Raw genomic sequence first — 56,574 nt, 5'->3', positions numbered from 1 at the left:
GCTACTCGTCATCATCTTGCTGGAATTGTTCCGTACGGTGGTGCGGTTTCTTCAGACCGAGGTGCTTGAATTGGAGCCCTACCTGGCGGTCGGCATCATTGCCTGCACGCGACGGGTGCTGACGGCCAGTGCAGAATTATCCCATCAGCTTGAGATGGTAACGCGGGAGACGCGCCAGGAACTCTTTCAGCAGTATGTGATGGATGTCGGCCTCAACGTGATCGTTATCATCGTCCTCATCCTAGGTGTGTACCTGCTGCGCATGCGCCCTACGAGAGAGCGCCCCGCTACGACCTAATCGATTCTGGACCAAAGAGCAGGGGGGTGATAGGTCCATCTTGCCCTCTTCCCGCCTCTTATGGCATCATGCACCTCTTCTTGGAGGCGCGGTGGCCACATTGCTCGAATATGTGGGGTCAGTGCATATCTATCTCGGGCCGTACCGGGGGAACCCGATTGCCCTCTATTTGAGGCGTACGGAGACCGGGTGCCAGATTGGTCCCCGGGCCTATCCCTGGAATGACGTGGTGGGTGCGGGAGAAACCCCGAACAAAGCGGCTGCAGATTTCGAAGAAAAGTGGAAAGGCAAAGGGCTGGCCGCCGATATGTATTCAGGTCCTTCTTGGGAAGGCGGGATTAAACCGGAGCGGCCTGCTCCGCCGAAGCCCGCTGCTCCACCAAAACCACCGGCTGCCCCGGCTGCCGGTGCGGCCGCTCCGGCAGCGGCAGGCGCCCCAACTACGGCGTCCGGCTCTTCTTCTCCTGCGGCAGTTGCGGCCAAGCCGACGGCTCCGGCTCCTGCTGCAACGGTACCTCCTGCGGCCGCTCCTGTGGCTCCGTCCGAAGCGTCGTCCTAGTTTTTCCCGTCACCAGTTTCTTGGCTTGTAATTCGACTATGCCGGTCGAGGTGTCTCGGACTGTTCTGTCGAGGGCCTTGTGGCGAGTTTGCTATGGCGCATCCCATACGTGGCGTAAACGACAATGCCGATGATGGTCCACACAAAGAACCGTATCCAGGTCATCCAGGGTAGAAAATACATCAGACCGAGGCAGGCCAAGACTCCTAAAATGGGGACGACCGGCATGAATGGCATACGGAAGGGGCGTGGATGGTCGGGCTTCGTGTAGCGCAGGACCATGATGCCGATACAGACGAGGACAAAGGCGAAGAGCGTCCCGATGTTCGTCATATCCGCTGCCTCACCGATCGGAATGAGCGCGGCCATGATGGCGACGGCCACGCCGGTCAAATAGGTCGCGTGGTGGGGCGTGCGAAACTTCGGATGGACGCCTGAAAGCCAGGGACCCAGGAGACCGTCCCGCGACATGGCAAAAAAGACCCGAATCTGGCCCAACATCATCACCACCAGGACACTGGTAATGCCCGCTACTGCCCCGGTTGCCACGATGGCGGCTCCCCACTTGAATCCCACCATGCGAAGCCCTTCAGCCACCGGAGCATGCACGTCGATTTGCGAATAAGGCACTAACCCGGTCAGGACCGCGGCCACAGAAATATAGAGCACGGTGCAGATGGCCAGCGAAGCGAAGATCCCGATGGGCAAATCCCGTTGGGGGTTCTTGGCTTCTTCGGCGGTGGTGGACACAGCGTCAAACCCGATATAGGCGAAGAACACGATGGCGGCGGCGGCGCCGACGCCGGCAAATCCGAACGGCATGAAGGGGGACCAATTAGCCGTGTCGACGGAGGATGTGCCGACCGCAATGAAGAAGGCGATCACGGCCAGCTTGATGAGCACAATGCCGCAGGTGGCGCGCGCGCTCTCTTTGACTCCGACGATCAGGATGCCGGTGACGAGAAGCACGATGATCGCGGCCGGAATGTTCGCAATGCCGCCGTCCGCGCCGGGAGGATGAGTGGCCCAGTATGGGAGTTCAAGGCCGCAGAGTTTGAGAATGTTGTTAAAGTATCCGGACCACCCGATCGCGACGGCCACGCAGGCCACGCCATATTCCAGGATCAGATTCCAGCCGGTCAGCCAGGCCAGAAATTCTCCCAAGGTGGCATAAGAATAGGTATAGGCACTGCCGGCGACCGGGATCATGGCGGCAAATTCGGCATAGCAGAGGGCGGCGAGTGCGCAGGTGATGCCTGAAAGAATGAACGACAGCATGATGCCGGGCCCCGCGCCTGGCCGGTGCGCATCACCGACGATAGCGGTGCCGATCAACACGAAGATGCCGGTGCCGATAATCGCGCCGATGCCGAGTCCGGTCAGGTCCCAGGCCGTCAGGGTCCGTTTCAGGCGATGTTCAGGGGCGTCGGAATCAGCGAGGATTCGTTCGATGGATTTGGTGCGAAACAGCGGATTGCCCACGCAGTGTCCTCTCTCCGGCGGCGCCACGTCCATGTCCGCTGTTATGGCGAAATGAACCCCGTGTCATGAGTTGTTCCTGCGTCTCGCAGGCGAAGGTTGGAGTGACGGGCGGCGCGAGGCGGCCCGCAAAAATGTCTGAAAGAGTCGTCGGTGCAAGAGGTGGCGTTCGAACAAAAATTCGGGGTGCCATTGCAGGCCGAGAAAGAAGGGGTGCGTCGGAAGTTCGATCGCTTCAACGATGCCATCCGGCGCGGTTGCGCTGGCAATAAGGGCGTGCCCGACCGCTTTCACCGATTGGTGATGCGAGCTGTTGACCTGCATGCGGGCGCGCTTGACGATGCGATTGAGCAGGCTGCCGGGTGTGATGGAGATGCTGTGAGAGAGTCGAACCGCCGGTGTTGTCTGTCGGTGCTGTAACACATGGTCGACCTGGGCCGGAATATCCTGATACAGGCTCCCTCCGCAGGCGACATTCATGCTTTGCATGCCTCCGCAAATGGCCAGCGTGGGGATGTGGTTCCGGATGGCCAACCGCACCAAGTCCAATTCAAAGCTGGAGCGTCGTTTAGCGACGACCGGAAAGGTATATCGCTTTTTTTCTCCGTACAGGGTTGGATCCAAGTCCGGCCCGCTTCCTGTCAGGAGGAGTCCGTCGACCCCTTCCAGCAGGCGCCGGCGTGCGGATCGGTTCGCCACAAGTGGCAGAATCACCGGCACGCCGCCGAGTTCCTCAATGGCGCGGACATACCGGGCCCGCAAAAAATATGTGGGCTCCTTGCCGCCCCATTCTTGACGATCACCGGCATTGAAGTCGGGGGTGACTCCGATGACGGGTTTCATGCTAGCGGATCGGTTCCAAAGGCAGCGGCGCTGGTTCTTGCGGGGTGTAATCGCCGGCCTCTCGCGCAGGCTCCCCTGAGACGCCGAGGAAGCGGATCGGTTTATCGCCCTTGAGATGGTCCGGCGTGATGATGTAGGTGCCGTACATGCTGGGGATCCAGATATTCTTGGCCGTCTGCTCACTGCCTCCTGAGAAGCCATAGGCCAATCCACCGACGACCCCGCCGCCGATTGCGAAGGCCAGTTTGAGCGGGAAATAGACGATGGTGGCCAGTGCGGAGCCTGCTTGAATGCCGACACCCGACGGGCTGGCATCGGTCGACGAGACCGGCACATTGGAAGCGCCTCCCGATTCCTGCGCGGAGACGGGGGCGATGAGTAAGGCCAGAGAACAGACTGTGACCAGGCTGAAGACGAGGACTTGTGCCCAGAGGCTGCGTCGTCTTTTAAGGGGCGAATAGACAGAGACGTTCACGTTGGGTGCCTCCTTCGTGCTGAAGTTCTGATTCGGTGGAAAGAAAAATGAATGCCGATGAGTCCGTTGTCGTTATAACAAATTCCCCCCCGTTTTCAAACCCCTTCCGGATTTGCTGCCGCATGTTGCTCGTTAGATTTCGGAAGTCTCTCCCAAGTCCAATTCGAGGCGAATTCGATCGGTCACCTGTTCCGGTTGTTCGTCGAGGAGCTCGTGCAGTTCGTCGGAGAACGTGGCGGCGTCGATCTGTTGATTGACCTGTTCAATTCCCGCCTGGAGGGCCAGGTTGAGCGCACTGGTACAGAGTGATTGAACGAAGAGGTCATCGGCTCGGCGGGTCAGCTCCTCGCGTTCTTCTTGGCTGCTTGCTTGAACGAGTCCGGCCAGCCAGGATGTATAACGAATTCGTTCGCGGGCCTGGTCGAGATGGTTCAGGGCCACATCCACAGCCACTTGCACGCCACCTTTCCAGCTCCGCTTCTTCACATTGAAGACGCATCGCAGATGATCCGGTCGCTCTTCGACGGCTTCCGGCCCGAAGAAGAAGGTGACGCGGTACTGAGTGAGATCGGATGAGGGAACGATAGCCATAGCGGGATTGGGCTCATTCTAGCATTGCGTGGACGGCAGAAAACAGCGTGATTGCCTAGTGGTATCGATTGCGGAATGACGCTATGATGGCAACCATGAACGCGGCGGATCGATCTCACGCACGGGTGCTTCGGATTCAGCAGGCTATTCGGGAACAGCCTGGGCTTGATGGATGGCTTTTTTATGATTTTCGCCACCTCGACCCTATCGCGTATCGCGTCTTGTTGTTAGACCCCTCGCTCCATGTCACGCGGCGTTGGTACTACTGGGTTCCCGCGCAGGGTACGCCGGTGAAGCTCCAACATGGCATTGAGCCTCATGTCCTGGACGGGTTGCCCGGAGACGCCCGTGCGTACGTCTCCTGGCGCGATCAGCAGGCGGCTCTCGGTTCCCTGCTGCACTCTGCCAAGCGGGTCGCAATGCAATATTCGCCGATGAATGCTATCCCCTATCTTTCACGCGTGGATGCCGGCACGATTGATCTGGTGCGCAGCCTCGGCGCAGAGGTGGTGACCTCTGCCGATCTGGTTCAGCAATTTGAAGCCGTGTGGGATGGCGCACAATTGTCGTCACATCAGGTGGCCGCCGAAGGACTCCGCGCAATTGTCGACGAGGCGTTTGGATTTGTCGGAACCTCGCTGGCTGCTCGGTCCAGCCTGACGGAATACGGATTACAGCAATACATTCTTTCCCGCATGCAGGCCCGTGGCTTGGTGACCTCGAGTCCGCCGATTGCTGCGGTGAATGCGCATAGCGCCGATCCTCACTACGGGCCGGCTTCCCAAGGATCAGCACCTATCCGGCAGGGTGACTTGGTACTGATAGATCTGTGGGCTAAACAGCCTGGACCAGGGGCGGTCTATGCGGATATCACCTGGACGGGGTTCGTCGGGGCGACTGTGCCTACCCGGCACCAGGACATTTTTCAGATTGTTCGACGGGCTCGGGATGCGGCCGTCACCTTTGTGCAGGGTCGTGTACGAGCCGGTGAATTCCCCTATGGGTGGGAAGTGGATGATATCTGCCGCCAGGTGATTCAGGATGCGGGGTATGGGCAGTATTTCGTGCACCGAACCGGCCATTCCATCGGTGAGGAAGTACATGGCAACGGCGCGAATATCGACAATCTGGAGACGCAGGATGCGCGCCGGTTGTTGCCCGGCACTTGCTTTTCGATTGAGCCTGGCATCTACCTGCCCGAGGATTTCGGTATTCGAAGTGAATTGGATGTGTATCTCTCTTCTCACGATGCGGTGGTGTACGGACAGCCGGTTCAGGCCGATCTTCTCCCGATTCCCGTCCTGGCGAGCTAGGTGCTTCGATTCTATTTCTGAGCCGACTGTGGCCGCTCACCTTTCTTGACACCCTTTGCATCGGGCAGCTATCGTGGGAGTGAAAATGGCCAAAGACGCCCTCTGGCGCTGGATTGACTCGTATCTGCCGAGGAAGGATATCGAACATGTTTGGCACTATGGGATTTTCCGAGTTGATTATTATCCTGGTCATTGTGTTGATCATTTTCGGGGCCGGGAAACTTCCGCAAATCGGTGAGGGGGTCGGCAAAGCGCTCAAAGGGTTTAAGAAGGAGGTGAATGATATTCCGCCTCCTGATAACGCTCCAGAACAGAACGAAACCGCTGGAATGTCGGCTCAGATCCAGGCTCAGCCGGCGGTAGAAATCCCTCAGGCCGCACAGCCTGCCACCGTTGCGCCGGCGGCATCGGCTCCTAAAGCCACCTCTCCCTACACGCCGGGCCCTGAGCTGACTCCCGGTACGACAGCGGCTCTGATGGCCGCGGCTGGGCCACAGGGTCCGCAAGCGACTCAACCGGCGAAGCCGCGGGTGGCGACGGTCACGCCGGGGCAAGCGGCAGCAGGGTCGGCGGTTGCGCATAGCCATCAGCCTCCCACGATGGAAGACCGTATGGCGGCTCCGGCACCTGTGATGCGAGCGCAGTATCCGCCTCTTCCTGCCGGGGCTCAGAGCAAGCCGGTGGCCAAGCGTCCGTCGGCGATTGTGAACAAGGATGCCGTGGCTCGGGTGCAGGCGGCTCAGGCAGCCATTCGGGCAAAAGCGGCTCAGGCTCAACCGTCGGGATTGTCTGCCCAAGATATGCAGGGTTTAGGGGAGGGATTGGGAGATGCCGTGCGCACCTTCCGTCAGGCGGTTGCGGATGTGCGAAGTTCAGTTGATCCTGAAATGCGAACAATCCGGGCCGAGATGGATTCGGCGCAAAAGGAACTGGAGCAGTCCATCGAAGCAGCCAAGCAGGCACCTGTGCTGGACGATGATGCCCCCGCAAAATCGGTCTAGCAAACGCTCAAAAAGTCTCTGCGCTTCTGCGAACATAGGTGAGTGCTTAGCCGGTGGTTAGAGGATGTCGACCGATTCTATTTCCACCGGTGTCGTGTTGATGGGTGTTGGGGGCAATCCAGCCAAACACTTCGTCTCGGTTCTCTTCCAGTTTTGTCGTAATGTATGGTCTAGGGTTCTTTTCCTCCTGCTGGGATGGACGTTTCAATTCTGCTGAATTCGGTCACTCCTAAACGTCCTGCTCTATCAATGCGTGCTCATTTTCGATTCCATTTCCTTGTCTGCCTGCTGCTGTGCTCCGTGGTGTACGGGTGTTACGTCGAAACTCCATCAGGGTCCCCGGAGGCGGTATCCCGGCAGCTTGTTGAGTTGCTTATCGACCCAGACCCGGATGTCCGGCGGACTGCTGCGGAAGCGTTGGGGAAGGTCGGCCATATGTCTTCGAATTCCAGCCTGATCCTGGCGCTCAATGATCAACACGCTCGTGTACGGGAAGCCGCGGCAGTTGCTCTCGGTCGGTTGGGTAACGGGGAAAGTGGCACGGCGCTCACAGCGCATCTGACCGATCCGGATGAGTCGGTTCGGATGGCGTCGGCGCTGGCCCTCGGTGAAATTGAGTTTTCTGCGGATCGCGAGGTTCAGGTTCTTCCGGTGCTTCGGCATCCGCAGGGTTCTGCTCGTACGGCCGCAACTCGGGCGTTGCTCAGTCTGGATACCGTGTCGCTCTCCACTGATTTGATCAATGCGCTTCGAGATCCGGATGTGCGTGTTCGTCAGGGAGCTGCGGCAGCGTTGGGGGAAACCGGAAATCCTGGGGGAGTGCCTCACCTTCGCTCACTGCTCAGGACAGATGGGGCGGCAAGTGTTCGCGCGGAGGCCGCGTTTCGCTTAGGGAAGATCGGTGAAAACTCGGTCTTGGCGGAGTTGTCGAGGGCGGCTGAGGCAGATCCAGATGCGAGGGTGCGTAGATGGGCTCGATGGGCTGTGCAACAGATTAGGCTGTCGCACGAGTCCGGTTCAGAGAGGCAACCAGGTCAATGAGCCGTGCTTGGGCCTCCGGGTCGATATCGGTGAACTGAATGCCCATCCCGGGAAATAATAAGTATCTTTCTGGTTTTGAACGCGTCCACGCCACCTTCGCGCGCGTTTCGAATTTCTGATTTGGCCGGTCTGGTAAGGCAAATTCAACCTTCAATTCAGTGCCGGGTGATAACGGCGCACTACTTTCGATAAATAGTCCCCCTCCGCCGATCCCGCCGGTCAGACTGTCGAAGTGTTTTCCATCGGTGGTGGTGCAGTGTACCTTGATTGCGAGCGGCGCTCGGGGATGCACGCGGCTATGCGCGAAGCGTGCGTCTTCGTCAACCGAGAGCATGTGTTCGATTAACGTGCCCCAGGTAAGTATGCAGAGGCGTTGCCCGGTGACATCGAATAAAGAGAGAGTTTCTTGGTCGCAGTCAATGCTGAGCGTCTTCCCTTGGTGCTCGCGAGTGGCGGTAACGGGAAACTTCATCCTTGGCTCAGATCTCTTGTCCGTGTATTAGAGGATTTGAATTGCGGTTTTGTACGGGAGTTGCTTACTTTGGTTCGTCCGGGGGGATGCCCTTGACGGAATGGACCAGGCTGATCACTCGATTCCGTGTTTCCGTCGCGATGTCGCTGAAGCGGACGCCCAGTCCCGGGCTGAATGTATATTGGTCGGCCTTCGGGCAAACCCACGCGATTACGCCTTTGGCCGACAACCACTCGCCAGGACTTTCAGGCAGGGTAAACTCCATGGCGAGTTTCGTTCCTACGGCTAAGGGCGTAAAGCTTTCGATAAACAAGCCTCCGCCGCCGATCCCCCCCGCTCGACTTTCGAATTGAGTGCCCTCGGGGGTGTGGTATTTGACCCGTATGGAGAGCGAGATGCGTGGCTCAGACCGCGCCTCTCGGGACTGTTGTGGTTTCCGGTAGGTTAGAATTTGATCGACGAGAAAGTCCCAGGCCAAGCTCCCCATTGGCTCGCCGTTGATGCCCACCAAGGTGATCACTTCTTTGGATGAATCAATCTCAAGCGTTTTGCCCTTGTGTCTATTGCTCGATACGACTGGGAATTTCACATGCGCCGCCCTTCGGAAAAGGCACCAGTGGAGGGATATCCGTCTTTCCGCAAGTATACCGCACGAAATGGTCTTGTCGATAAAAACCTGACATTTGGGGAGCGGGTTACCTAGAGGGCAGGCCGGAGGCGGTACTGGGGGAGCTAAAAAATGAGGGGGCGCTAGGCCCCCTCTGGAACAGCAACGGTAGTCATGTGAATGAACTGGCAGGGGTAAGCTAGGCGCTTTTCACGTCCTTATCCTGCTCAAAGATCCGGATCGGAGCGTGTTTTCCGCTGATAGCGTCTTCGGTTATGACGACTTCTTTAATTTGTTTCTGCGAAGGCGCATCGTACATCACGTCGAGCATGGCCTCTTCTAGGATTGAGCGTAACCCGCGTGCGCCGGTCTTTTGTGTGAAGGCTTTCCGTGCAACGGCGCTCAGGGCTCCCTCCGTAAAACGGAGCTTGACCTTCTCGAAGGAAAGCAACTTTTCATATTGCTTGGTGAGCGCGTTTCGAGGCTCGGTGAGGATGCGAATCAACGCCTGCTCGTCGAGTTCATCCAGAGTGGCGACGACCGGCAAGCGGCCGATGAACTCCGGGATTAATCCATACTTCAGGAGATCTTCCGGTTGGACATGTGGCAGCAATTCACCCAATCGGATGTCGTTGCGGCCTCGGACCTCCGCTCCGAACCCCATCGATTTTCTGTTCATGCGTTGTTCGATGATATGCTCCAGCCCGACAAATGCTCCGCCGCAGATGAACAAGATGTTTGAGGTGTTGACCTGAATGAACTCTTGGTGCGGGTGTTTGCGCCCACCTTGTGGCGGCACATTCGCGACAGTCCCTTCAATAAGTTTCAGCAGCGCTTGCTGTACGCCCTCGCCGGACACATCTCTCGTGATGGAAGGGCTATCGCTCTTTCGACTAATCTTATCGATTTCGTCGATATACACAATCCCGCGCTCAGCGCGTTCGACATCGTAGTCAGCGGCCTGAAGCAGTTTTAGGATAATGTTCTCAACGTCTTCACCGACGTAGCCTGCTTCTGTGAGCGTGGTGGCATCCGCAAGGGTGAACGGGACGTCAAGGAATTTGGCCAGGGTTTGAGCCAGGAGTGTTTTGCCGGTGCCGGTTGGGCCTATGACCAGAATATTGCCTTTTTGGAGTTCGACATCGTCGACGTCTTTCTCCTTGGCGGAGATGCGCTTGTAGTGGTTGTGTACGGCGACGGAGAGGATTCGCTTGGCACGATCCTGTCCCACCACGTATTGATCAAGGTGGTGTTTGATTTCGGCAGGTTTCTTCAGCTTCGAAGATATTTCTTCCTTCGCCTCTTCCCAATCCTCCGCAATGATGTCGTTGCAGAGGTTGACACATTCATCGCAAATGTAGACGGTTGGACCGGCGATGAGCTTACGCACTTCGTCACGGCTTTTCCCGCAAAACGAGCATCGCAGGTGCCGATCAATCTTTTCTTGCTTAGCCATGCTGCCTCCTGTACACCAAAGGTCAACTAGCTCTTGCCGGCGTCCTTCCCTGAGTCCGCGGACCCTACGGGCTTGAGGCTCTTCAGGGGGCGTGTGATGACTTCATCGATCAATCCATACCGCTTTGCTTCTTCGCTTGACATGAAGTAGTCCCGCTCGGTGTCTTGTGAAATCTTGTCGAGTGGCTGTCCGGTGTGCTTCGCCATGATTTCGTTCAGGCGTTCGCGAATCTTCAGGATCTCGCGCGCGTGAATATCGATCTCGGTGGCCTGGCCCTGAAATCCTCCCATCGGTTGATGGATCATGACTCGGGCATTTGGCAAAGCGTAGCGCTTGCCCTTTGTGCCGGCTGTCAGCAGGAAGGCTCCCATGCTGGCAGCCTGGCCTAAGCAGATCGTGTTGATGGCAGGTTTGACGTATTGCATCGTATCGTAGATGCCAAGTCCAGCCGTGACACTTCCCCCGGGTGAATTGATGTACAGATTGATATCCTTTTCAGGGTCTTCGGCTTCCAGGAACAGCAATTGAGCGATGATCAGGTTTGCAAAGACGTCATCGATCGGTGCGCCGAGAAAGATGATGCGGTCTTTAAGCAGGCGTGAGTAAATGTCGTAGGCACGTTCGCCGCGGTTCGTCTGTTCGATGACAATCGGAACTAGCATTCGGCTGAATCCTTTCCGCTAGAGGCCTGACAGGTGGAAACTCTTCAGTTTACCATACTCATATGACCTGGATTTGGGTGATCGCCGCCCCGCTAACCAGTGCTGCGGCCATGGCAGCCAACTATGCTACCCCTGGATCATTGCGTGCTTGTAGACAAAATCCAACGCTTTATCGGCCAAAATCCGCGATCGAAGGTCGTCTAGGGTATCTTGCCCACCGGCCTGAATCATGCGGGTGACTTCTTCGACTGACAGTTTGACCTCCGCAGCGAGCCTCGTGATTTCGCTGCTAAGATCTTCATTCGTGACGGTGATGTTTTCCTTCGCCGCCAGTGCCTCAAGGATGAGTCCAACTTTGACGCGCCGTTCGGCCTCTGGGCGCAGTTCATCCTGGAGTTTCTTGGCGTCCTCTGTTTGAGGCGCGGTAGGTGAAGTGTCTGGATTGTCGCCGGATTTCCGCTGGCGGGATTGCAATTGTTGCCGGACCATGGCCGACAGCTCTCGCTCAACCAGTGTTCCGGGAAGTTCAAAATGATGGGTTTCAGCCAGTCGCTTTAAGATGGTGTCCTTGTAGCTATCCTCGATATCTTTCTTCAGGGCCCGTTCCATTTCGGTGCGAAGCTTCTCTCGGATTTCCTGCAATGATTGGTAGGGACCGCAATCCTTTGCGAACTCGTCGTCTAGCGCGGGGAGCTGTTTCTGCTTTACGGACTTGATGGTACAGCGAAAGCTCACGGTCTTGCCGGCGACGCGAGTATCAGGGTGTGTCGCGGGATAGGCTTGTGGAATAGTTATCGCTTCACCTTCCTTTTTGCCTGGGAGATGAGCTTCAATGTCGATGCCAAGCACGGAGGCATGTGAGCCCATTTTGTGAAGGTGCCCTTCTTTGGTCGTTCCTTCGAGCGGTTTGCCATCCAAGGTTCCTTCAATATCTAGGACCGCATAGTCGCCATCGGCCAATGTTGTTCCGGCGGGAGCAGGGTGTAATTGGGCCATTTGCTCGCGGAGAACGTTGAGGGCTTTTTCGACCTGTTCATCCGTGACGGTTCTCTGGTCCTGCTTGAGGGAGATAGGATTCGGAGCCTTGTAATCTCGAAGCTCGATGGTCGGCTTGATCTCAACGGTTGCGGTAAAGCTAAAGGGCGTGTCTTTCTTGACTTTGACCCGTTCCAAAGGCGGAATTTCTACCAGAACCGGAACGATGCCCGCCTGGCGGATGGCTCGATCATAATAATCCGGGACCAGGCTGCGAATCACGTCCTCTTCGATCGTTTTTGCATATCGCTTCTCAAGTAACTGGAGCGGAGCCTTACCGGGCCTGAATCCGGGAATGCGAACCTGCCGGTTCAATTCGGAGTAGGCCTGAACAAAGCGTAGGTTCACTTCATCTGCCGGGACTTCAATTTTGAGGGCCCGCTTCATGGGGCCGAGTTCGGTCATTTCCATCTTCATAAAGCTGTTCACGTCCTCCGGGTCCGAAAAGTTATTTGCGCCATGCGGATCTGTGAGAGGTGGTGCGAGAGGGGGGACTTGAACCCCCACGGTTACCCACGAGATCCTAAGTCTCGCGCGTCTGCCAGTTCCGCCACTCTCGCGCGACGCTGAGTACTAGGTTGCTCACCGATGCTACATATGGAATGTGCCTGCGCGTGGAAAGACACGATGAATAATGACATTTTGTACCGTCGATCGAGTCTGCCTGTCAACCCATACGCAGGTGGGGCCTGCGTGTTGGCATGTAGGTCGGAGTGGAAAAAGGATGCTGATGATAAGACGCCGGGCGGCGGCTGGGCCCTATCGGTTCCGTGGCGATGCTTGGCGCTCCTTCATAGAGTCGGGAGGCCCTGGAGCGTATAATAAAGCGTCCATTCTTTGTTGGCGGACCTTCATTCAAGATCCTATTGGAAAAGGAGGATGTCCAAATGGCGCGGAGCACTTCCTTTGCCGCAGCTATCGTCCCTCTGCTTCTCTTTGGCATCGGCTCTTCAGCATGGGCCTATCGAGACTACTTCAGTGAAACGCAGAAGGCGCAATTGGCACACATTCAGACCGTGCTTGTTGAGGTGGTTGCGCTTACTGATACGGGCGCTGGTAGCCCCGATGGAATCAGAGAAGTTGTGATGCGACGCATGAAGGAAATGGGCTATGTAGTCATTGCGGATCCGGCCCTTCCGCACGATGTCGTCGTCCGGGTAAAGTGCGAGCAACGCAAGACGTGGGAAGGTACCGCGTCGGCCGGTGGAGACAATGATTTGCCGGATGCTCCTTCTCGCCTGTGGAAGGGACCGGCGTGTCAGGTGACATATGCACTGGGAGGGATGAAGATCAAATGGCAGAAAGAGGTTCGGACGGAATTTGAAGATGCCAATCAGGCCGCCCAATCGGCTCAGGGGGGCGCGCCAGGCCCCTATGCCCTGACCGCACTCACGGGCGAGTTAGAGAAGTATGAATTTCCGCTCTTCTTGACGGCCGAATGGGGGCAGCCCGATCGACTGCTGAAGCTAATGGATTCTCCGGACACCAGCCAGCTCCGGAAATTGAATATCATTTCCCTCCTGGGAGAGATGGTGGCCGATGAGGCACTGCCCCATCTGACAGAGGCGTTGAAGGATAAAGACTTGGCAAAGCAAGCGGCGGTGGCGCTAGGCAATATGGGGCAGGAGGGAATCCCAGTTCTCATCGATATTCTGAAGCACTCCAAACAACCAGATTTGCAGGCTGCGGCGGCTAAGGGGTTGGGCGATCTTGGGAATACCCATAGTGACCCGAGAGTGGTTCCGCCGCTTCTTGAGATGTTGGACGCACCTGGCATTGACATCGCTGTTCAAACGGAGATTGCCTGGGCGTTGGGGCGGGTTCCAGACCGGCGATCGGTTGAGCCACTGTTTGCACTTGATAGGAAACTGCAGAAGATCCGCAACGATCCCCCGGACCCTCAGATCAAGAAGCTAAAAGAGGCCGTATTCTGGTCGATTAAGCAGGTCTACACCGAAGACCAATACAGCTAACCCGTCATTCACACTCTCCCGGTACGTTCCAGCCGCGGTTACCGGGATGGAGGCTGAGATGCGTGTTCTCAGTCCCGCTTCGTCCTCGTGCCGCAACCAGCGAATCCCCCGCACTCCAGGAAGATTCCTGCCAGGCTCTCCCAGTGGTTTTGATGCCCATCATGTGCGAGGGCTATCCCTCGCCCATTGTGAGAGTAAATCGTCGTCCCAGGGGTCCAACTTCATGCTGTGAAAAGGCAGAGCACTCTGTTAAGAGAGACAATCCCTCTCGGTGCGATCATGGAGTTACCATCGGGATCGTGGTGCATGAGAGGGCAAATGAAAACGAGGGGGTAACAGTATGAATAGGATCTCACGCAGACGGTTCTTGCAACTATCAGCCATGACCGGCGGCGCGTTGCTCTGTGGCGACTTGGTCGACCGTGTGCTCGGTGCGGCGCCCGGTCTAGCGGTGGCCTCTGCCGCAGAGCCGATCAAGATCGGGATCCTGGATCCGCTCTCGAGCCCCTACAAGACCTCTTCCATTCATGATGTGCATGGGGCCAATGTGGCCGTCGATCTGTTCAATAAACGTGGCGGTGTGTTAGGGCGGCCGGTGGTGATTGTTGAAGGCGATGATGCCTCGAATCCTGAGACGGCGATCAGAGTTGCCACAAAGTTTGTGCAGGACGATCAGGTTGATGTCCTGATGGGCACGTTTAATGCGGATTGTGCGCTCGTGGTTTCGGAGTTGGCGAAGAGGGAGAACAAATTGTTTATGGTCACGGGCTCCCTTCTCCCCGAACTGACCGGAGCCGCGTGCAACTCGCACACGTTCGTGTTTATGCCGAATGCCTCGATGATGGGGCAGGCTGTCGTGCCCCACTTGGTTAAGGCCTACGGCACTCGCTGGTATATGCTGACGACCAGCTCATTGGACGGCAAAGCCATGGCCCAGGCTATGGTGACGGCCGGCCAAGCTCATGGTGTTGAGTTCGTGGGAGAGACGCTGGTGCCTTTCGGGGCGACGGATTTCACTGCGGCCTTCACGGCGGCCAAGGATAAACAGCCGACGCTGCTGGTGCTCAATCTCTATGGATGGGATTTAGTCCACGCACTGAAGGCCTACACTAAACTTGAGTTTGCGAAGGAGAAGATCGGCGTGGGCGGGATGATTGCGGGTGAACAAATCGGCCGGCCCCTCGGCTATGCCAATAACGCCGGCATTTGGGGGCTCATCTGGGATCCAAAGGTCAACACGGAAGGATCCAGGCAGTTTATTCGAGCAGTCGTCGATAAATACAATCACACGCCAACTTCGCGCTGCTATCTTGGGTTTGCCGCCATGACGCAGATCCTTGAGGCGATTCAACGAGCCGGAACGACGGACGCTGCCGCACTCATTAAGGCGTTGGAGGGGCGTGAGTTTGACGGGCTGAAAGAGGGACGCTCCTACTTCCAGGCCTCAACCCATCAGCATATGCAGGATGTGATGGTCGGTGAAGCCTATGGGAAGGAGTTGGGGCTTGGGCATTATAAGATTCTGGCAACGGTTCCAGGCGACAGTCTTGCGGCGCCTGTTCACGCGGGTGTCTGTCAGTTGTCGTGAACAGGCCCTGATGTGACGGTGTCGAGTCGTTGGTTGGTCGGCGGCGATTCCGCTTGTGGGACAGGCTAGGGTGTTGTGCTGAGGGTTGCGAGTCGAACCTGCCCGCGCCTCGATTCTTCGACCGTCGCGGCAACGGTCGGCCCCTGGACGATAATCAATTCGAGTCGGCGATTTTTTTGCCTGCCCTGCTCGGTGGCATTGGATGTGAGTGGGCGTGTGTCGGCCAGCCCGACGGCTTTCGTCCTGTCCGCGGGTATCCCTCCATTGACCAGTGCCCTGCGGGCATTTTCAGCGCGAGCCCATGAGAGCGCCTTGTTGTCTGGGAAGGTTTTTTGAAGCGTTTTGCTGAGTGCTTGATTGTCGGTGTGTCCTGCGACCTGCACGAACTTGTCCGGAGGCTGTCCCAGGACCGCACCAATGCGTTTGAGGATCGTTGCGCCTTCCGGGCTCAGCGCAGCGTCACCCGATGTGAACAGCAAGTTGCTGTCCAGCGCGACCGTTAATCGATTTCCATCCTGCCGCAGGCTGATCGTTTTCTGTCTATTGTCGCCCGGCAGGACTTTGAGAAGTTCTTCTTTCACCGCAGCAATGCTTCCGTTCCGAGCCTCAGCCTGAGCGGGGTTTCCTGGAAATGCCACACCGCTGCGTGAGGAGTCCTTTCCCTGGGGGGCTGATTTCCCATCGGGTATCGACTTGGCCGTATCGCCAGGAGATGGGTTGGCAGCGCCGGAGCGCTGGTTCAGCGGTCCTCCGGCGCGCTGACTGGTGGTGAGTTGAGTCCCCTTCTGCCGCGGCGACAGGTCCCGCCCCTTCTCGTTGAGGCGCTGTTCGAGCGCTGCGATGCGGTGCCTGGCCTGGTAGATTTCTGCAATCATTGCATTGTATTGGGGGACCAGCTTGTCGCGCTCCATGAGGCGCGACCGGACTGTGTCATAGGCCTGCTCGCGGTCTTTGAGCTGCTGATCGAGTGTGCTGATACGGGCTTTTAAGGATTCGATGGTGGCGGTGGCGGTTTGTAGTTGAGCCGCCAGGCTGTCCCGTTCGGCTGACCCCGTACGCACTGTGTGAAGGTCGCGGTCTTGACGGGCGATGTGCGCTTCCAGCTCCGAGATCCTGCGTCGGGCAACTTCCAGGTCGGTGACGGCCGTGGCCCGGGTTTGGAGGGCAGCCAGATCTTTGTCTCGCGTTGCCACCTGTTGTTCAAGCGTCCCGATTCGTTGACGGGCTTGGATGAGCTCGTTGGTGGCGGTCGTCAATTGGCCGGTGAGTCGATCGCGTTCCGGTGCCAACCGCCTCAGTTCGACAAGTTCCGCTTCTTTCGCGCTGAGCAATTGGTCGTACGATGCCGCGGCGGGTTGACTCTGGCGGTCTCCCAGTTTGCTTTCCAGGTCGCGAATGCGATCGTGGAATTCACCCAGTGTGGTCAGTAATTGTTCTCGCTCCTGTTGAAGAGCCAGCAGCTTAGGTTCTACCGCTGCCGGGCTCGATGCGATGGGCTGGACGTGTGGAGCGGTTTCACAGCCTGCGGCGAGGGAACTGAGAACCATGAGCGTCCATACTGCTCGTCTCATACGATCTCTCCCCGGTCATTGATAGGAGGACGGCGCCGGTTGCATGGGGTCGCCAGTCGCCCGAGGGGAACCAACGCATCCAAGAACGTGAGGCGACCGTGATGGAGCTGACGGATGGTGATCAGCTGATGTGAGCCATCCGTTCCGGTAGAATCTGTTGAGCGACCTGCAGGCCCCAAGAACACGACAGCAATCTATCGCGTTCCTGGGGCTGATGCAAGGCTGGTGGAGTTGAGGGTAGCCGGTTAGTGTCCGACGACGATTTCGACGCGTCGATTCTTCTGCCGCCCTTCGGCGGTCGAATTGCTCGCAATCGGCCGGCTGTCGGCATGCCCTTTGGCGTCGATCTTGTCCGGGGCCATACCCCCTTCGGTCAGTGCCTGACGTGCACTGTCGGCACGTGCTTGAGAGAGTTCGACGTTGGTCGGATAGGTCTTGGCCAGTCTCCCCTTGATGGGCACGTTGTCCGTGTGGCCGGCCACATGAATTGAACGATCGGGGTATTGTTTGAGCACACCACCGATGCGGTGCAAGACATCGGCTCCCCCCGGCTTAAGTGTCGCTTCGCCGGAATCGAACAGCAACGTGGTGGCAAGCCCCAAGGTGAGCTGGTCCCCCAGCTGCTTCATGGTCACGTTGCCTTTGGCCACTTCGGCCTGCAGCAGTTTCGATAAATCGTCCTTCGCTTCGGCCAGACTGGTTTTTTGCTGATCCAACGCGCCTTTCAGCGCGGTCATTTCCTGGTCTCTGCGCCCGAGTTCACTCTCGAGGTCCGAGGCCCGCTGTCTGGCCGCCGCAAGGTCTGCCACGAGTTTTTCCCGGTCGCCGGCGGCATGTTTTAACCCGGCGACCTCATGACTCTTGGCATCCAGTTGCTGCTCCAGCTGAGTGATCCGTTGTTTGGCCTGTGCCAGTTCGGAGGACAAGCGATCCCGGTCTCCGGCATTCCCTTTCAGTCCGGCGAGTTCCTGATCCTTTGAGGATAGTTGCCCCTGGAGCGCCGCCAGTTGTGCGGCAAGGCGGTCCTTGTCTCCGGCGCCGCTCCTGAGGGCCGCGAGCTCCTGGTCCTTCGCTGACAGTTGGCGTTCGGCATCCGACAACTGTCCCGCGAGCCGCTCTTTGTCTCCGGTTGCGTTGCGGAGTGCCGCTAATTCCTGATCACGTTGGCTGAGTTGTGATTCCAGCGCGCTGGTTCGGGCTTTTGCCTGGTCCAGATCGCCGGTGAGGGAAGAACGAACCTGTGCCAGCTCCGATTCGAGCGCGGCTTTCTGCCGCTCGAGTTCGGCAATTCGTGCGTCTTTCGGGTCGGGTTTGGGTGGGAGCGGTCTGGCGACCGCCTTCATTTCATTCAACGCTCGGCTCGCCGAGTCGTTAGGGGACGGGGCCGTTGTGCAGGCCGCGAGCAGCAGGGCGCTCAACAGTACAGGAATGGTACGGGGTGTTATCATGCAATCCTCCTTCAAAAATATCGGAGCCGCCGGGTCTATCCCAGGCAGCGGGGACGAGTCCTGCGGACGCGCGAACTATTAGTGGCGTTGATTCTTCAAGAGGTCCCGAATCTCCGTCAGTAACACTTCTTCCTTGGGTGGCGCAGGAGGCGGACCGGGAGGGGCCGCTTTCTTAAAACGGTTCATTTGTTTGATCACCATGAAAATGACGAAGGCCAGAATCGTAAAATCGAGCAGGGTTTGCAGAAAGACGCCGTAGTTGATGGTGGCGGCACCGGCGGCTTTAGCTGCGGCCAGCGATTTTCCTTTGGCATCTTCGGTCAACGGAATAAAAAGACTGGAGAAGTCGACTTTCCCCATCAAGAGACCGATGGGCGGCATCAGGATGTCGCTGACGACAGAGGATACGATTTTCCCGAATGCACCTCCGATGATGACCCCCACGGCCATATCGAGCACATTGCCCTTCACGGCGAACTCTTTAAATTCACTCATCATGCTCATCCTGCCACCTCCTTGTGTGAACCGATTATGTCCCGAGCCCGATTCGGCCCTTACTGTTTCCGGCTGGTGTCGAAGCTGTACCCCAGCGTGATCAGGTAGAGGTTGTCCGTATCCGAAACGCCCGGCGGCGGGTTTTTGTTGTACCGCATGGTCCACTGGAAGCCGCTCACGAGCCCTCCCCACACTTTGAAGCGCAAGCCGGTGTCGGCAGTCAGGTAGAGATCCTTGGAGTTGGCGAGTGACTGAAATCCTTCCTGGAAGTGGTACAGGCTGACCTGGTCGCCGCCCCAGAGCGGCCAATTCCATTTCACGGCCCATCGACCTCGGGTGCTGGATTTATCGTCGGCGAGCTTAAAATCTTCGTTGAAGTAAGCTGCGCCCGCTTCCGCCCAGAGCGTCATATCTTTAAAGAAGCCCGTCAGGTCGCCTCGGTCAAGGAGTTGATAGCCTGGGCCGGTGGCGAGCGCGGTGCGTAGCTTCAGATCTTGAAAGGTGTCTTGCTCGAAATACGCCGACGCGAACCAATACAAACGTTTCGACAGGAAGAAGTCAAGCTTGATGGTGCCGCGGCTGTTCCGTACGATCAGGTTCTGGGCGTTATCGCCGTAGATGTACCGTCCGAGGATCGTCAGGCGGAGTGATTCACTACGGGCGGACAGTTCGCCGAGCAAGCTGCCGTTTCGGAGATGGCTGTTGCCGGTCGTTTGTGAAAATCCTGCCTGGAGGGCGCCGGTATAGATCACGGCCGGCTGGTTCATGCCGATGACCGTATCGAGTGGAATGGCCATCGGTGTCCCTGTGGGGGCGGCTTTCAGGATCATGGTGCCGGGCTCGCCTGGTTGTGCCGTACCCACTACCGTCGTGCCCTCTTTGAGGCTGAAAGGGACGGGACGATTGACCACGAGCTTGGCGACGTTCGGCCACATGATCTTGACGATATCGTCACCGGCGGTCGGCCCGAAGCTGGTTTTGATGTGCAGCTCGTCTGCGATCATGCCCAGGACCTGCCCATAGATCACCGTGCCGTCCTTGAGCGTGACGGCATCGAGCGCGGGCGCCGCGGGTGTCGTATCAGCAGGTGCCGGAGCTTCCGCCCGCACGATTGAGGCAGCGAGCGCCATAACGAGTAGTGCAAAAAAGAGAGATCCAAGTCGTCGCATCGTTCAGGTCCTCCTCCCGGGGCTTGCGAACGGCAACAGCCTATTGTTGCCTGATCAATAGGAAATGCTCGCGATGTATAATTGATTCTTCGTAGGAGATCAACATTCTGGCTCAAGAAATCCGTCGCGCGGCTGTTCGATTTGAATTGTGGGTCTCGCGCCGGAGGGCCTTTCCGCACGCATGAATGGCTCGTCCTGTTGAGTATACGTAGAGAGCGGAGTGTCATGCCGTCTGGTGAGCGCCTGGACCCAGCAGGGCCGATGGCGCGAAGGAGTGGATCACTATGCGACAGTCCTGTGAGTCTGAGCCCCTCGGCGCGGTCGCTGCTCATCTGCGCACCGGTGCGCCAGTCATACGTGTGGGAGCTGAGAGCGTCATTTGACGTTCGTCAGCTTCCGTGTCTCTTTGGCGCTCTGCGAGTCCGCCGAGGTGTGGGATGGATCTGTGCTATTCGCTGAGGGCATACGGAGTATGCCCTCAAGCAGCGCCAGGCGAAGCAGTTGTGCCGAGTTCGTCGCGCGGAACTTTCTCAGGAGATTCGCACGGTGTGATTCCACGGTCTTGGGGGCGATCTGTAGCCGCGCCGCAATTTCCTGGCTCGTCAGGCCGGCCCAAATGTGAGTGAGTATCTCGCGCTCTCTTGCCGTGGGCGCATCTGGTCGTGGGCGTGAGAAGGGAATGAGCTTATCCATCGGTTCTCCTTGCGATCGCTTCGATAGGTCTGCTGCGTCGCCCGTCTTCAGGGTTTTGCGCGCAGTGGTTTTCGCGGTAACCCACCTATCAAGCTCCATGCCATACACTGTACGTGTTGCTGCGCGACGATAAAATCTGGGTTCTCGGGTGAGGACCCTTAAGAAGCTCCCAGGATTGTCTGCGTATGAGACAAACGCTTTTGTCTCGCGCTGTGTCGCACGAGACATATCGAGACAGTGAGTGGGGGCGAGTGGTTGCGGGAGAGGTCAGCTGGTCGGGAGATCGAGTTCACTCAGTCGGCGGTAAAACGTGGCGCGGCTCATTCCCAGGAGGCGCGCGGCCTTCGTTCGGTTGCCACGGGCTTGTCCGAGGGCGGCCACGAAACGACTGCGCTCGTCTCCGCTGACAACCACTGCGGAGGGAGAGTCCATCGGCCCCTGACGAAGTTCGGGAGGAAGATCTGTGGCTTCGAGCGTGTCGCCCTTGCAATGAATCATTGCGCACTCGATCGTGCTCTTGAGTTCCCGCACATTGCCGGGCCAATGGTACTCCATCAGGGCCGCCATCGCCGCCGGGCTGGCGCGATGGATGACTTTCCCCATGCTGGCCCGTCCCTCGGTGAGGAAGGAGGCGACGAGAAGGGGAATATCCTCCTTTCGCTCCCTCAGCGACGGAAGCTGGATTCGTGAGACTCGAATCCGGTAGAGAAGGTCGGCGCGAAAGATTCCTTTCGCCACGTCCTGGCTCAAATTGTGGTGGGTGGCGGTCAACACGCGCACGTTCACTTTTCGCGGTCTGGTTTCACCGAGCCGAGTGACTTCCTTCTCCTGCAGTACGCGAAGTAGGTTGGTTTGGACGTTGTGGGGGATATCGCCGATCTCGTCGAGGAACAAGACTCCGCCCTGCGCGGCCTCGAAGAGCCCCTGCTGGTCGTCGATGGCTCCGGTGAAGGCGCCTTTCTTGTGGCCGAAGAGTTGGCTGCCCAGCAGCGAATCCGTGAGCCCGGCGCAGTTGGCTGCAATGAAGGGGCCTTTATGCCGTGCGCTCGCCTGATGTAACGCGCGGGCCACCAATTCTTTCCCCGTGCCGGTCTCACCTTCAATCAGGACCGTGGAGTCGACACGGGCCAGATCCTGAATCTGTTCGTAGATCTGCGTCATCCCTCGGCTCTTACCGACTAAATCATGATAGTGCGCTTTCAACTCCAGCAGGCGACGCAAGTGGTGGACGTCGGTCATGTCGTGGAGAAACATGATCTTGGTTCCGGTGTCCCGTGGATCGTCTTGCAGTTCGATCTCCAGCCAGAGGTGCCGCCCGGCCTGGGTTTCGACATGGCACTGCACTCGTTCGCGCCGGGGTGCGGGTTGCTGCAACATCGACTGCAGGGCCAGGCGGTCCGGTTTCGTCAGCGGGAGCAGGGTCTCCCAGAGCAGACCGTCGGGCCTGCCGGTTGCGGGCGTGTCCAGCAGACGAGCTGCGGAGGCGCTGAGAAACCGCACCTGCCCCTCCTGGTTGATGAGGAGGGTGGCCAGTCCGAGCTGCTGCAAAATGACGGCGACGTCGTCCCGCGACCGCTCCATATCCACCAGTTTTGTGGTGAGCTCGTGCTGGGTGCGTTGGTGTCCGCGATTGTGTTCATGCTGCTGAAGCACTTGGTCGCGGGCTCGCTGGAGGAGAGTGGCCTGTTGGTCATAGGCTGCCGTGCTTCGTTGGATCAGCAAGAGACGGCTGGGACCCAGTCGCAGTGCCATGGCATGAAAGTGCCAGGGTTCCTCGGCCGCGGGCTGCTGGCTCCAAAACCCCGAGTGCGCGATGTCGTCGCCGTCTTTCTGCCATGCATCGGCTGCGTCGGCCAGGAAATTTTGAAGCACTGGAGTGTGGACCCCGACGGACAGTTGCAGAGTGTCCCGGGCATCGGGGTAGAGGGTGAAAAGCCAGGACGGCGGGTGCCCGATGATGCGGAATTCTGAACCGGTCACGTGTTCGAGGATGGCAATTTGGAGCCGCTGCAGCAGATCCGTGCAAAGTCGGTCCGGTGCAGACGGGCGGGTGTTATACGCCATCGGTTGTTCCTGCAGGGGGTGTTTCCTGTAGTGTGCCGAGCATGGCGCGGGTGAGAATCGTGAAGGCCTCCTCGACGCCCTGCCCTGTCTTGGCACTGGTCACGAGCACCGTCCACCCACGTTGGGCGAGCTGGGCGAGGTCCTGGTCGGTCACTTCCCAATCCGCCCGTCGGTCCAGTTTATTGATGAGGACCACAAACGGAACCGGACCGAGTGCATCCGCCACGGTCAGTTGGATGTGCAACGCGATGTCCAGCGTGGCCCGCCGCATTCCGTCCAGGACCAGCAGGTACCCGGACGATCCGCGCAGATACGAGCGGCGCAACTTTTGGAATTCGTCTTCGCCGTAGAGATCCCAGAGCACCAACGTCACGGCCTGGCCGTCCATCGACAGCGTTTTCTTGTCGACGGTCACTCCGATGGTTGTTTGATATTGCTCGGAGAAACAGCTGGTGACAAAGCGGCGCACGAGGCTGGTTTTTCCCACAGCAAAGGCGCCCAGCATGCAGATCTTTTTTTCGATCATGTCAGGGGCGTCTCATGAAGCGGGGTGAACAGTCGCCTGAAAGGATACTCGCCGGTCCTGGGGCAATGTGGCGGCACCCTGAGATGGTGCAGATTCAGGGGCCGGGCCGATCCCGCGCGCGTGAAACGTGATCGCGGAAAAGGTCGCCGGATGAAGGGCCTCGAGCACCGACCGGGCGCGATCTTCACTGAGTCGCTGGTTCCGGTTTGGCCGGCCCAGGACGTCGGTCTGGCCGGTGACCTCCATCGTTACCGTGGCGCCGGAGAGTCGTGCCATCTCGTCCAGCTGATGCAGAAGCTCTGAAATGCGACGTACCCCCTGAAGTTGTTCTGGTGATTGGATCGTCACGGTTCCTTGTTCGAACAAAATCCAGACTCCTGCCATCCGTTGGGCCAGTGCCTCAAGGGATTGAGCGACGACGGCGTCGTCGTCATATTCGGTAATGCCGGGGAGCAGCCGCGCCAACGGCCGGCTCTGCCGGATCCACTCTGCGGTGGCTGTGCCGATGGCCGTCAGGCGCGGCCCTTTGAGGGTCAGGCGAACGGTGTCCGGGGGGGACAGGACGCTTCCGGCTCGTGTCAGGGTGAACGCGGCGTCGAGGGCGTAGTAGGGACTCCATTTCGCTTCGACCCGATCGGCGGCCACTCCACTGTCTTGCAGCAACGTAGCCGGATCAGCGGCCAACGGGTCGCGCAGCCCGGTGAGCACATACCGGTTGCCTTCTGCATGTGTGGAGGTGACGACGAGGCCCGGTTCCGAGGCCAGTCGCTCCAGATAGGCCTGCCAGTGTCGGCGGTCTTGAAAGGCCGACACTCCCCACCAGACTGCTGCCAGGACGATCGCCGCCAGGAAGATCCATGTGATGGGCGCGATGGCACGCCGGTGCGGTTCAACCTGGGTCCGCAGGCACTCTTCCAGGAGCGGGGTGGTCCCGGCAAAGGGTGCCGCATCACCGCTGAAACGTGTCAGCGCATCGAAATGTTCGGCGTGAATGCGAGTGAGCGTGTCCTGGAGGTGAACGTGAAACGTCTCCGGTGGCGTGCCCCGTATGACGGCCGCGAGAATTGCCGAGGGGCCCTGTTCGATCCAGACCGTCAGATCACCGACTTGCAACGTGTTCAACGCTTGGTCGGGCGTTGCGCCGAACGAATCCTGGACGAAGCTCCGAATCGCCGACAACATGCCCGAGACCAGGGTCTGATCCTGCACGGCGACCGCGTCGCCGGCCGCATGCGCGAGCAGCAGCCCGGTCTGTGCATGAATGAGAAAGACCTGCTCGACGCGATAGCAGAGGGTATGCAGCAGGACGATTTCAGCGAACGGTTTGCCGGTGCGCAAGGCCTCCAGCCGCCACTGTATGCTTCGGATCGAGAGGCTGTGTTCAATGGTTTGGTTGAGCGATTGCACCATGCTGCGCAAGGCATTGGCGATGGCCTGGCGGATCGCCGGCATCATGATCGGGGCGATCGCATCGACGATCATGTGGGGCTGTTTGCGCACGGAGACCCCCAGCGCCTCTGAGACGTGAGGAGTCAGCGCATGGGTCAGCCGGTGGTCGGTCTCTCCACGGAGCGCGATCGCTTCGGGAAGCACACGATTCAGATTGTGAGCGTTCAGGTCGAGGTGTTCGACCTGCTCCTGTAGTTGCTCCAGACGCGATTGCTCGGGCGCCAGGAGGAGGCTCCGCAATTCGGCATAGTCGCGATCGACTGCCGGCGTGAGAGCTTTAGGTGCGTGCGCCATCCCGTCTCCGTGGCCTGAAGGAAGGAGAGTATTCTATACGACACATCGTTGCCGGGGAAACAGTCGTATGCGCGATCTGAAGGGCAGACCGGAACCGTTGACCAATCGGCGTGGAGTTAGGCCTGCTGCGGAGGCTGATCATGCGAGAGCCTCTGTGAGAGTTCCTGGAACAACGTCGCAAGGGATGCGCGGTCGGTCTTTTGGTGTGAGAGTTGGCGAACCGCATCGTCGAGGGTGGCCGATAAGGCGGCGTGCTGCTGGGTGAAATCACCGGAGAGGGATGTCGCCTGGTTCTGGAGTTGGGTGCGCAAATCGTGATGCGCTTGCTCGCTCTGTTCCCGCAGCTGGGTCGCGGTCTGTTGGAGCACGCCGGCCAGCGTCTGCAGTTCCGTGGTCAGGCGTCCGACGGCATCGGTGCGGTCCTGTTCTTCCGCCGTCAAGCGGCCCGTCACCGTGTCCACTTCTTTTCGAATGTATTGCTCCAGCGAGGCGAATCGTTCCTTGAGGTCGTTCCGTAATTGTGCGGCTTCTGCCAACAGCTGAGCTTCAAGTTTGGCGAACCGGCGCTCATGATCACGGACCTGGGCGCCGAACAGAATGTCGCGGATCTTGTCGAGGTTGGTGCCGGCTGCATGTTCGTCGGTCAGCGCGGATTCCGTTTCTGTGTCGGCGAGACTGCTGCCCGAGGTTCGTTCTGAACGTCGGGGGCGATCGAGGTCCGTCTGCCTGCTCATGATGGGATCTCCTTGGTCGCTCGTTCTATCACGAAAGGGGTCTAGACTAGCATGTTGCGCCGGGGTCAACAAGTCAGGCCGGAGGCCGACGGCGTGGATGTGCGCTCTGGAGGGTGATTTTCGGCTCTGGTCTTAGGAAGGATTAAGTAGTCGTACCTCGCGCTGGGGAAAGGGGATGTCCACCCCATCGGCTTGTAATCGTTGAAGGATCGCTTGGTTGAGTTCGATGTGTGCGGCTCCGACGGACGCGACTTGGACCCAGGGCCGAATGGACAGGGTAATGGAGGAATCGGCGAAACCTGCAATCCCGATCATCGGAGCCGGGTCCTGAAGTACTTTGGGGTGTCGGGTGACGAGGTCGCGCAGCACGCGTAGTGTGGTGTCGATATCGGTTTGGTATGACACCCCGATGGAGAGATCCAGCTGCCGAATCGTGCCGAAGTTGTGCAGAATCTCTCCGACGACTTTGCGATTGGGGATCACGATCCGGGAGTGATCCGGATGCATGAGCGTCGTCGTGAAGATATCGATTTTTGCGACATCCCCGTGCACCCCTAAGAGCGACACATGTTCGCCGACCCGGTAGGGTTTGGTGAAGATGATCGAGAGGCCGGCCACGACATTGCTCAAGACGCCCTGCAGGGCAAGGCCCATCCCCAAGCCGGCCACGCCGAGCCCGGCGACCAGCGGCGCGATTTGCAGGCCGAGTTGATCCAGCGCGATCAGAAGGCCGAGGATTACCACGAGGGCCTTCACCAGACGCAGCAGCAGCAGGCGAAGCGGTGGCTCCAGGTCCTGCTCGTTGAGCCAGCGCTCGAAGAGTCGCCCCACCGATTTGGCGACGAACAGGGCGGCGACGACGACCAGGATCGCCCCCATAATTCGAAATCCGTATTGCACGATGTATTGAGTGACCAGATTGGCCAACGACATGCGTCCTCCCCGCAACTGCTACCGCCCGAAGAGCCCCTTCAAGAGGTCCTTGCCTTGCTGTTTGAGATCGTCCGGTTTCGCGGACCCCTTCAAGAGGTCTCCCACGGCGCCTTTGACCTTTTCTTTCACCTGCTCTTTGACCTTTCCGGCAAACATTTTTGTGTCGAGTCCATAGGAAGGGGCCTGCGTGCTGCCGGTAATGAGCAGCGGCAGCGAGAGACGCCCGCCGGTCAGTGCGACTCTGGCGATGGGAGAACCGGCCGCAATCTTCTGGCTCAAGGCCTGGGATAGATTCAAATTCAGTTTCATGTCGAGCGACTGATCGAGGCCGATCGTCCCGCCGCCGGTGGCCTGAAAATCATGGCTGTCGATGAGGAGTCGCTGGACGGCGATCAGCCCTTGTTTGATCGCAAAGTCGCTTTCGATGGTGGAAAAAGCGGTGGCTTTGACGTTGTCTAAGGAAACGCCGACCACTTTGAGCAACATCGAGGCCTGCTGCAATAAATTGATCCCCTCGATTTTCCCTTCTTTCACTGCCACACGGCCGGTACCTGCGAGGGCCTTGACGAGGTCCGGATGGGTAAATCCACGCCCATTGACTGCCAGTTCGGCGTTGGCGGTTCCGCTCATGGACACCTGGTCGGTGCCGACGGCCTGAAGGGCTGGTCCGAGTTGGAGGCCTTGAATCGAGACCGTGCCGTTAAAGGGGGGAGTGGCGGAACCCAGGCCGAGCGTTCCTTGCGTGCGGACGAATCCGCCGAACAGTTGGAGCGAGGCGTTGGTGAGGCGAGCCTCCTGTCCCTTCATTTCGGCTGCGGCCTGCAGGTCTTTGACCTCCACGGGCTTCTTCAGTGTCAGCGCGATTGGCAGGTCAGTCGTGTTGATGAGTTTTGAGTTGGCAGTGATTTTCGCCAATCCGCCGAGCACCGATCCTTTGACCTCGATACGTGAGCTCCCCATGGCGACGGTGAGGCCCAGGTTCGGAATCTCGGCGAGTTCGAGTGGCGCGGCTCCTTCCTTGGGCGGATATTTGGCCCGGAGGTTCACATGAAGGTCCTTGAGTTCGACCGGCTTCGTAAGGGGGATGGCTACCGGAAGATCCGCGGAGTTGATACTGGCGGATGCCGCCGTCAGGTTGGCCAAACCTTTAGTGGCCGTGCCTTTGACGTTGATCGCCGATCCGCCCATGACCAGGGTCAATCCCAGATCGGTCAGATCGACCTGATTGGCGGGCGGGGTGTCGGGCGGAAGCGGGTAGAGGGCATGGACGGTGAGATGCACATCCTTGATCTGGACCGGCTTCGTCAGCGGCAGTGCGATAGGGAGATCCGCCGTGTCGATCTGCAGGGCATTGACGGTGGCGTCCAGGTTCCCACCGACCGCGCGTCCTTTGAGGCCGACCGCCACCTTTCCCAGTGCAAGGTTGAAGGTAAATGATTTCAGGTCCAGGGTTTCAACGAGTGGACCGAACGTGCCATCGAGCCGGACGGGCAGGTTGTAGGGCTGCACGGTTGCCCCTAGGTGGACGGTGGGGCTTTCGCCGAGATGGACCGAGGTGAGCAGGAACTCGAGATTAGTGACGGTGTACTCGGTCGGTTTCGGGGTGGACTCGTCGCGATATGAGAGGGTTCCCCCGTCGATCGAGACCCGGTCCACCGCAAAGAGCGCCAGGATTTGGAGGGGACTCCCGGGCGCCTGCGCGGGGGCCTCAGGCTTCGAAGGAGCCGGCGGAGCCGGTGATTTGGCACCGAGGGTCGAGATGTTGAGTTGGCCCTGGGCATTTTTCAGGACCGTGATGACCGGGTCACGCAGGGTGATCTCCTCGACGTCGACTGTGCCTTTGAGCAGCGGCAGCAGCTTGACGCCGACATCCAGTGAAGAGAGTGATGCGAAGGGGCCTGTGCGAAAGGCCGGATCGTCCTGCACGACAAAGCTGCCGACCCTTGCGCCGATGCGTGGCCAGATGGTCAGTCGAATGTCCTGCAATTCGACCTTCCGGTTGAGGGCCTCTTCGATTAAGGGGCGGTACCGGTCCTGATATTTGTTCAGATCGATGAGGAATGGTAACGCGACGATCAGGACGATGAGCAGCAGGATCACGACACTGATCCCGACCAGGATTTTCATCACGTACCTCCGCTGAAATAGTCCCGCAGTATAGGAATGCGCGCAGGAGTGGTCAATGGTGGCATCCTGAGGGCAGTCGCCACGGAGCCCTCGGGGGCTCTCGCCTTCAAAGCCGGACTTCCCATCGTCGTCGCAGTGGCATGTTTGCAGGCTCCGGCTTACCTTGCCGCACCAAAACCTGCGTGATAAGATGCGTCCCCTTGAAGTCGTCCGATCGCGGAGAGGTGCGAGAGTGGACGAATCGACATGCTTGGAAAGCATGCGTCTCGGCAACGGGACCGTGGGTTCGAATCCCACCCTCTCCGCCAAACAGAGCTAGCTCGACCGCGAGCCATTCTATGACTCTAGGCGAGCGGAGAAGATCCTTTAGTGTAACGGGGCCGGGCCCTGTGCAACAGAACCCTGTGAACCCCGCCAGGTCCGGAAGGAAGCAACGGTAAGCGGTTCGTTCTGTGTGCCGCAGGATCACCTGGCCCCACTTCTTCGATGACATCTCGCGCGACGCGTCAGGCGCCGCCAGCACGGACGAGCACCACCGCCCCGACACGATCGACGCAACATGGACTACCAAGTTTCCGCGAGAAAATACCGGCCCGGGACGTTTGACGATGTCATCGGGCAGTCCCACGTCGTGCAGACGTTGATGAACTCGATCGCGACAAAGCGGATTGCCCATGCGTTCCTCTTCTCCGGAACCCGCGGCGTGGGGAAAACGACGGTCGCCCGGATTTTGGCCAAAGCGCTCAATTGCGAACAGGGGCCGACGGGAACGCCGTGTAATACTTGTGCGAATTGCCAGGAGATTACGCAGGGCACGTCGGTGGACGTGGTCGAGATCGACGGGGCCTCGAACACCAGCGTGGACGACGTTCGCGAGATTCGCGAGAACGTCAAGTTTACGCCGTTCCGGGGACAGTATCGTGTGTACATTATCGACGAAGTGCACATGCTCTCCAATTCAGCGTTCAATGCTCTGCTGAAAACGCTTGAGGAGCCCCCCGCGCATGTGGTGTTCATCTTCGCAACGACAGAAATACATAAGATTCCCGCGACGATCCTGTCCCGCTGTCAGCACTACAATTTTCGCCGGATCGCCAAAGCCGAGATCGTGCAGCGGTTGCGGCATGTCGCCGATCAGGACGGGTTGACCATCGAAGACCGCAGCCTGATGGCTTTGGCGCGGGCCAGCGAAGGCAGCATGCGTGACGGGCTCAGTTTGCTGGATCAGATTATTGCGTTCGGCGGCAACACCATTCGCCACGAAGATCTCGAAGCGTTGCTCGGTGCGGTTCCGCAGGAACGTATACGGGCCATGGTCGAAGCAGTAATCCAGCAGGACAGCGCCAAGGCGTTGCAGGTCATCGCGGCGTTGTTGGATCAAGGACATGACGTGCGCGCCTACTGCGCCGATCTGGTGGAATATGTGCGGAATATGCTGGTGGCGGCGGTCGTGCCGTCAGGGCCTGAATTGCGGAGCCTCATCGAAGCGACCGAAGAAGATTTGGCGCAGCTGGCTCGTGACGCCGAGCGGTTCACCGTCGAGCAATTGCAGGAATTGTTTCGGATGTATGCCGCTGCGGAAGACAGTTTGCGCGTCAGTGCCCATCCGCGGTTTGTGCTCGAAACGGCGGCGGTTCGTGCCACCCGGTTATTACGAACCGCTGAGGGTCAGCAGCCATCCAGCCGCCTTCCTGTTCAGCCTGAGAAACCGGCAGCCGATCGCCGGGTCATGACACAGACGCCTGCGCAATCTCAGGATAAGGCGGTACCGTCTCCTGCGCCCGTCGCCAAAGCCGCCGGTGCGAAAGGTAGCCAGGACACTGTTGCAAAGTCGTCTGCTGCTGGTGGGAGCGCCCCCAAGGCGCCCTCTGCCGCACCGCTGCGTGAAGCAGCGGTTCCGTCTGTTCGCCCGCCGGCGGCTCCCCTATCGGCTCCTGTGGTTTCTCCGGCTTCCGCTGCGCCGGTTCAGCAGGAACCCAAGGCTGTTTCTTCTGTCGAGGCGTCGGCTGTGGCGGCCGAAGTGAATTGGGAGCAGTTTCAAGAAGCGGTTTCCACGAATCATCCCAATATCGCGCCGTTCCTTGAAATGGGTCGTCTGGTCAAGATTGAGGGCGGGTTGATCACGTTGGGGTTTGCCAAGCAGGCCACGACCGCGCGGTCGATGTTGGAGAAGGAAGACAACCTACAAGCCTTGGCGGCGTTGGGAGAACGTCTTTACGGGTGTGCCGTACGAATTCGAATCGTCGAGGTGGCGGAACAGGATCCAGGGGCCGCCCCTACGATGAAACAGATCCGGGTTGCGAAGGAGCAGGAACAGCGCCTGATCTTGACGCAACAGGCGAAGGCGCATCCCCTTGTTAAACAAGCCCTGGAGATGTTCGGCGGAGAGCTGGCGGAAGTTCGCACGACGGCTCCGGCGCAGGAGGTACAGGAATGAAGAGTTCATTCGGGAATATGTCCAACATCTTGAAGCAAGCCCAGGCCATGCAGGAACAGATGGCCAAGGTGCAGGAGCAGGCCGCCACCAAGACCGTTTCCGGGACTGCGGGCGGCGGGATTGTGACGGTGACGGTCAACGGGGCCATGGATCTGCTGAGCGTGAAGATCGATCCGGAAGTCGTGAAGGCCGGCGATGTCGAGATGCTGCAGGATCTGGTCGTAGCGGCCGGCAACGATGCGCTGAAAAAATCCCGTGAAATGATGGCGGAAGAAATGAAGGCCGTGACGGGCGGGATGAAGATCCCCGGGTTGTTTTGATGGCGGTGGCGCGCTTCCCGGATGTGATGATGCGTTATGAGTGTTGATCAGCAGGGCCTGTTGGCGAAGTTAGTGCGGGAGTTGGTGCGTCTGCCCGGCATCGGCCAGAAAAGCGCGCAGCGGCTGGCCTTTCATCTGCTCAAGGCAGAGCGGGAAGATGCGATGCGCCTTGCCGAAGCGATTCAGGCGGTGAAGGACGGACTGTCCTTCTGCCGACAATGCCGGAATATTGCCGAGGGCGAACTCTGTGAGTTCTGCCGGGATCCCAAGCGGGATCGCAGCAAGATTCTCGTCATTGAAGAGCCCAGTACGTTGTACGCAATAGAACGGGCCGGCGGCTATCGAGGCCTGTATCATGTCCTGCTCGGGGTGTTGTCTCCGTTGGACGGTGTCGGACCATCGGACATTCGTGCCGAGGAGCTGCTGGATCGAGTGAAGGCGGGTGGAGTGGAAGAGGTCATCGTGGCGACGAATCCGACGATCGAGGGGGAAGCGACCGCCATCTACTTGACCCGGCTCTTGAAGCCGCATCATGTTCGAGTGACCCGCATCGCCTATGGCATTCCCGTCGGAATGGATATCGAGTATGCGGACGAAGTGACCCTCGTGAAGTCGATCGAGGGCCGGAGGGATCTCTGATCGGAATCCTCCGGATCGGGCATGGTGATGCCCCGGCGAAGCCTCGAAGAACCGATTGACCCCCTTGATTTCCGGCTGCTATAGTCGAATTTCTGTATACGGTCTGAAGACAATACCGGCATCTCTATTCCGAGTATTCGATGAAGACTCCCGCGAAAAAAACCACCGTCGCTCGGCGAAAGCCACCCAAGGTCAACAAGGCAAACGGGGTCAAGTATCCCGATATCCTGGCAGACCTTGAAGGGCAGCGTGCGGCGATTTTGGCTGAAGCCGGCGTGGTGCTAACGAATCCGACCGGTTTGGAAGTATTTCCCGATGTGAGTGATCAGGCTTCCGCTGAAGCCGACCAGCATTTCTCGTTTCGTATCCGGGAACGAGAGCGAAAACTGCTCAAGAAAATCGATGAGGCGCTGGGGCGATTTGCCACGCAGACCTACGGCATTTGCGAAGGCTGTGAGGGCGATATCCCCTACAAACGTCTGAAAGCCCGCCCTGTGACCACGTTATGCATTGAGTGTAAGACCAGTCAGGAAGAAGCCGAAAAGTCTCCCCGCTGATCTGCCCCCACGTTTCTCACGTTCGGCTCTACGCCGGGCGAGTGGCCACGCAGCAACCCAAATAGACGCTACTGATGCTTGAGTGCTTGCACGCGTTTTTGTGCGAGCGCGGCACGGTCCGTTTCTTCGAGGATGCCTTCGACGAGGGCCAGGTACGTTTCGTATTCCGTAATAGCTCGCCTCGGGTTGTCATCTGCGATGGCCTCGGCCACGTTGAAGCGGGCAATGGCGTAGTTAGGGCGCATCAATATGGCTTTTTCGAAGGAGGCCAGGGCATTTTTCTTCTCGCCCAGTTTCCAGTACACGGCACCAAGGTTGTTGACGACTTCCGGGGAATTGGGGCGTAGGGCTAAGGATGCGAGGAGTTCGCTTTTCGCCTTCTCCAGGTTGCCTGCCGCTTCCCAGGAGACGCCCAATCGGTGGTGAAGCTCCGCTTGCCAGACTGTGCCGGTGAAGCCTGAGGCGCTGGCTTTCTGGTAGGCGTCGAGGGCGATGACCTGGTTTTTCGTGCCGCAATAGGCCAGTTGCGCGGTTTGGCCGCGGGCGAACTGTTGCAGCGATGCGAAGGGTTCCTTGTCCTCAGACCCCTGGGTGTCGAGGTGCTGGCCGCCGGTGTGTTGAGCGGTATCGCGGAGGCGGTCAAGGAACTCCTTGCGATAGGGAGAAAAAAGCTTCACGTAGGGATCGACCGTAAAGGAGGCTTCGAGCAGGCGTTGGTTACCGCGATCGCCCAGCACGAGGTATCGCGTGGTCGTCTTTTCGTCGCCGGTGTCATAGATGGTGCTGCCTTCCATGTTCTGACGATCGGCCAATTGGGCCACGGTCAAATAGAACTCCAGGCTGGGTTTCAGCCGGGAGAGGGTATAGCGGAGTGTTTTGTAGGGGGCGAGATCGAGTCCGGAACGAAACACGAACAGCATCCCGACCAACGTTCCGTCTTCGTCGAAAAAATATGACTCGTCGCTCTTGGAGCGGCTTTGCTCAGACGGGATCTGGAGTTCCTGCCCGCTGCCCCAGGCGTGGGTGTGGGGGATGACTCCAGGATGTGCCGCTAGGAATGTCTGGCGGGAATCGCAGAGTTTTGTGGGGCCCAGGAGGTCAAGGTCACTCTCCGAGGGAGGAAGCGGGGGCCGGGCCGGTGGCGGAGTTTCGCATCCTGCCCACAGGGCGCAGACTGTGAACAAGAACGGCAGCAGTGAGAGGCGGCGATACATGGCCGGATTCGATGCCTCGGTTCAACGTGGCGCACGATCGAAGTGGCGAGCATACCTGAACGGCAAGCGAGATGCGACTGGCAAGAGGCGGGCGAGGAATGCTCACCTCACCGCCGGGAGAGGTCCCGGCCGGCAAGGTTTCCAGCAGGGTTACCGTCGCTGGGAGTCGATCATGGAATCTTCGGACGTATAACCGAAGAGATAGGGTGCGTGTTTAGCAATGGCGTAGAGGGGGCGGTTTACGGTGTAGTCAACGAGGTGGCCGACTGGATGAAGGATGAACGCAGCCCATCGATACGGGTGGTCGTTGGCTTGCGAGGCGGCCATGGGATCGGAATAGACCAGTGAGGTGCTGTCCATCGCACTATAAATACTGAGCGGCGCATTATAGTTCTGGTCTTGTGTCGCCACCTGATTGGTGGTCGAGCAGCCCGTGGTCAGAACCAGTCCCAATATGATCGTTGCTACAGTCCCGCGCATACCATGCCTCTCTTTCTTCTGTCGGAACATTCGTAAAAACGAAGTCTGTTCCTTGTGAGAAAAGTCTAGCGCAGGCGCCTGATTCTGTCCAGTTGAGGGCGCGGGCAGCTGGCTGCCGTAGGATGTCGAGATAAATTGAGCTGTTGCAGGATCGTAGTGGTGTTGGGTCGGTCGGGATATGAATGGTGGGCGATACTGGTATCGAACCAGTGGCCTCTTCCGTGTGAAGGTGAAAAGCTAGATTTTTGAATTGCTCGCTGTTGCAATGGTTTCCTCACAAAACCGTTACATGTCATGCGGTTAAGAGCTTTCTATCGAGTCTACTGTGTACAGGAGATTGTAAGGTTTTGGATAATTTCTGACACAAAAATGACCACAGTGAACTGGCCTCGGAAGACAGGATCATTAATCAGCGGGGATGGTCGAAAAATCGGGTAGTCCGAACAGTCTAGCAATGAACGACGGTCGAGCGGCTCGCAAAATCGCCCACCGCTGACTACAGAGCCGTACCACCATGGTATACTGCCTGCGGATACACTGGATGTGCTGCCGATGAAAGCCGTGAAGTACACCAAAGAAGGCGTCGTGATTCCCTCCTCGTGGATGAAGGGGTGGGGAAAAGCCGTCGTGGCGCACCGCGACTCCGACATCCTGATCTTGGAGTCCCCGGCCAGAGCGGCGAGTCGCAAGAAGCTGGTCCGTATGGTCAGCAAGCTCCGCCGCGCCACCCGTGAACTGGGCGTCACCCCCGAACAGATTGCCGCTGAGGTTGCAGCGGTTCGGCGCGAGCGCGAGCGTGCGCGTCGTTCTTGATACCAATATTTTCGTGTCCGGCCTGTTGTCCGCCGCAGGGCCCCCTGCCCGGATCATTCAGGCTGTATTACAGCGCCGCCTCATCCCCGTCATGAGCTCCGATACCTTCGCGGAACTGGAAGCCGTTCTGCGTCGCCCCAAACTCCAACGCGCGTTCACCCAAGCTGGGGTGAATATCACGAGCTTTCTGACCACAATCCAAGCCGAAGTGCAGATCGTCGATCCCCATCCCACGAACACCCCTCTGCGTGATGCGCATGATCGACCATTCCTCGATCTCATGGCGACCATCCCCCCACCTCAATACTTCGTCACCGGGGATAAGGATTTCGAGGCCTCACACTACAGCGGTGTGCCGGTCATTTCAGCCGCAGAGTTTGCCCGCCTGCTCGCGCACCGCTAGTCGATCCGTGCCTTGCGCCATAGTGCGAAGAGGCGAGCGTAACTGTCCGGTGCTCGAGTGGACGACGCCTCGCGCTATAAAAAGACTCCCGACCTCTTTATTCGACGTCGGCGATCTGACCTGTGACCTTGCTAGACTGTCGGGATAGATGGAGTTATTTCGTGAATCAGTTCCAGAGTCCAATGCAGGTGACTGCAATAAACAGTAGACCGAGGATGTAGTTATAGGCGATCAGAAAAGTGCGACCAAACCACTTTTTCAGCAAAGCCTGAGAGTAAAATGGTGCCCATTTATCAGGAGGATTTACTAAAGCAGGCCATCTCCTGTAGGTGCCATAAACAAGCATGACTCCCATAGAAAAAAAGAATAGTGCGAAAGGGATAGGCATGAATGTCATACATTTCTGAAGGTTAAAACTTAGATTTCTTACTGCTCTACCGTTGCATTGGTTCTCTTACAAAGCATTAAAAGCCAATGAGTGATCATTTCTGGTGAACATTCGCCACAGGGAGACGATGCGTATAGTCGTACCCCATCATAACGAGAATGTTACAACCTTGGTGTTCAGAGCGACAGCATCCCAGCTAGATTTTCATTCACCATTCAAGCCGTTATGCATGTTTTACGAAGTCAACATCGCGTGACGGTGCAGGAGTCAGTAGGTGGAAAATCAGACGGTCTTTTCTCAGGAGTGGCTTTGTCGTCATTGGGGCGCTTGAATCCGCTCTGGGCAAGGTATTTTGTGAAGGAGTTACGGTCGCGCTGGTTGCCTTGGATCTTCTTTTCCTTGATGAAATATTCCATGTCATCGGCCCTCTCCTCGGCCAACCGCCGAAGGCAAAACCCCCATATCTCAGCGTCATCTGGTGGCGGAACTACAGCACTTATGTCTACTCCCTCTTGCTCAAATTCATACTTGCTATAGTTTAGATTTCTGGCATTGCACAACTTGTCTCTAGCCCTAATCCACTGATCGGTGGATTTCGAGAGAGCAGTTCTCAAATCTCGTGCGTCCATAGAACGTCCCCATAACTCTAGAAGGTGCTTTTCTGCGACGCGCCGTCGCCTCTCAGCTACTTCCATATGAGCATATGCACATTGTGCGCGCCCCCATGTTCCTCCGGCATCGTCGCAAGGGTCGTAAATTCTGGCCTCAATACAGTCTGCGATTATCTCGGTGGCATTCGGGCTCTGCGTTTCTCGACAGTCCTTTCGCGTCAGAAGTAATATTTTGCCACTTGCGGTGCGTGGCAGCCCTTGCGGGAGTTCTGATGGACATCTTTGGCCTAGAGTCGAATCGTGTGAAGCGCAGTCGAAATATCGCAACGAAAGAATTTGCTTTTCGTATTGATCCAGAATACACGTGCGATTTTCGCATGCATTTCTTGCACGAAGCCATTCCTTCTGAAACTCTTTTAGCCTCAATCGATTTTCAGCGCTCACAGAGGTGACTGCAGATTTATATTCATCGGCAAGCACTTCATCTATTCGAGACAGTTCCTCATTAGCACAAATGTGTCGTTCCGCACGGTTTGCCGCTTGCTTACAATCAAAGCTTGCAGCGTGAGAGATTGGAGTGGAGAGAATTGTGCCAAGGACGGTACCCATACACAGCAAGAAAGCACTCAGCGATAACGCTTTTGATCGACAGTCTCTAATAGCACATCTGCTAGAGTGCGGCGATTTGTCGTTCAGCATGCTGGCTTCGTCGGGATGTCATTTGTGAAGATCGCGGCCTAGTTCGCGTTGTTGATGGGCGTGATTTTCGTTGTGAGCTGGTATGGGATGTTCGTGCCCTGAATGGCGGCATCGTAGCAAATTCACCTTTTTCTAAGGGCCTGAACCACTCTGTAAATGTGGAAACCTATTCCCACAACTGCAATGCATCCCCCCCCTACCATCAATGTCCAACTTAGCGTGAACCGAGTCGAAGGTTGGTGAAAGGCAACTCACAATCCTCCGACGAATAAGAGGGCTCCAACCGTCATAAGTATATTGCTGAATCTATTTAAGCTTGTGCTCGTCCTAAGTATCATTTCCCTTTGGAGTAAACGGCACACAGCCCAACGATAAAAGCATGGGGAACCTGTCCCTGATCGTACCCCACAAGGCTCCTAATTCCTCCCCAAACTTTTTTTCGCGCACCAGCCAAAAACGAGTCGATTTCTGCTTGCCCGATGTCCTCTCTCAGCGCGAAGCGCACAATTGCCGCTCTGAGCGCACTAAAGCGCACATACGCCTCCTTATGCCTACTTCCCTTCGTGTCTATTCTGTCCCAAAATCTGTCCTCTCCTGTCCCCTCATGACCGCTAGTGACCCCTTCCGGGTTCTTGGCTTCGCTCTGAGAATTCGCATAGGGTGAGACGAACGGGAGCAGGGCTCACAAGAAGGGGATACGTGTACGAGTTGGAGCGCGTCACACAGCAACATCGTCGTCCTTCGCCGGGAGACAAAGCCGGTCCGCGCCGCATGCCGATAGGCTGCGGGGCGGACCGGAATGGCCCCCGTCTTGGTAACACGGGGGCGCTACCCACAGCGCTCCGTACAGGAGTTCGATAGAGTCTATGGATTCTAGCTTCACCCTCACCAGTGATTGGCTGGCCTTTACCGTCCTGGCGAGCAACCCTGAAGAGACCATGCGGGTATTGGGTGGGGACTGGAGTAAGGCGAAAGGCGGCTTCCGAGGGTATCCCCTGTCTTGGATGAGGGCAGACGGCCTGCGCGGGGTCGGCAAACTGGGCACCAATGCCCCTCGGCGTCCGAATGAAATCCATGTGGATCTGTCGGGCGGCCTGGCGTCCGCCCTGACGCTGGATCAGATCCGAACCCTGCTCAAGTGGGTGCAAAAGCAGCAAGGGCATGTCACGCGCATCGACTGTGCGCTCGATGACCGAGCGGGAACTGTGCCAGTGGCAACAATTCGCGATGCGGTTTCGGCAGGCCAATGTGTCACAAGGGCGGCTCAGGTCCGGCATATCGTCTCGAAGCTGACGCACGGCACCGGGGCGACGACTGGCGAGACGATGTACTTTGGGAGTCCGCAGAGTCAGGCCCTATTGCGGATTTATGACAAGCGGCTCGAACTTCAGAGCAAGGGCCAGGAGAACTATCAGGATTACGGGACGCGATGGGAATTGGAATTGAAGAAAGATCGGGCCGAACAGTGTGCCCGAGCATTGGCAACGTTAGACGAAGCCGACTGGAAGGAGTTGGTAATCGGCTTACTCCGGTCCTATGTGGATTTCCGGCAGGTCCCAAAGGATGCCGAGGATGAGGAACGGTACCGGGCTCCTGTCTTGGAGTGGTACGCCCTCCTGACGGAGGGATTTCAGAAGGGGCGATTGGCCCAGGAAAAGCAGGTGCAGACCCTGCAAAACGTAAAACGATGGGTGAGTGACACCCTGACGCCGATGTTGGCGGTCATTTGTGCCACCCCTGGAGGGGAAGAATGGCTACTGAACGAAATTGTCAGGGGCATTGCTCGGTGGAAAGACCGACACCGCAATTTACTCAAGCAACCCACTCGGTTTCACCGGTCTGCCGGCGGTCACGCGGGCAGCCCATGTTAGGGAGACTGGGGGTGTCGCAAGACTCCCCGGTGTATCTGCATCATGCTCACCGTCAAAGAACTCTCCGCGTGGCTCAATATCAAACAATCCACGCTCTATCTATGGGTCTCACAAAACAAGATTCCTTGCCGTCGGATTCATGGCCTCGTCCGCTTCGAACCTGAGGCCATCCAGGCGTGGCTAAATGGCTTTTCTTCCACGTCTTCGAACCTCCCCCCTCGTGTGCCTCGGCATAAAGCTGGTGACGTAGACCACCTCATTGAAGCGGCCAAACGCGCCGTCTATACTCCTCGCCACGGGGAAACCAGACCAACAGCGAGCCCTCTTGGAAAGGAGAGTAACGATGGGGCTCGTTAAGCGAGGGAATATTTGGTGGATGAATATTGTGTTTCAGGGGCAGCGCATTCGCCGGTCGACGGGGTCATCGAATCGAGCCTTGGCTGACGCCATCATGGCGAAGGTGAAGGTGCAATTGATCGAGGGGCAGTATTTCGATCGGGCTGAAGAACAATCCCGAACCTTCAAGGAATTGATGGATCGCTTTGAGCGAGAGCACCTCGTGAAATTGGCCAGCCGACAAACCGGGCAGGCCTTCGTCAAGCGCTTCCGTGCCTACTTCGGAGAGCGGACGCTCGGCGAGATTACCCCCAAGCTGATCGTGGAGTATAAAAGTCTACGGTATGCTGCCGGGGTGAAACCTGCCTCGATCAATCGGGAGCTCACGTGTTTGAGGAAGGCCTTCAGCCTTGCTAAGCGAGAGTGGGAATGGTGCCGAGACAATCCGGTCAGCCGCGTGTCTCTCGAAAAGGGAGTGACTAAACGAGACCGGTGGCTGATGGAAGATGAGGAGGCGCGATTGCTCGATACCTGTCCGTCGTGGTTGCGCGAGCTCGTGGTGTTCGCACTCCATAGCGGGATGCGGTTGGGCGAGATCCTGTCACTGACCTGGACCGGCGTGGATCTGTTCCGAAGAACTGCAACCGTGTTTGAGTCGAAAAACGGGGAGCGGCGGACCGTGCCATTGAATCACACCGTGATGGCGCTTCTGACTGAGAAGGCCAAGGTGCGGCACATCAAAACCGCACTGGTCTTTCCAAGTCTCGCCGGTACACGGTTAGATCCCAACCATCTGCGACGGGCGTTACGGCCTGCGATGGCAAAGGCGGGCATCATGAACTGCCATTTCCATGACCTTCGTCACACCTTCGCAACGCGGCTGGTCCAGTCGGGCGTCGATCTCTACAAGGTGCAACGGCTACTCGGGCACAAGTCGCCGATGATGACGCAACGCTATGCGCATCATTACCCGGAAAGCCTGCGAGATGGAGTGGAGATTTTGGACCGACGGTCACACCGTGACACAAAAATGACCACAGTGCTGCGTGTGTCGGAGAGTGCTGTCTTGGAAGTCGTTGAAAAATTGGTGGGCGATACTGGTATCGAACCAGTGGCCTCTTCCGTGTGAAGGAAGCGCTCTCCCCCTGAGCTAATCGCCCACGCGGCCAGAGTCTAGCACGGTCTGGCAAAAGGGAGCAACAAACTCAGAGGGCCTTTTCCGGCAGGCCTGCCGATTGGTCTGCTTCCCGTTTCTTGACATCGAGAAAAGGCGATTCTTACAATGGGCCTCCTTCCATTTTTTCAAAGGTTTCCCATTCATGCGTGAAGACATCGTGATCATCGGGGGTGGTCTGGCCGGCACAGAAGCTGCCTGGCAGGCAGCCAATCGTGGCGCCAAGGTGACGCTCTACGAAATGCGCCCCAAGGAGATGACCAAAGCACATAAGACGGGTGACCTGGCAGAGCTCGTCTGTTCGAACTCCCTTGGATCCGTCGATCCGCTTAATGCGCCCGGCATTCTCAAGGCCGAGATGCGCCGCCTGAACTCACTCGTCATTCGCGCGGCGGAAGAAGCACGGGTGCCGGCTGGCTCGGCATTGGCGGTCGATCGCGAGGTCTTCGCGCGCGCCATCACTCGTGCGCTGGAAGGGCATCCGAATATCCGGATTACTCGCGAAGAGGTGACGGAAATCCCTTCGGATGCCGTCACTATTATTGCGACCGGTCCGTTAACGTCGGAAAAATTGTCGAAGGCCATCAGTGAATTGACGCACGAACGACACCTGTATTTCTTTGACGCGATTTCACCCATTATCGACGCGGAGTCGATCAACATGGACATCGTCTATCGTGCGTCACGGTATGGCAAGGGGGGGGCTGATTACCTCAATTGCCCGCTGGATGAAGCGGCGTACAATGCGTTGTACGACGCGATGATGACGGCCGAGAAAGTCCAGCCGAAAGAGTTTGAGAAAATTGCCTATTTTGAAAGTTGTATTCCGATTGAAGTCATGGCCGAGCGAGGCCGGCAGACCATGCAGTTCGGACCACTCAAGCCGGTCGGGCTGGAGCATCCGAAGACCGGGGTCCGCCCCTACGCCGTGGTGCAGCTTCGTACCGAGAACGCGCACGGGACCTGTTACAACATGGTCGGGTTTCAGACCAAACTGACCTACCCGGAGCAGCGGCGGGTGTTTCGTCTTATTCCGGGGCTGGAGAATGCCGAATTTCTACGACTCGGCAGTCTCCATCGCAATACCTTCATCAACTCGCCGCAACTGCTGCGCGACACGCTCCAGCTCAAATCCCGCGGCACCGTATTTTTTGCCGGACAATTGGTCGGAGTCGAAGGTTATACCGAGTCTGCCGCCATGGGTGGGATTGCCGGCATCAATGCAGCGCGAGGCCTGGTGGACCAGCCGTTGGTGACTCCGCCGCCGAACAGCGCCCACGGCTGTTTGATTGCGCATATCACCAAGAGCGATCCGGCCCATTTCCAACCGATGAATACGAACTTCGGGCTGTTTCCACCCGTCACCGTCAAGACGCGCGACAAGGATCAGAAGCGGCGTCTCATCCAGCAACGAGCTGTTGAGGATTTTGACGCATGGATCGCGCAATCCGGACTTTCCTAGACGTCCTGGCTGTCCAGCAGAACGCGTCCCCCCAAACTATTCGTGCCTATGCGTCCGACCTGGCTCAGTTTCAAGCCTTCGCGCTTGGTGTGCAAAAGCCTGGTGGGCCGCTGGTGCCCGAATCGGTCACGCCTGCTCTGATTCGTGAGTTTCTCGCCGCCCGTGATCGAACGGGCGAAAAAAAGACGTCGCTGGCGAGAAAACTGGCCTGTCTGCGCAGTTTCTTCCGGTATCTGGTGCACATCGGGCAGTTGGAGGTGAACCCCGCAGAGGATGTACGCGCCCCGAAACTTCCCAAACACCTTCCCCAGGTCCTCACGAAAGACGATGCCGGCGCGTTGATGGAGTTCCCCGGTGGAACGGAGCGGGAAGGGTTGCGGGATCGCGCGATCCTCGAGACCTTGTATTCCACGGGGGCTCGCGTCAGTGAGCTGGTCGGCATGAATTGCGATGATATCAGCCGGAGCGAAGGGCTGGTGCGTGTGCGCGGGAAGGGGCGGAAAGAGCGGGTCATTCCCTTGGGGAGCATTGCTCTGGAGGCGATCGATGCCTACCACGCGCAGATCTCGATGGTGCCGGGACCGTCTTCCGGGCGATCGGCGGCCACCGTGGCCGTCTTTCGAAACCGCCGCGGGGGCCGATTGACCACCAGAACCATTGCGCGCATTGTGGCCAAATATTCGCGACAATTGACAGGAGGCGCGGTCCATCCCCACACCTTGCGCCATTCGTTTGCCACGCATTTGCTGGATGAAGGTGCCGACCTCCGTGCCATTCAGGAAATGCTGGGACATGCCTCGCTCAGTACGACACAAAAATATACACATCTTGCGACGGACCAACTACTCGCGTTATACGATCGCACTCACCCTCGTGCCGTCAGTGCCACGGAGGCGAGCGAGTCCACCAAGCAGAAGGGGTCGCGATGATGATTCGATCCACCACGGTGCTGTGCGTCAGACGGGGCAATCAGGTGACAATGGGCTGTGACGGACAGGTGACCGTCGGCACCACCGTGATGAAGCACAATGCCAGGAAAATGCGCCGGATGCACAGCGATACGGTGTTGGCGGGGTTCGCCGGCGCCACGGCCGATGCCTTCACTCTGTTTGAAAAGTTTGAGGCCAAATTGGCCGAGTATCGTGGAAATCTCACGAGAGCCGCCGTGGAACTGGCGAAGGACTGGCGGACCGATCGCGTGTTGCGGCGTTTGGAGGCGTTGCTGGCCGTTGCCGATCTCGATCACTCCTTCATCATCTCCGGGACCGGAGATGTCGTTGAGCCGGAAGACGGCATCCTGGCGATCGGATCGGGGGGGGCCTATGCATTGGCCGCCGCCCGCGCCTTACTGGGGCATTCCGAACTGGTTGCCGAGCAGGTCGTGCGGGAATCCCTGATGATTGCCGGCGGGATCGACATTTATACCAACCAACAGATTGTGATCGAATCGCTCTCGCGTTAGGATCTGCCTGCCATGACGACCGAATCGACGTCCCGTCCGCTCAATGTGAATAGTCTGACGCCCCGGCAGATCGTCGAAGCGCTGGACCGCTATGTGATCGGCCAGCACGATGCCAAGCGCATGGTCGCGATCGCGCTCCGTAACCGTTGGCGCCGTCAGCAACTGACCCCTGAACTGCGGGATGAGGTCATGCCGAAGAACATCATCATGATCGGCCCGACCGGAGTCGGGAAAACCGAAATTGCAAGACGCCTGGCGAAATTGGCCGAGGCGCCGTTCATCAAGGTGGAGGCCTCGAAGTTTACGGAAGTCGGCTATGTCGGCCGGGATGTCGAATCGATTATTCGTGATCTCACCGAGCTGGCCATCAGTTTAGTGAAGACCAAACATTTGGAAGAGGTGCAGGGCAAGGCGTCGCGCCATGGAGAAGAGCGACTGCTCGATCTTCTGTTGCCTGGTGCACCCTCCCGTCCGACTTCTCCTGGATTTGAGCCTTCCGGCGCGCGCCCCGATGCTTCTGAACCCACCGAATCCCCGGATGCCACGCGATCCAAGCTTCGCTTGCAACTGCGCGAGGGCAAACTCGACCAGCGATCTGTGGAAGTCGAGGTCAAGGAGCGGGCATTGCCGCTGGGGGTGATTTCCAATGCAGGCGGCATGGAGGACCTTGAAGGCAATCTGCGTGACATGCTGGGCGGCATGTTCCAAGGGAAGAAAAAGAAACGGATGATGAAAGTGCCCGACGCGCTGAAGCATCTGACTCAGGAAGAAGCGCAAAAGCTGATCGACATGGACGAAGTCGTTCGGGAGGCCATCACGAAGGTCGAACAGACCGGCATCGTCTTTTTGGATGAGATCGACAAGATCGCCGGGCGTGAGCGCGCGATGGGGCCGGATGTGTCCCGCGAAGGGGTGCAACGCGACCTGCTGCCGATTGTGGAGGGTTCCACCGTCAGCACGAAACACGGGGTTGTGCAGACCGACCACATTCTGTTCATCGCCGCCGGTGCCTTTCATGTCGCCAAGCCGTCCGATCTAATCCCCGAACTGCAGGGCCGCTTCCCTATCCGCGTCGAGTTGGCGCCGCTCACCAAAGACGACTTCGTGCGTATCCTGACCGAACCGCGGGGTGCGCTGGTGCGTCAGTATCAGGCGTTGATGGCGACGGAAGGCCTCACGGTCGAGTTTACGGATGACGGATTGGCGGAGATTGCGGCGACGGCCGTGCAGGTCAACGAACGGACGGAAAACATCGGTGCGCGGCGGCTCTTTACGATCATGGAGCGGTTGCTCGAACAGGTGTCGTTCGAAGGCTCCGAGATGAACGAAAAGGCCATTGTCGTGGACGCCGGGTATGTGCGGGAGCGTTTGCAGAACATTGTGAAGGATCAAGACTTAAGCCGCTATATTCTGTAGGCGGCAGGTTGGAGCGGGGGAATGCATGAACAAACTGATTAAGAAAGCGGACGTCCTGATCGAGGCACTGCCCTACATCCGGACCTTCAAGGGCAAGACCGTCGTCATTAAATACGGGGGGCATGCCATGACCGATGCGCCCCTGAAAGAACGGTTTGCTCAGAATGTCGTGCTGCTGAAGTATGTCGGGCTGAATCCCGTGATCGTGCATGGCGGCGGTCCGCAAATCGATCAGATGCTGGATCGACTGGGAATGGTCGCGAAGTTTCGGCACGGGGTGCGGGTGACGGATGCGGCCACGATGGAAATTGTGGAGATGGTACTGGCGGGTCGGATCAACATGGAGATCGTCGATCTCCTGAATCGACACGGCGGGCAGGCGGTTGGGCTCAGCGGCAAGGACGGCGGGTTGATGTTGACCAAGCCGCTCACGGCGAAGGCCTGGGCGGAAAGCATCGAAAAGGACCTCGATTCGGATGACTCGGACGCCGATTTCGGGTTTGTGGGCGATGTGAAATCGATCGATCCCACGCTGCTCTTGAAGCTCCAGGAAGACAATTACATTCCTGTCATCGCGCCGATCGGAACGGACCGGGAAGGCAATACGTACAACATTAACGCCGACCTGGTGGCGGGCGCGATTGCCGCCGCGTTGAAGGCGGAAAAGCTCGTGATGTTGACTGATGTGAAGGGCATCCGCGATGCCAATGGCCGCCACCTGCCGACGGTCTCCCGCAAAGATGTGCAGCGGATGGTCAAGCGCGGCACCATCAGCGAGGGTATGTTGCCGAAAGTTCACGCTTGTCTGGATGCATTGGCCGGGGGTGTGGGAAAGGCGCACATCATCGACGGTCGTACACCCCATGCCATTCTGTTGGAAATCTTCACTCACAAGGGGATCGGCACAGAGATCGTCGCGTAGTCGTTCCTGACGCGGCGCCTTAACGATGCGCAGACGCGAGTCGTCGTGGAAGGGCTCTGCGGCGCTGCCATGGGGCCGTGCTGGCCGGTCGTGTCCAGTCACGGCGAATCTCAGGCCTCCCACATTCTCGTTAATCAAGAGACAGGCGAGATAAGTTGACTCTCAATTGTATGTGCCCGGTGGCCGTTGGTGCCGGGAGAACGGCCACAGGTTTGGTCGGGATGGAGCAGCATGGCCCGTAAACTGATGAACGTAGGGACGGTCGCTCGGCGGGCGATGAAGGACATCTTCACGCGCCTCGACTACGGGCGACTGGGTCCGATCTATTGCGACGAAGGCGGAGATGAATTCTGGGCGGCGAAGCGCGGGCTTTGTCAGCGGCTTGGTTTGAAGCTGGCGAAGGCGCTCCTGCCGAGGCTTCAGCCGGGCGGCACCAGTTTATATGTGGGCGCGGGGGTGGCGGAAATTCCGCTCCTTCTGATGGAAAGCCTGGATCTCGGGAGACATGTGCTGGCCTGTAATCTACGCAAGCAGGAAGTGCAGGTGCTCAATCGCGCCTGTGTTGGGTTCCCGATCCGGTTCCGTCATCAGGACGCCGGGTCCGTGAAAGACCGAGTGGATCATCTCTGGCTCGTCAGCGTGCTGAACGATCCCGAGCGGTTTCCCGAGTTATCGGCCTTGTCCTACGGTCGTGCGAATCCGGTGACGTTCGATGCGCGAAAATTTCTGCCTCAGCAGCGCACGGTTGCCACATTGGTAGATCGGTGCTTGAGTCGATTGATGATTCCGGGATCGGTGACGACGACGGTGGAGGAGGCCGTATGGGTTGCCGAGTGGTGCCATCGGCGGGGTATCCGTTACCGGATCGACCAGCGCACGTATGCCTCACCGACGGTGGGTGATCCCATTTGTCTCATGCGGCTGGGGTGAGAAGCGAACTGTCGAAGGCGGCCATGCGCGTGGATCGTACTAGACCCAGAATCCGGGGCGAGGTTTGTCGGGACCAAAGAGATACTGGCGGGAATAGCGGATGTAGTTTTGCGCCGACTCTCGGATCCAGGCGAGTTCCTGATCGGTAACGGGGCGTTTTACTTTGGCCGGTGAGCCCAGGATGAGACTCTTGGGCGGAACGACGGTGCCTTCGGTGATCAATGCTCCGGCACCGACTACCGAGTCTTCCCCGATGACCGCTCCGTCCATGATAATGGCGCCCATTCCGACCAGCACGCGGTTCTGAATGGTGCAGCCATGCAGGACCACGTGGTGCCCGATGGTCACGTCGTCGCCGATGATGAGCGGATGCGTGTCGTGTGTGACATGCAACATGCAGAGGTCCTGCACGTTCGTTCGGTGCCCGATGCGAATGTAGTTCACATCGCCGCGAATGACGGCATGAAACCAGGCGCTGCACTCTTCGCCCATGACCACGTCGCCGATGACCACGGCGGTCTCTTCAATAAAGCAGGATTGCGGGATGGTCGGGGTGATGCCCTGAAATGTCCGGATCATGCGCTCAATTTAGGATAGCTGCAGAGGGAATAGCAAGAGAGCTCGTTTGACAGAGTTTTCCGGCCTCTCGTAGACTGCCAAGTTATGGCCTCGTCATTGATTACCCCATCGCGCGCGAAACGCGACAAACCCACGATCGGTTTTGTGAACCTCGGTTGTTCAAAGAACCAGGTGGACTCCGAAGTCATGCTCGGCACCTTGGTCGCCGGCGGCTTCCAACTCACGGGGGACGCGCGCGTCGCGGAAGTCGTCATTATCAATACCTGCGGCTTCATCGAAGAGGCCAAGCAGGAATCGATCAACAGCATCATCGAACATGGACGGTTGAAGAAGTCCGGATCCTGCCGCGTCCTGATCGCCGCCGGGTGTCTGGCGCAGCGGTATCAGGGCGAACTGTTGAAAGAATTGCCTGAGCTGGACGGCGTCGTGGGAACGGGCGAGTTCGGGCGCATCGCGGAGATCTGTCGCAGTTTGCTGGCGCCGAAAGCTCGTCAGAAGCGACTCTGGATCGGACAACCGCCTTATTTATACGATGCCGAGACTCCACGCATTCGCCTCGGAACTCCCCACAGCGCCTATCTAAAAATTGCTGAGGGTTGTAACCGGAACTGTGCGTTCTGTGCGATCCCGATCATGCGCGGCAAACAACGGAGCCGTCCGATTGAATCCATTGTGGCAGAGGCGAAACGGCTGGCCCACGAAGGAGTGAAGGAACTCAATCTGATTTCCCAGGACACGATCAATTACGGGGTGGACCTCGGATTGAAGCAGGGGCTCACGGCGTTGCTTCGGGAACTGGTGACGGTGAAGGATGTGCGCTGGATCCGGCCCTTCTATCTGTACCCGCAACAGGTAACAGACGAGTTGCTGGATCTCTATGCCGGAGAGGCGCATATCACCAAGTATCTCGACATGCCGTTGCAACATATCAGCGACGGCATGCTGAAGCGGATGCACCGGTTGGGAGACCGCAAACACGTCACCAAGCTGGTCGAACGCATCCGCACCAAGATTCCCGGCGTCTTTTTCAGAACGGCGTTTATCGTCGGGTTTCCCGGTGAGACCGATGCCATGTTCGAGGAGCTCAAGCAATTCATCCTCGATATGGAATTCGATCGTGTGGCAGTGTTTCTTTATTCTGATGAAGAGGGCACGTCGGCCGTTGATCTCGACCGGAAAGTCGATCAGGCGGTGATGGAAGAACGCCGCAATGAGCTGCTGGCTCTGCAGGAATCCATTTCAGAAGCCAAGAACCGTGACTACCTTGGCCGTACGATGGAAGTCCTTGTGGATGGGATCTCTGAAGAATCGGACCGGCTGTTGGAATGCAGACACGAAGGGTTGGCGCCTGAGATTGACGGGGTGGTCTTCTGTGATCGCAGCGCGGGGAAGCCGGGAGAGTTTATTTCGGTCACCGTTACCGATGTGGCCGGCTATGATCTGATTGCCCAGCCGGTTGGGCGGGCCGACGCGCCGACTGCTGCGCCCGCTGCTCCGACTCTCCTCATGCCCAAGAAATCAGGGGCAGGCTACCGATAAGCCTGCGCTCACCAGTCACCTGCCCCGCTCTATCCGGACGCGCTTAGATCTTGGCGCTGAGGTACAGGGACGCGCCTCTCCGATTCACCAGCACCAACACCGTTTGCCCCTTCTTGAGGTCCGATGCGGCCCGATCGAAATCTTTCATCGAGGTGACTGGTTTGCGGTTGATCTCCCGGATCACGTCGCCCGGCATTAACCCGGCGCGCTCCGCGTCGCTCTCTGGATCGACGGTCGTGACGACGACGCCGTGAATGTTGCCTTTGATCCCGAGCTCCTGGGCAGTTTCCCGGTCCAACTCCTGTACAGCCAGTCCGGCCAGCGGCTGTTCCGACGGACCGGCCTCCGCCTTAGCGACCTGCGGGTTGTCCGGCAGTTCACCGATCGTGACGGTCAGGTCCTTTTCACGACCCTCTCGCATCACGGTGACTGTCGCCTTGCTGCCGACCGAGCTTCTTGTAACGGCGCGCTGAAGGGTGACGGCATCTTCGATCGGAGTTCCCTGAAAGGACAGGATCACGTCTCCCTGCTTGAGGCCGGCCTTGTCTGCAGGTCCCTCTTCCTTTACATCGGTGACGATCGCGCCGTTACTTCCTTTGACGTTGAACGACTTGGCTAACTCCTGATTCAGATCCTGTATCCCGACGCCCAGGTACCCGCGTACGACCTTCCCCGTCTTGACCAGGCTCTCATAGATCGGTTTGCTCATGCCCGTGGGGACGGCGAAGCCGACGCCCTGGTAGCCGCCGGTCTGAGAGAAGATCGCGGTGTTGATGCCGATCAACTCACCTCTGGTGTTCACCAATGCGCCGCCGCTGTTACCTGGATTGATCGCGGCATCCGTCTGAATGAAATCTTCGTACTGCGTAATGCCCATGTGTCCGCGGCCGAGGGCGCTGACAATGCCCAGGGTGACTGTGGAGTTCAAACCAAACGGGTTCCCGACAGCCAGCACATATTCACCGACCTGGAGGCGGCTGGAGTCGCCCCACGTCACTGTCGGAAGCTGAGTGCCGTCGATCTTGACCACGGCAATATCGCTCTTGGGGTCACTGCCGACGATGCGCCCTTTGAATTCCCGCTTGTCCGGAAGCGTGACGGTGACGGTCTTCGCTCCGGCGATCACGTGGTTGTTCGTCAGTACATATCCGTCGGGGGTGACGATCACGCCCGATCCCTGCCCGCCGCCACGGCGTTCCCGGGGCTCCATCGGCGGCCCGAACCGGCGCGGGCCGAACGGCGATCCGAAAAAGTCTTCCATCCGGCCGCGCGGGCGTGTGGAATCAGCCACTTCTTCTGCGCCGCTCGTGGTGATGTTCACGACGGCCGGTGTGACCGTCTTGGCGACATCTGCAAATCCGGCTGCGGGCAAGATTCCCGTCATCGTCGCCGGGCGCTCCTCAGCCGCTGGTGACGGATTTGAGGCGTGTGAAGTGGTCAGCGGGAGATAACTCCATAATAAGGCAGCGCCCAGGGCGGCGATGCCGGCAATGGCACTGACGGACTGCGTAGGTCGTTTCATGGGGCTCCTCCTCCTGAAGTCGGTGATTGGTGTGCTCGGGAGAGATCCCGCAGCAGACACTCTGGAAGGTAGCAACCGTGGATGAGAAACCAATTAACGAGGGATTAGAAGTCGTTAAGCTGTCGGAGGAGCGAGGGGCAGCACGATGGTGAAGGTCGATCCTTTGCCGACTTCGCTCTGGACCTCGATGTGCCCGTGGTGTGCCTCGGCAATCCAGGCGCAGATGGCGAGGCCGAGCCCGGTCCCCTTTTTCGTGTGGGCGCGCGCGTCGTCGGTGCGGAAGAACCGGTCAAAAATTTGTTTGTGCGCGTCCTGGGGGATGCCGATTCCGTGATCTCGCACTGAAAGGCGCGCGGTGCGGCCTTCCACCAGCAGATCGATATCCACCGTGCCCTGCGGGTAGGAGTATTTCACGGCATTATCGACGATGTTCAGAATGAGTTCCCGCAGGCGGAGTTCGTCGCCGCGGACGGTTGCCGGTTGAATGGTGCCCATGATTACGTCTACCCCACGCTCTTGACCGAGCAGGCAGGCTTGACGCTGGATATCTTCCACCAAGGCTTCCAGGCGAACCGGCTCACAGTCTGTTTTGACCTGGCCCAGATCCGCCCGTGAGAGGAAGAGGAGTTCCTCAACGATGCGCGACATCCGGTCGATTTCCTCCAGGTTGCTTTCCAGGACGGCGATATAGTCTTCGACCGGACGAGGACGACGGAGGACCAGCTCGCTTTCGCCCTTCATGACGGTCAGCGGGGTCCGGAGTTCGTGCGAGGCATCGCTGCTGAATTGCCGGATTTGTGCGAAGGAGGTTTCCAGGCGCGCGATCATGTTGTTGAAGGTATCGGTGAGTCGTCCGATTTCATCCGTGGAGCGTTCTGAGGTCAGGCGCTGTGTCAGGTCGCCTGCGGCAATGCGTTGCGCGGCGATGGTAATGGAATCGACGGGCCGGAGGGCGCGTCCGGCCAGAAACCATCCTCCCACCAATGAGACGACCAGAGCGATCGGCGCCATCACCACCAGGACGAGCAAGAACCGGCGAAGGGTTTCCTCAACTCCTTCGAGGGTGGTCCCGACTTGCACGATATAGAGCAGGGAACCACGGTAGATGATGGGAACGGAGACCAGGCGGAGAGGAGGTTCGTTGGGATATCTGGCCGATTCGAACACGGTGCTGCCCGTAAAGGCGGCTTCCAGCGCGTGGCGGCTCAAGGGCACGTCATGCTGCCGGATGTTGGGGGAGCGGATGGTGATGGTGCCGGTGGGACTGAAGATCTGGAAGAATTTGTCGATGCGGGTCAATTCGGGGAATTGGCTCAATAGCGCGTCTTCGTCGATCAAGGGGAGAAATCCGCGCTTCTCCAGTGAACGCACGGCTGCCGAGGCGGTTTCTTGGAGCGACTCATCGACTTGATCCCGGAGGCCGCGCGCTGTGATCGTATAGAGCACCACGGAAAAGGTCAGCAGGATGAGGGCCAGGGCCGTTCCGTACCAGAGTGTCAGCCGGACTCGAAGCGGCATCAGTCCACCTTGAGCATGTACCCACTCCCTCGAATCGTATGGATCAACTTTCGCGCGCGTCCGCGATCGATCTTATTCCGCAGGTAGTTCACATAGACGTCGATGACGTTGGTGAAGGTGTCGAAGTCTTGATTCCAGACATGGTCGGAAATCATAGGACGAGTCAGCACTCGCCCGGCATGACGCATGAAATATTCCAGCAGCGCATATTCCTTCACCGTCAAGTCGATGCGTTGTCCGCCGCGCGTGACTTCGCGTGTGGCCGGATTGAGCAGGAGATCGTCGATCTGGAGCGTACCGGAGGATTCGGCCGTGCCGCGTCGCAACAGGGCTCGCACCCGCGCGAGCAATTCATCGATGGCGAAGGGCTTCGTGAGGTAGTCGTCCGCGCCGGCGTCCAGTCCCTTGACCCGCTGATCCACTTTTGACTGCGCCGTCAGGATCAGCACCGGGGTCTGAATCTTTTCTTTGCGGAGGCGCGTGAGTACTTCCAGCCCGGGCAGGCTCGGCAGCATGAGATCGATCATGATGAGGTCGTAACTGCCGCTCAAGGCCATGTCGAGGCCTTGTGCGCCGTCCTCGCAGAGATCGACGGCGTAACTCTCCTCTTCAAGCGCTCGCTTGATGAAGGAGCCTACTTTGGTTTCATCTTCAACGACGAGAACGCGCATGTGTGTAGCTCACAAGTCGGAGGATTATAGCAGAGGCCGTCGGATCTGTGAGCAGGGGAATCGCGGAGCTAAGGCCGGTCGGGGGAGGCTGAGGCGGAAGGCCCGCCGGCCTGTATGCGACAAAGCGAGCGTATATCGTTCCAGTCTTCTCCGGGAAGAAGCCGTTGGGCGTCGGACGGAGGAGGGCCGGCCAGTGCGATGAGCGTGGCGAGCCGTTCCCCCATGTCGGGATGGGTGGAGAGGAAGGCAGGTGGCCCGACCTGATCCTGGGCGCCTCTCTCCATGGTTCCATAGAAGGCAATCATGGCGGCGGGATCGAAGCGGGCGGCCTGCATCATACGAAGTCCTTCGAGATCGGCCTCCGTTTCATGAGTACGGCTATAGTGCAACGAACCCATCGTGCGCGCGCCTTCGAGGCCCCAGGCGAGCCCGCCGGACAGGTCGCCGGAGACGGCGGTCAGCAGCAACGTGGCGGCTGTCTGTTCCAGAATGGCCTTGGTCGTATGGCGTTGATAGATATGTTGGAGTTCATGGGCGAGCACGCCGGCCAGTTGATCCGGGCTGGCTGTGCGTTCCAGCAGGCCGCGGAGAATCACCACCCGGCCGCCTGGTGCGGCGAATGCGTTGACGGTCGGGTCATCGACGACGGAGAGGGTGATCCGATAGGGGGACTCAGGATGTGTGGCGGCCAGCGTTTGCACGATGAGGTCGAGTTTGCGCAGTCGCTCCGGATTGCGACACTGCTGTGTTTCCGGCGCAAGGTGTGCGACGACCTGCCGGCCCAGGGATTCTTCCCACGCTACGGGGATAAAGGGCGTCGCGGCGGAGGCGATACCGGGGATGCCCCATCGATAGAGACCCACGACCATGAGAGCGACGCCGACTGCGGCACAGAGGGTCCAACCGATGCGCGCGTTTCGTCTGGCCGGGTTATGGAAGTGCCGTGCGAGAGCCGGTGCCGCCCCGTGAATGTCCCTCAGCAACGCGGCTGTGGAAATGACGATGGTTTCGGCCGGTTCAGGCCCGAATTCCAGGCGGACCGGCTCGCCCCGGTACGTCCCCTGCGTCTGGCGTATCTCGTCATAGGGCCATTGTTTGGCACTGCCGTCGGGCATCGCAATGTGCAGGGTCGCGGGGGTGACTGTGAGGGTGACACGATGGCGCGTGGCCGTGCGACCGTCGAGATAGAAGGCGCTCCGGCTGGTGGGCATGCGGGTTAGTCCATATCGAAGCCGGTGTCGAGCAGGTTCGACAGGCCTTCGCCGGTGACGGACGTTTCGGTGGTGTCTTGCAGAACGCGATCGAGATCCGTCACACCCTGCAACGAAAGCGTGCCGGTGAAGAAGCGGGCGTTCCGGACGGTCACCCATGGCCAGGCCCACCCCAACGTGAGCAGCAAGAGAGCAAGGTTGCCGAGATAAAGGCCGAATAGTTTTTGCCAGGTGATGCTGGATGAAAATCGTGCTTCGCCGAACGTGGTGTGATCCCAGTAATACTTCTGTTTCTGCCCGAGCAACCACACCCACACCGGACCGAGCACGAAGGGAATCAGGAGCAGCGTGAGCCCGGCGTTCGTCAACTGGAGGGCCAAGGCGAGGCCGCATAAGCACAGTACCGCGTAGGTGGTGAAGAGTGTGACGGCAAAGGGCACCATCAGGCCCGATCCGTGTCCGGTAAACCGAAACTGCTGATTGCCGAAATAGGTGTGGGAGTGGAGAAATGCCTGCCGCTGCGTCTGGAAATAGGGATAGTAGGTGCCCAGGGTCAGAACGGTGAAGAGCCACCCTTTGAAATAGAGCTTCAGGAAGTCCGCCGTCCGTCCTCGAAACGAGAACCGGATGCCTCGCCAGGAGGTGCGGGTGCAGCGATACCGCCGCGCATTGACGATGGCGATCGGGACATAGAGGAACAGCACCAGAGCCGCCATCGCTTGCAAGATGACGTCGACCGATTGCGGGAGGGCCAGCAAGCTCTGTGCGGCGCCTAACGAAAAATAGGGAATGCCGAAGACCACCATCGCTTTCAGGAACCCCTGATACAGTTCTTTTCCGGTGCCGTGATAGACAAACCGGTCTCCCGCGAATGAGGTTTGACTGAACAGGTACCGGCGGATCTTCGCTTTGGCCCAAAAGTGATAAGCGCCAAGGGTGACGATGGTCAGGCAGACGTTGACGATCTGCATGCCCAGCAAGGTGCCGCCGACTCCATGAAAGGACCCGCGTTGTATTGAGGGGGTGGATTCAGGGGCATCGGATGCCAGAGGCTGGAGGAGCGCCGGCGAAGGGACCTGTCCTTCAATTTGTCGTTGATTTACAGCAGGCGCGGCGACCACGACGGCGAATCGTGCCCCGCAAGTCGGGCAGAGGCTTCGGGATCTGCCCGTCAATCGACGTGCGTCGCGAATCCGATAGCGACCGAGGCAGCGATTGCAGGTTACGCTTGGGGAGTGGTCGGCGGTCTCGCTCTGCGCGTCGGTGGTGGTCATGGTTCAGCAGGCCGCCCGATGCCCGAAGGTGCAGGCCTGTTGCAGTTCCTGCAAGAAACCTTTGCTGTCCCCCTTCGACCGTTTGACGATCGCTCGTTCAAAATGGGCGCGGCCGTCCTGTGGCCGTTGTGCCAGGTATCGGTCCCACAAGGCTGAGGCCTGGTCCCACTGTCGGCGCGCGACGTGTACCGAGGCCGCGGCGCTATAGGCCTCGATGAAGGTTGAATTGAGGCGGATCGCGGCGTGAAAGGCGATGAGTGCTTCATCGGGGGAGTCCTTTTCGAGCAGCGCGGTGCCGCGGTCGAAATAGGCTTCCGGGTCATCCGGGTCCAGGTTCAGGGCTTCGGCGTATGCGAAAAGCGCCTTATCGACCTGCCCCTTCTTCTGGAAGGCTACGCCTTGGGCACGATGGGCCTTGGCCTGGGAGAATTCTCTGCCTCCGTGCGCGCGCAGCAGCTCGATCAATTCCCGATCCTCGTCATGCTGCGCGATCTCAAGGGCGGTCTCTCCATGGCTCTTTTGGTTTGCGGCGATGCCCTGCTCCAGCAGGATTTGAGCGGCAGCCAGATGCCCTTTCCGTACGGCCCGGTGTAGCGCCGAATCGCCACAGGTGCACAGTGCATTGAGATCGGCGCTGTTGGACAGGAGCACGGCAATGGTGTCGGCATGTCCGTGCTCAGCCGCCGTCAGTAGCGCGGTCATGTTTTGCTTCATCTTCGCGTTGGGATTGGCTCCATATTGAAGCAGCACCGTGACCACCGGTGTCTGACCGCGCTTTGCTGCTTCGAACAAGGCCGTTCGTCCATTGTTATTGTGTCGGTCGACCGGGCTCCCGTCTTCCAGCAGCGACGTCACCTCAGAGACATCTCCTCGTGCCGCTGCGAGGTGAAGCGCTGTCCAACCGTTGGCTTTCAAGATAATCGGGGAGAGCGTCAATTCATCGATGTCATAGGGATCATGCGTCGATTTGATCTGATTGAACATCCAGGACGCCATGCCGGCCAGCAGGGCATAATTCAAGACGCAGGCCAGCAGAGCCACAGCGAGACCTACGAGACGCCGTGACATGTCGGCGGCATCAGGCCCGCCGGCTGACGATGGGGCGACCATGTCTTCATCGGCTGGTTGCCCGTCATGGTTGAGAATCAGCAGATTTTCGTTGCAGGAGTGACAGGCACATTGATGCAGGGGGATGCCGGCGACAGGCGAGCAAGAGGTGACGGTTTGGCA

General features: G+C 58.5%; 53 protein-coding genes, 3 tRNA genes and 1 other RNA gene (2 of these 57 cut by a window edge). 25 read left to right on the top strand and 32 right to left on the bottom strand.

Annotated elements, in window-relative coordinates; all coding sequences use genetic code 11:
- A protein-coding gene (locus H8K11_01425; GenBank protein MCS6262389.1) for a phosphate-starvation-inducible PsiE family protein crosses the window boundary here: on the top strand, nt 1-298 show its 3' portion. Its footprint begins 227 nt before the window's first position; the window shows 298 of its 525 coding nt (coding positions 228-525); its start codon lies off the left edge, out of view; the stop codon is at nt 296-298.
- A gap of 91 nt (nt 299-389) precedes the next feature.
- On the top strand, nt 390-857 hold the full coding sequence (locus tag H8K11_01420; protein MCS6262388.1) for a hypothetical protein: 468 nt from the start codon (nt 390-392) through the stop codon (nt 855-857).
- A gap of 36 nt (nt 858-893) precedes the next feature.
- On the opposite strand, the gene H8K11_01415 is transcribed toward H8K11_01420, so the two are convergent.
- The 4 genes from H8K11_01415 to H8K11_01400 form a co-directional block, all read right to left on the bottom strand.
- Nucleotides 894-2,339 (bottom strand): amino acid permease, encoded by a 1,446-nt coding sequence (locus tag H8K11_01415; GenBank protein MCS6262387.1) that lies wholly within the window; start codon nt 2,337-2,339, stop codon nt 894-896.
- 63 nt (nt 2,340-2,402) lie between these two features.
- Nucleotides 2,403-3,179: a gamma-glutamyl-gamma-aminobutyrate hydrolase family protein gene (locus H8K11_01410; protein MCS6262386.1), complete on the bottom strand. Its 777-nt coding sequence runs from the start codon at nt 3,177-3,179 to the stop codon at nt 2,403-2,405.
- A gap of 1 nt (nt 3,180) precedes the next feature.
- Nucleotides 3,181-3,654, bottom strand: a complete 474-nt coding sequence (locus tag H8K11_01405) for a hypothetical protein (protein ID MCS6262385.1) — start codon at nt 3,652-3,654, stop codon at nt 3,181-3,183.
- A gap of 132 nt (nt 3,655-3,786) precedes the next feature.
- Nucleotides 3,787-4,245: a hypothetical protein gene (locus tag H8K11_01400; GenBank protein MCS6262384.1), complete on the bottom strand. Its 459-nt coding sequence runs from the start codon at nt 4,243-4,245 to the stop codon at nt 3,787-3,789.
- Between the two features lie 95 nt (nt 4,246-4,340).
- On the opposite strand from H8K11_01400, the gene H8K11_01395 reads away from it, so the two are divergent.
- The 3 genes from H8K11_01395 to H8K11_01385 all read left to right on the top strand — a co-directional run bounded on the left by H8K11_01395 (nt 4,341) and on the right by H8K11_01385 (nt 7,600).
- The gene (locus H8K11_01395; protein MCS6262383.1) at nt 4,341-5,558 is read left to right on the top strand and encodes a M24 family metallopeptidase; all 1,218 of its coding nucleotides are present in this window, start codon (nt 4,341-4,343) and stop codon (nt 5,556-5,558) included.
- A 146-nt stretch (nt 5,559-5,704) separates the two neighbouring features.
- A complete protein-coding gene (gene tatA, locus H8K11_01390; protein MCS6262382.1) occupies nt 5,705-6,559 on the top strand; it encodes a twin-arginine translocase TatA/TatE family subunit in 855 nt (284 codons plus the stop codon).
- Nucleotides 6,560-6,994: 435 nt separating this feature from the next.
- On the top strand, nt 6,995-7,600 hold the full coding sequence (locus H8K11_01385; GenBank protein MCS6262381.1) for a HEAT repeat domain-containing protein: 606 nt from the start codon (nt 6,995-6,997) through the stop codon (nt 7,598-7,600).
- On the opposite strand, the gene H8K11_01380 is transcribed toward H8K11_01385, so the two are convergent.
- From H8K11_01380 to H8K11_01355, 6 genes are all read right to left on the bottom strand, one after another.
- Nucleotides 7,554-8,072, bottom strand: a complete 519-nt coding sequence (locus tag H8K11_01380) for a PilZ domain-containing protein (protein MCS6262380.1) — start codon at nt 8,070-8,072, stop codon at nt 7,554-7,556. The genes H8K11_01385 and H8K11_01380 overlap by 47 nt on opposite strands.
- A gap of 64 nt (nt 8,073-8,136) precedes the next feature.
- Complete coding sequence (locus H8K11_01375; protein MCS6262379.1) at nt 8,137-8,661, bottom strand: PilZ domain-containing protein; 525 nt, start codon at nt 8,659-8,661, stop codon at nt 8,137-8,139.
- A gap of 217 nt (nt 8,662-8,878) precedes the next feature.
- Complete coding sequence (gene clpX / locus H8K11_01370; protein MCS6262378.1) at nt 8,879-10,135, bottom strand: ATP-dependent Clp protease ATP-binding subunit ClpX; 1,257 nt, start codon at nt 10,133-10,135, stop codon at nt 8,879-8,881.
- 26 nt (nt 10,136-10,161) lie between these two features.
- Nucleotides 10,162-10,797, bottom strand: a complete 636-nt coding sequence (clpP, locus tag H8K11_01365; protein MCS6262377.1) for an ATP-dependent Clp endopeptidase proteolytic subunit ClpP — start codon at nt 10,795-10,797, stop codon at nt 10,162-10,164.
- A 126-nt stretch (nt 10,798-10,923) separates the two neighbouring features.
- Complete coding sequence (tig, locus tag H8K11_01360; protein ID MCS6262376.1) at nt 10,924-12,261, bottom strand: trigger factor; 1,338 nt, start codon at nt 12,259-12,261, stop codon at nt 10,924-10,926.
- 48 nt (nt 12,262-12,309) lie between these two features.
- Nucleotides 12,310-12,392: transfer RNA gene (locus H8K11_01355), tRNA-Leu, on the bottom strand.
- A gap of 327 nt (nt 12,393-12,719) precedes the next feature.
- Between H8K11_01355 and H8K11_01350 the strand changes: the two genes are divergently transcribed.
- Both H8K11_01350 and H8K11_01345 read left to right on the top strand, forming a co-directional pair.
- Nucleotides 12,720-13,805 (top strand): HEAT repeat domain-containing protein, encoded by a 1,086-nt coding sequence (locus tag H8K11_01350; protein MCS6262375.1) that lies wholly within the window; start codon nt 12,720-12,722, stop codon nt 13,803-13,805.
- A gap of 340 nt (nt 13,806-14,145) precedes the next feature.
- The gene (locus tag H8K11_01345; protein MCS6262374.1) at nt 14,146-15,393 is read left to right on the top strand and encodes an ABC transporter substrate-binding protein; all 1,248 of its coding nucleotides are present in this window, start codon (nt 14,146-14,148) and stop codon (nt 15,391-15,393) included.
- Nucleotides 15,394-15,458: 65 nt separating this feature from the next.
- Here the strand turns inward: H8K11_01345 and H8K11_01340 are convergent, their stop codons facing one another.
- From H8K11_01340 to H8K11_01290, 11 genes are all read right to left on the bottom strand, one after another.
- Nucleotides 15,459-16,964 carry an OmpA family protein gene (locus H8K11_01340; GenBank protein MCS6262373.1) on the bottom strand — a complete coding sequence of 502 codons (1,506 nt, stop codon included), beginning with the start codon at nt 16,962-16,964 and terminating at the stop codon, nt 15,459-15,461.
- 245 nt (nt 16,965-17,209) lie between these two features.
- A complete protein-coding gene (locus H8K11_01335; GenBank protein ID MCS6262372.1) occupies nt 17,210-18,412 on the bottom strand; it encodes an OmpA family protein in 1,203 nt (400 codons plus the stop codon).
- A 78-nt stretch (nt 18,413-18,490) separates the two neighbouring features.
- A complete protein-coding gene (gene mscL / locus H8K11_01330; protein ID MCS6262371.1) occupies nt 18,491-18,916 on the bottom strand; it encodes a large conductance mechanosensitive channel protein MscL in 426 nt (141 codons plus the stop codon).
- A 50-nt stretch (nt 18,917-18,966) separates the two neighbouring features.
- Entirely contained in the window at nt 18,967-20,076 is a 1,110-nt protein-coding gene (locus H8K11_01325; protein MCS6262370.1) for a DUF481 domain-containing protein, read from the bottom strand.
- A 375-nt stretch (nt 20,077-20,451) separates the two neighbouring features.
- Nucleotides 20,452-20,769, bottom strand: coding sequence for a helix-turn-helix transcriptional regulator (locus tag H8K11_01320; protein ID MCS6262369.1), 318 nt, complete (start codon nt 20,767-20,769; stop codon nt 20,452-20,454).
- A 267-nt stretch (nt 20,770-21,036) separates the two neighbouring features.
- Nucleotides 21,037-22,833 (bottom strand): sigma-54-dependent Fis family transcriptional regulator, encoded by a 1,797-nt coding sequence (locus H8K11_01315; GenBank protein ID MCS6262368.1) that lies wholly within the window; start codon nt 22,831-22,833, stop codon nt 21,037-21,039.
- A complete protein-coding gene (locus H8K11_01310; protein MCS6262367.1) occupies nt 22,823-23,359 on the bottom strand; it encodes a GTP-binding protein in 537 nt (178 codons plus the stop codon). The genes H8K11_01315 and H8K11_01310 overlap by 11 nt, the downstream gene beginning before the upstream one ends.
- A 12-nt stretch (nt 23,360-23,371) precedes the next feature.
- A complete protein-coding gene (locus H8K11_01305) occupies nt 23,372-25,102 on the bottom strand; it encodes an OmpA family protein (GenBank protein MCS6262366.1) in 1,731 nt (576 codons plus the stop codon).
- A gap of 116 nt (nt 25,103-25,218) precedes the next feature.
- Entirely contained in the window at nt 25,219-25,836 is a 618-nt protein-coding gene (locus H8K11_01300) for a hypothetical protein (GenBank protein MCS6262365.1), read from the bottom strand.
- Between the two features lie 132 nt (nt 25,837-25,968).
- Entirely contained in the window at nt 25,969-26,769 is an 801-nt protein-coding gene (locus H8K11_01295; GenBank protein MCS6262364.1) for a mechanosensitive ion channel family protein, read from the bottom strand.
- Nucleotides 26,770-26,787: 18 nt separating this feature from the next.
- On the bottom strand, nt 26,788-28,896 hold the full coding sequence (locus tag H8K11_01290) for an AsmA family protein (GenBank protein MCS6262363.1): 2,109 nt from the start codon (nt 28,894-28,896) through the stop codon (nt 26,788-26,790).
- A 218-nt stretch (nt 28,897-29,114) separates the two neighbouring features.
- Here H8K11_01290 and H8K11_01285 point away from each other — a divergent pair.
- The 6 genes from H8K11_01285 (at nt 29,115) to H8K11_01260 (ending at nt 32,849) form a co-directional block, all read left to right on the top strand.
- Nucleotides 29,115-29,204, top strand: a tRNA-Ser gene (locus H8K11_01285).
- Nucleotides 29,205-29,274: 70 nt separating this feature from the next.
- Nucleotides 29,275-29,374, top strand: an RNA gene (gene ffs, locus H8K11_01280) — signal recognition particle sRNA small type.
- A gap of 81 nt (nt 29,375-29,455) precedes the next feature.
- Nucleotides 29,456-31,333, top strand: a complete 1,878-nt coding sequence (gene dnaX, locus H8K11_01275) for a DNA polymerase III subunit gamma/tau (GenBank protein MCS6262362.1) — start codon at nt 29,456-29,458, stop codon at nt 31,331-31,333.
- Nucleotides 31,330-31,653, top strand: coding sequence for a YbaB/EbfC family nucleoid-associated protein (locus tag H8K11_01270; protein MCS6262361.1), 324 nt, complete (start codon nt 31,330-31,332; stop codon nt 31,651-31,653). Before dnaX ends, H8K11_01270 begins: the two co-directional genes overlap by 4 nt.
- Before the next feature lie 36 nt (nt 31,654-31,689).
- A complete protein-coding gene (gene recR / locus H8K11_01265) occupies nt 31,690-32,292 on the top strand; it encodes a recombination protein RecR (protein MCS6262360.1) in 603 nt (200 codons plus the stop codon).
- A 140-nt stretch (nt 32,293-32,432) separates the two neighbouring features.
- Nucleotides 32,433-32,849 carry a TraR/DksA C4-type zinc finger protein gene (locus tag H8K11_01260; GenBank protein MCS6262359.1) on the top strand — a complete coding sequence of 139 codons (417 nt, stop codon included), beginning with the start codon at nt 32,433-32,435 and terminating at the stop codon, nt 32,847-32,849.
- Nucleotides 32,850-32,917: 68 nt separating this feature from the next.
- Here H8K11_01260 and H8K11_01255 read toward each other — a convergent pair whose 3' ends face one another.
- Nucleotides 32,918-34,063, bottom strand: a complete 1,146-nt coding sequence (locus tag H8K11_01255; protein MCS6262358.1) for a hypothetical protein — start codon at nt 34,061-34,063, stop codon at nt 32,918-32,920.
- Between the two features lie 150 nt (nt 34,064-34,213).
- Nucleotides 34,214-34,543, bottom strand: a complete 330-nt coding sequence (locus tag H8K11_01250; GenBank protein ID MCS6262357.1) for a hypothetical protein — start codon at nt 34,541-34,543, stop codon at nt 34,214-34,216.
- Between the two features lie 552 nt (nt 34,544-35,095).
- On the opposite strand from H8K11_01250, the gene H8K11_01245 reads away from it, so the two are divergent.
- Both H8K11_01245 and H8K11_01240 read left to right on the top strand, forming a co-directional pair.
- On the top strand, nt 35,096-35,356 hold the full coding sequence (locus H8K11_01245) for a hypothetical protein (protein MCS6262356.1): 261 nt from the start codon (nt 35,096-35,098) through the stop codon (nt 35,354-35,356).
- Entirely contained in the window at nt 35,340-35,759 is a 420-nt protein-coding gene (locus tag H8K11_01240) for a putative toxin-antitoxin system toxin component, PIN family (protein MCS6262355.1), read from the top strand. Before H8K11_01245 ends, H8K11_01240 begins: the two co-directional genes overlap by 17 nt.
- Nucleotides 35,760-36,389: 630 nt before the next feature.
- Here the strand turns inward: H8K11_01240 and H8K11_01235 are convergent.
- Nucleotides 36,390-36,563: a hypothetical protein gene (locus H8K11_01235; GenBank protein ID MCS6262354.1), complete on the bottom strand. Its 174-nt coding sequence runs from the start codon at nt 36,561-36,563 to the stop codon at nt 36,390-36,392.
- A 1,760-nt stretch (nt 36,564-38,323) separates the two neighbouring features.
- Here H8K11_01235 and H8K11_01230 point away from each other — a divergent pair.
- Genes H8K11_01230 through H8K11_01220 form a run of 3 tightly spaced genes read left to right on the top strand, consistent with a single transcriptional unit; the run spans nt 38,324 to nt 40,793 of the window.
- Nucleotides 38,324-39,328, top strand: coding sequence for a replication initiation factor domain-containing protein (locus H8K11_01230; GenBank protein MCS6262353.1), 1,005 nt, complete (start codon nt 38,324-38,326; stop codon nt 39,326-39,328).
- A 42-nt stretch (nt 39,329-39,370) separates the two neighbouring features.
- Nucleotides 39,371-39,685: a helix-turn-helix domain-containing protein gene (locus H8K11_01225; protein MCS6262352.1), complete on the top strand. Its 315-nt coding sequence runs from the start codon at nt 39,371-39,373 to the stop codon at nt 39,683-39,685.
- Nucleotides 39,672-40,793 carry a site-specific integrase gene (locus tag H8K11_01220; protein ID MCS6262351.1) on the top strand — a complete coding sequence of 374 codons (1,122 nt, stop codon included), beginning with the start codon at nt 39,672-39,674 and terminating at the stop codon, nt 40,791-40,793. The genes H8K11_01225 and H8K11_01220 overlap by 14 nt, the downstream gene beginning before the upstream one ends.
- On the opposite strand, the gene H8K11_01215 is transcribed toward H8K11_01220, so the two are convergent.
- Nucleotides 40,750-40,824: transfer RNA gene (locus H8K11_01215), tRNA-Val, on the bottom strand. The two genes, H8K11_01220 and H8K11_01215, sit on opposite strands and share 44 nt — an antisense overlap.
- A gap of 159 nt (nt 40,825-40,983) precedes the next feature.
- On the opposite strand from H8K11_01215, the gene trmFO reads away from it, so the two are divergent.
- The 6 genes from trmFO to H8K11_01185 all read left to right on the top strand — a co-directional run bounded on the left by trmFO (nt 40,984) and on the right by H8K11_01185 (nt 47,030).
- A complete protein-coding gene (gene trmFO / locus H8K11_01210; protein MCS6262350.1) occupies nt 40,984-42,300 on the top strand; it encodes a methylenetetrahydrofolate--tRNA-(uracil(54)-C(5))-methyltransferase (FADH(2)-oxidizing) TrmFO in 1,317 nt (438 codons plus the stop codon).
- Nucleotides 42,273-43,229 carry a tyrosine recombinase XerC gene (locus tag H8K11_01205; GenBank protein MCS6262349.1) on the top strand — a complete coding sequence of 319 codons (957 nt, stop codon included), beginning with the start codon at nt 42,273-42,275 and terminating at the stop codon, nt 43,227-43,229. Before trmFO ends, H8K11_01205 begins: the two co-directional genes overlap by 28 nt.
- Nucleotides 43,226-43,762, top strand: a complete 537-nt coding sequence (gene hslV / locus H8K11_01200) for an ATP-dependent protease subunit HslV (protein ID MCS6262348.1) — start codon at nt 43,226-43,228, stop codon at nt 43,760-43,762. Before H8K11_01205 ends, hslV begins: the two co-directional genes overlap by 4 nt.
- 12 nt (nt 43,763-43,774) lie before the next feature.
- On the top strand, nt 43,775-45,178 hold the full coding sequence (gene hslU, locus H8K11_01195) for an ATP-dependent protease ATPase subunit HslU (GenBank protein ID MCS6262347.1): 1,404 nt from the start codon (nt 43,775-43,777) through the stop codon (nt 45,176-45,178).
- 25 nt (nt 45,179-45,203) lie between these two features.
- Nucleotides 45,204-46,100, top strand: a complete 897-nt coding sequence (gene argB, locus H8K11_01190) for an acetylglutamate kinase (protein ID MCS6262346.1) — start codon at nt 45,204-45,206, stop codon at nt 46,098-46,100.
- Nucleotides 46,101-46,331: 231 nt separating this feature from the next.
- On the top strand, nt 46,332-47,030 hold the full coding sequence (locus tag H8K11_01185) for a hypothetical protein (protein MCS6262345.1): 699 nt from the start codon (nt 46,332-46,334) through the stop codon (nt 47,028-47,030).
- A gap of 39 nt (nt 47,031-47,069) precedes the next feature.
- Here H8K11_01185 and H8K11_01180 read toward each other — a convergent pair whose 3' ends face one another.
- A complete protein-coding gene (locus H8K11_01180) occupies nt 47,070-47,609 on the bottom strand; it encodes a gamma carbonic anhydrase family protein (GenBank protein MCS6262344.1) in 540 nt (179 codons plus the stop codon).
- Nucleotides 47,610-47,693: 84 nt separating this feature from the next.
- Between H8K11_01180 and rimO the strand changes: the two genes are divergently transcribed.
- A complete protein-coding gene (gene rimO, locus H8K11_01175) occupies nt 47,694-49,148 on the top strand; it encodes a 30S ribosomal protein S12 methylthiotransferase RimO (GenBank protein MCS6262343.1) in 1,455 nt (484 codons plus the stop codon).
- A 43-nt stretch (nt 49,149-49,191) separates the two neighbouring features.
- Here the strand turns inward: rimO and H8K11_01170 are convergent, their stop codons facing one another.
- From H8K11_01170 to H8K11_01145, 6 genes are all read right to left on the bottom strand, one after another.
- Complete coding sequence (locus H8K11_01170; GenBank protein ID MCS6262342.1) at nt 49,192-50,670, bottom strand: DegQ family serine endoprotease; 1,479 nt, start codon at nt 50,668-50,670, stop codon at nt 49,192-49,194.
- A 114-nt stretch (nt 50,671-50,784) separates the two neighbouring features.
- Nucleotides 50,785-52,188, bottom strand: coding sequence for a HAMP domain-containing protein (locus H8K11_01165; GenBank protein MCS6262341.1), 1,404 nt, complete (start codon nt 52,186-52,188; stop codon nt 50,785-50,787).
- Nucleotides 52,188-52,859, bottom strand: a complete 672-nt coding sequence (locus H8K11_01160; protein MCS6262340.1) for a response regulator transcription factor — start codon at nt 52,857-52,859, stop codon at nt 52,188-52,190. The genes H8K11_01165 and H8K11_01160 overlap by 1 nt, the downstream gene beginning before the upstream one ends.
- 68 nt (nt 52,860-52,927) lie before the next feature.
- Nucleotides 52,928-54,070: a M48 family metallopeptidase gene (locus tag H8K11_01155; GenBank protein ID MCS6262339.1), complete on the bottom strand. Its 1,143-nt coding sequence runs from the start codon at nt 54,068-54,070 to the stop codon at nt 52,928-52,930.
- Nucleotides 54,071-54,075: 5 nt separating this feature from the next.
- Complete coding sequence (locus H8K11_01150) at nt 54,076-55,344, bottom strand: DUF898 domain-containing protein (GenBank protein ID MCS6262338.1); 1,269 nt, start codon at nt 55,342-55,344, stop codon at nt 54,076-54,078.
- A 3-nt stretch (nt 55,345-55,347) separates the two neighbouring features.
- Nucleotides 55,348-56,574, bottom strand: partial view of an ankyrin repeat domain-containing protein gene (locus H8K11_01145; GenBank protein MCS6262337.1) — the 3' portion only. It continues 87 nt past the right edge of the window; only the last 1,227 of its 1,314 coding nucleotides appear in the window; its start codon lies beyond the right edge, outside the window; the stop codon is at nt 55,348-55,350.

Origin of the sequence: Nitrospira sp., assembly GCA_024998565.1 — a bacterium.
Classification (GTDB): Bacteria; Nitrospirota; Nitrospiria; order Nitrospirales; family Nitrospiraceae; genus Nitrospira_A.
This window is presented reverse-complemented; position numbering and strand designations above follow the sequence as displayed.

Excerpts from the sequence above, each read along its gene's own strand:
- H8K11_01410 (MCS6262386.1), bottom strand. The coding sequence starts at position 3,179 with ATGAAACCCGTCATCGGAGTCACCCCCGACTTCAATGCCGGTGATCGT.
- H8K11_01400 (MCS6262384.1), bottom strand. The coding sequence starts at position 4,245 with ATGGCTATCGTTCCCTCATCCGATCTCACTCAGTACCGCGTCACCTTC.
- H8K11_01395 (MCS6262383.1), top strand. The coding sequence starts at position 4,341 with ATGAACGCGGCGGATCGATCTCACGCACGGGTGCTTCGGATTCAGCAG.
- tatA (MCS6262382.1), top strand. The coding sequence starts at position 5,705 with ATGTTTGGCACTATGGGATTTTCCGAGTTGATTATTATCCTGGTCATT.
- H8K11_01385 (MCS6262381.1), top strand. The coding sequence starts at position 6,995 with ATGTCTTCGAATTCCAGCCTGATCCTGGCGCTCAATGATCAACACGCT.
- H8K11_01380 (MCS6262380.1), bottom strand. The coding sequence starts at position 8,072 with ATGAAGTTTCCCGTTACCGCCACTCGCGAGCACCAAGGGAAGACGCTC.
- clpX (MCS6262378.1), bottom strand. The coding sequence starts at position 10,135 with ATGGCTAAGCAAGAAAAGATTGATCGGCACCTGCGATGCTCGTTTTGC.
- clpP (MCS6262377.1), bottom strand. The coding sequence starts at position 10,797 with ATGCTAGTTCCGATTGTCATCGAACAGACGAACCGCGGCGAACGTGCC.
- H8K11_01350 (MCS6262375.1), top strand. The coding sequence starts at position 12,720 with ATGGCGCGGAGCACTTCCTTTGCCGCAGCTATCGTCCCTCTGCTTCTC.
- H8K11_01345 (MCS6262374.1), top strand. The coding sequence starts at position 14,146 with ATGAATAGGATCTCACGCAGACGGTTCTTGCAACTATCAGCCATGACC.
- H8K11_01340 (MCS6262373.1), bottom strand. The coding sequence starts at position 16,964 with ATGAGACGAGCAGTATGGACGCTCATGGTTCTCAGTTCCCTCGCCGCA.
- H8K11_01335 (MCS6262372.1), bottom strand. The coding sequence starts at position 18,412 with ATGATAACACCCCGTACCATTCCTGTACTGTTGAGCGCCCTGCTGCTC.
- mscL (MCS6262371.1), bottom strand. The coding sequence starts at position 18,916 with ATGAGCATGATGAGTGAATTTAAAGAGTTCGCCGTGAAGGGCAATGTG.
- H8K11_01325 (MCS6262370.1), bottom strand. The coding sequence starts at position 20,076 with ATGCGACGACTTGGATCTCTCTTTTTTGCACTACTCGTTATGGCGCTC.
- H8K11_01320 (MCS6262369.1), bottom strand. The coding sequence starts at position 20,769 with ATGGATAAGCTCATTCCCTTCTCACGCCCACGACCAGATGCGCCCACG.
- H8K11_01315 (MCS6262368.1), bottom strand. The coding sequence starts at position 22,833 with ATGGCGTATAACACCCGCCCGTCTGCACCGGACCGACTTTGCACGGAT.
- H8K11_01310 (MCS6262367.1), bottom strand. The coding sequence starts at position 23,359 with ATGATCGAAAAAAAGATCTGCATGCTGGGCGCCTTTGCTGTGGGAAAA.
- H8K11_01305 (MCS6262366.1), bottom strand. The coding sequence starts at position 25,102 with ATGGCGCACGCACCTAAAGCTCTCACGCCGGCAGTCGATCGCGACTAT.
- H8K11_01300 (MCS6262365.1), bottom strand. The coding sequence starts at position 25,836 with ATGAGCAGGCAGACGGACCTCGATCGCCCCCGACGTTCAGAACGAACC.
- H8K11_01295 (MCS6262364.1), bottom strand. The coding sequence starts at position 26,769 with ATGTCGTTGGCCAATCTGGTCACTCAATACATCGTGCAATACGGATTT.
- H8K11_01290 (MCS6262363.1), bottom strand. The coding sequence starts at position 28,896 with ATGAAAATCCTGGTCGGGATCAGTGTCGTGATCCTGCTGCTCATCGTC.
- dnaX (MCS6262362.1), top strand. The coding sequence starts at position 29,456 with ATGGACTACCAAGTTTCCGCGAGAAAATACCGGCCCGGGACGTTTGAC.
- H8K11_01270 (MCS6262361.1), top strand. The coding sequence starts at position 31,330 with ATGAAGAGTTCATTCGGGAATATGTCCAACATCTTGAAGCAAGCCCAG.
- recR (MCS6262360.1), top strand. The coding sequence starts at position 31,690 with ATGAGTGTTGATCAGCAGGGCCTGTTGGCGAAGTTAGTGCGGGAGTTG.
- H8K11_01260 (MCS6262359.1), top strand. The coding sequence starts at position 32,433 with ATGAAGACTCCCGCGAAAAAAACCACCGTCGCTCGGCGAAAGCCACCC.
- H8K11_01255 (MCS6262358.1), bottom strand. The coding sequence starts at position 34,063 with ATGTATCGCCGCCTCTCACTGCTGCCGTTCTTGTTCACAGTCTGCGCC.
- H8K11_01250 (MCS6262357.1), bottom strand. The coding sequence starts at position 34,543 with ATGCGCGGGACTGTAGCAACGATCATATTGGGACTGGTTCTGACCACG.
- H8K11_01245 (MCS6262356.1), top strand. The coding sequence starts at position 35,096 with ATGAAAGCCGTGAAGTACACCAAAGAAGGCGTCGTGATTCCCTCCTCG.
- H8K11_01235 (MCS6262354.1), bottom strand. The coding sequence starts at position 36,563 with ATGGAATATTTCATCAAGGAAAAGAAGATCCAAGGCAACCAGCGCGAC.
- H8K11_01230 (MCS6262353.1), top strand. The coding sequence starts at position 38,324 with ATGGATTCTAGCTTCACCCTCACCAGTGATTGGCTGGCCTTTACCGTC.
- H8K11_01225 (MCS6262352.1), top strand. The coding sequence starts at position 39,371 with ATGCTCACCGTCAAAGAACTCTCCGCGTGGCTCAATATCAAACAATCC.
- H8K11_01220 (MCS6262351.1), top strand. The coding sequence starts at position 39,672 with ATGGGGCTCGTTAAGCGAGGGAATATTTGGTGGATGAATATTGTGTTT.
- trmFO (MCS6262350.1), top strand. The coding sequence starts at position 40,984 with ATGCGTGAAGACATCGTGATCATCGGGGGTGGTCTGGCCGGCACAGAA.
- H8K11_01205 (MCS6262349.1), top strand. The coding sequence starts at position 42,273 with ATGGATCGCGCAATCCGGACTTTCCTAGACGTCCTGGCTGTCCAGCAG.
- hslV (MCS6262348.1), top strand. The coding sequence starts at position 43,226 with ATGATGATTCGATCCACCACGGTGCTGTGCGTCAGACGGGGCAATCAG.
- hslU (MCS6262347.1), top strand. The coding sequence starts at position 43,775 with ATGACGACCGAATCGACGTCCCGTCCGCTCAATGTGAATAGTCTGACG.
- argB (MCS6262346.1), top strand. The coding sequence starts at position 45,204 with ATGAACAAACTGATTAAGAAAGCGGACGTCCTGATCGAGGCACTGCCC.
- H8K11_01185 (MCS6262345.1), top strand. The coding sequence starts at position 46,332 with ATGGCCCGTAAACTGATGAACGTAGGGACGGTCGCTCGGCGGGCGATG.
- H8K11_01180 (MCS6262344.1), bottom strand. The coding sequence starts at position 47,609 with ATGATCCGGACATTTCAGGGCATCACCCCGACCATCCCGCAATCCTGC.
- rimO (MCS6262343.1), top strand. The coding sequence starts at position 47,694 with ATGGCCTCGTCATTGATTACCCCATCGCGCGCGAAACGCGACAAACCC.
- H8K11_01170 (MCS6262342.1), bottom strand. The coding sequence starts at position 50,670 with ATGAAACGACCTACGCAGTCCGTCAGTGCCATTGCCGGCATCGCCGCC.
- H8K11_01165 (MCS6262341.1), bottom strand. The coding sequence starts at position 52,188 with ATGCCGCTTCGAGTCCGGCTGACACTCTGGTACGGAACGGCCCTGGCC.
- H8K11_01160 (MCS6262340.1), bottom strand. The coding sequence starts at position 52,859 with ATGCGCGTTCTCGTCGTTGAAGATGAAACCAAAGTAGGCTCCTTCATC.
- H8K11_01155 (MCS6262339.1), bottom strand. The coding sequence starts at position 54,070 with ATGCCCACCAGCCGGAGCGCCTTCTATCTCGACGGTCGCACGGCCACG.
- H8K11_01150 (MCS6262338.1), bottom strand. The coding sequence starts at position 55,344 with ATGACCACCACCGACGCGCAGAGCGAGACCGCCGACCACTCCCCAAGC.